General features: G+C 57.3%; 49 protein-coding genes and 2 tRNA genes (2 of these 51 running past the window's edge). 19 read left to right on the plus strand and 32 right to left on the minus strand.

What is annotated here, in order from left to right:
- From pssA to mrcB, 7 genes are all read right to left on the minus strand, one after another.
- A protein-coding gene (pssA, locus tag JQ848_RS19025) for a CDP-diacylglycerol--serine O-phosphatidyltransferase (protein ID WP_003439714.1) crosses the window boundary here: on the minus strand, positions 1-487 show its 5' portion. Its footprint begins 371 nt before the window's first position; 487 of the gene's 858 nt are visible here — the first part of the coding sequence; the start codon lies at positions 485-487; its stop codon lies beyond the left edge, outside the window.
- Between the two features lie 145 nt (positions 488-632).
- Positions 633-1,649: a ketol-acid reductoisomerase gene (ilvC, locus tag JQ848_RS19030; protein WP_003439711.1), complete on the minus strand. Its 1,017-nt coding sequence runs from the start codon at positions 1,647-1,649 to the stop codon at positions 633-635.
- Between the two features lie 50 nt (positions 1,650-1,699).
- On the minus strand, positions 1,700-2,191 hold the full coding sequence (gene ilvN, locus JQ848_RS19035) for an acetolactate synthase small subunit (RefSeq protein WP_003439709.1): 492 nt from the start codon (positions 2,189-2,191) through the stop codon (positions 1,700-1,702).
- A 2-nt stretch (positions 2,192-2,193) separates the two neighbouring features.
- Positions 2,194-3,918, minus strand: a complete 1,725-nt coding sequence (locus JQ848_RS19040) for an acetolactate synthase 3 large subunit (protein ID WP_010656977.1) — start codon at positions 3,916-3,918, stop codon at positions 2,194-2,196.
- Positions 3,919-4,350: 432 nt separating this feature from the next.
- Positions 4,351-4,680 (minus strand): YqcC family protein, encoded by a 330-nt coding sequence (locus JQ848_RS19045; protein ID WP_202211027.1) that lies wholly within the window; start codon positions 4,678-4,680, stop codon positions 4,351-4,353.
- Positions 4,680-5,429 carry a tetratricopeptide repeat protein gene (locus JQ848_RS19050; RefSeq protein WP_003439704.1) on the minus strand — a complete coding sequence of 250 codons (750 nt, stop codon included), beginning with the start codon at positions 5,427-5,429 and terminating at the stop codon, positions 4,680-4,682. Before JQ848_RS19050 ends, JQ848_RS19045 begins: the two co-directional genes overlap by 1 nt.
- 16 nt (positions 5,430-5,445) lie before the next feature.
- Positions 5,446-7,770 carry a penicillin-binding protein 1B gene (gene mrcB, locus JQ848_RS19055; RefSeq protein ID WP_003439701.1) on the minus strand — a complete coding sequence of 775 codons (2,325 nt, stop codon included), beginning with the start codon at positions 7,768-7,770 and terminating at the stop codon, positions 5,446-5,448.
- 117 nt (positions 7,771-7,887) lie between these two features.
- Between mrcB and JQ848_RS19060 the strand changes: the two genes are divergently transcribed.
- The 3 genes from JQ848_RS19060 to JQ848_RS19070 all read left to right on the plus strand — a co-directional run bounded on the left by JQ848_RS19060 (position 7,888) and on the right by JQ848_RS19070 (position 10,396).
- Positions 7,888-9,444: a bifunctional aminoglycoside phosphotransferase/ATP-binding protein gene (locus JQ848_RS19060; RefSeq protein ID WP_010656974.1), complete on the plus strand. Its 1,557-nt coding sequence runs from the start codon at positions 7,888-7,890 to the stop codon at positions 9,442-9,444.
- A gap of 90 nt (positions 9,445-9,534) precedes the next feature.
- Entirely contained in the window at positions 9,535-9,876 is a 342-nt protein-coding gene (locus JQ848_RS19065) for a pentapeptide repeat-containing protein (RefSeq protein ID WP_003439697.1), read from the plus strand.
- Between the two features lie 247 nt (positions 9,877-10,123).
- Positions 10,124-10,396, plus strand: a complete 273-nt coding sequence (locus JQ848_RS19070; RefSeq protein ID WP_003439695.1) for a TfoX/Sxy family protein — start codon at positions 10,124-10,126, stop codon at positions 10,394-10,396.
- A gap of 233 nt (positions 10,397-10,629) precedes the next feature.
- Here JQ848_RS19070 and JQ848_RS19075 read toward each other — a convergent pair whose 3' ends face one another.
- The 3 genes from JQ848_RS19075 to JQ848_RS19085 are packed head-to-tail and all read right to left on the minus strand — an operon-like array spanning position 10,630 to position 13,306.
- Positions 10,630-11,514, minus strand: coding sequence for a heme ABC transporter ATP-binding protein (locus JQ848_RS19075; RefSeq protein ID WP_408003741.1), 885 nt, complete (start codon positions 11,512-11,514; stop codon positions 10,630-10,632).
- Positions 11,397-12,380 (minus strand): FecCD family ABC transporter permease, encoded by a 984-nt coding sequence (locus tag JQ848_RS19080; RefSeq protein ID WP_165439510.1) that lies wholly within the window; start codon positions 12,378-12,380, stop codon positions 11,397-11,399. The genes JQ848_RS19075 and JQ848_RS19080 overlap by 118 nt, the downstream gene beginning before the upstream one ends.
- Positions 12,381-12,430: 50 nt before the next feature.
- On the minus strand, positions 12,431-13,306 hold the full coding sequence (locus JQ848_RS19085; protein ID WP_003439686.1) for a heme/hemin ABC transporter substrate-binding protein: 876 nt from the start codon (positions 13,304-13,306) through the stop codon (positions 12,431-12,433).
- Between the two features lie 175 nt (positions 13,307-13,481).
- Between JQ848_RS19085 and JQ848_RS19090 the strand changes: the two genes are divergently transcribed.
- Complete coding sequence (locus JQ848_RS19090; protein WP_003439680.1) at positions 13,482-13,820, plus strand: Rieske (2Fe-2S) protein; 339 nt, start codon at positions 13,482-13,484, stop codon at positions 13,818-13,820.
- Here the strand turns inward: JQ848_RS19090 and sfsA are convergent.
- Entirely contained in the window at positions 13,803-14,510 is a 708-nt protein-coding gene (gene sfsA / locus JQ848_RS19095; RefSeq protein ID WP_003439677.1) for a DNA/RNA nuclease SfsA, read from the minus strand. The two genes, JQ848_RS19090 and sfsA, sit on opposite strands and share 18 nt — an antisense overlap.
- The gene (locus JQ848_RS19100) at positions 14,510-15,682 is read right to left on the minus strand and encodes a pyridoxal phosphate-dependent aminotransferase (protein ID WP_003439674.1); all 1,173 of its coding nucleotides are present in this window, start codon (positions 15,680-15,682) and stop codon (positions 14,510-14,512) included. The genes sfsA and JQ848_RS19100 overlap by 1 nt, the downstream gene beginning before the upstream one ends.
- A gap of 322 nt (positions 15,683-16,004) precedes the next feature.
- Between JQ848_RS19100 and dksA the strand changes: the two genes are divergently transcribed.
- The 14 genes from dksA (at position 16,005) to JQ848_RS19170 (ending at position 35,026) form a co-directional block, all read left to right on the plus strand.
- Positions 16,005-16,445 carry an RNA polymerase-binding protein DksA gene (dksA, locus tag JQ848_RS19105; protein WP_003439669.1) on the plus strand — a complete coding sequence of 147 codons (441 nt, stop codon included), beginning with the start codon at positions 16,005-16,007 and terminating at the stop codon, positions 16,443-16,445.
- A gap of 174 nt (positions 16,446-16,619) precedes the next feature.
- Positions 16,620-17,516, plus strand: coding sequence for a tRNA glutamyl-Q(34) synthetase GluQRS (gene gluQRS / locus JQ848_RS19110; RefSeq protein ID WP_202211029.1), 897 nt, complete (start codon positions 16,620-16,622; stop codon positions 17,514-17,516).
- Between the two features lie 78 nt (positions 17,517-17,594).
- Entirely contained in the window at positions 17,595-17,771 is a 177-nt protein-coding gene (locus tag JQ848_RS19115; protein ID WP_003176118.1) for a hypothetical protein, read from the plus strand.
- A complete protein-coding gene (locus tag JQ848_RS19120; RefSeq protein WP_029612818.1) occupies positions 17,755-20,709 on the plus strand; it encodes a sensor histidine kinase in 2,955 nt (984 codons plus the stop codon). The genes JQ848_RS19115 and JQ848_RS19120 overlap by 17 nt, the downstream gene beginning before the upstream one ends.
- Positions 20,710-20,731: 22 nt before the next feature.
- Positions 20,732-22,165, plus strand: coding sequence for a sigma-54-dependent transcriptional regulator (locus JQ848_RS19125; protein WP_202211030.1), 1,434 nt, complete (start codon positions 20,732-20,734; stop codon positions 22,163-22,165).
- A 735-nt stretch (positions 22,166-22,900) separates the two neighbouring features.
- Entirely contained in the window at positions 22,901-24,295 is a 1,395-nt protein-coding gene (locus tag JQ848_RS19130) for a polynucleotide adenylyltransferase PcnB (RefSeq protein ID WP_003439661.1), read from the plus strand.
- 3 nt (positions 24,296-24,298) lie between these two features.
- Positions 24,299-24,808 carry a 2-amino-4-hydroxy-6-hydroxymethyldihydropteridine diphosphokinase gene (gene folK / locus JQ848_RS19135; RefSeq protein WP_029612816.1) on the plus strand — a complete coding sequence of 170 codons (510 nt, stop codon included), beginning with the start codon at positions 24,299-24,301 and terminating at the stop codon, positions 24,806-24,808.
- 196 nt (positions 24,809-25,004) lie between these two features.
- Positions 25,005-25,805 carry a 3-methyl-2-oxobutanoate hydroxymethyltransferase gene (panB, locus tag JQ848_RS19140; RefSeq protein ID WP_003439657.1) on the plus strand — a complete coding sequence of 267 codons (801 nt, stop codon included), beginning with the start codon at positions 25,005-25,007 and terminating at the stop codon, positions 25,803-25,805.
- The gene (gene panC, locus JQ848_RS19145; RefSeq protein ID WP_003439655.1) at positions 25,802-26,662 is read left to right on the plus strand and encodes a pantoate--beta-alanine ligase; all 861 of its coding nucleotides are present in this window, start codon (positions 25,802-25,804) and stop codon (positions 26,660-26,662) included. The genes panB and panC overlap by 4 nt, the downstream gene beginning before the upstream one ends.
- Positions 26,663-26,905: 243 nt before the next feature.
- Entirely contained in the window at positions 26,906-28,570 is a 1,665-nt protein-coding gene (gene pgi, locus JQ848_RS19150; protein ID WP_003439653.1) for a glucose-6-phosphate isomerase, read from the plus strand.
- Between the two features lie 88 nt (positions 28,571-28,658).
- Positions 28,659-29,528, plus strand: a complete 870-nt coding sequence (locus tag JQ848_RS19155; protein WP_010656966.1) for an oxygenase MpaB family protein — start codon at positions 28,659-28,661, stop codon at positions 29,526-29,528.
- A 137-nt stretch (positions 29,529-29,665) separates the two neighbouring features.
- Positions 29,666-30,847, plus strand: coding sequence for an acetyl-CoA C-acetyltransferase (locus tag JQ848_RS19160; RefSeq protein ID WP_003439649.1), 1,182 nt, complete (start codon positions 29,666-29,668; stop codon positions 30,845-30,847).
- A gap of 133 nt (positions 30,848-30,980) precedes the next feature.
- The gene (locus tag JQ848_RS19165; protein WP_127196816.1) at positions 30,981-31,994 is read left to right on the plus strand and encodes a class I SAM-dependent rRNA methyltransferase; all 1,014 of its coding nucleotides are present in this window, start codon (positions 30,981-30,983) and stop codon (positions 31,992-31,994) included.
- A gap of 107 nt (positions 31,995-32,101) precedes the next feature.
- Positions 32,102-35,026: a DUF748 domain-containing protein gene (locus tag JQ848_RS19170; RefSeq protein WP_202211031.1), complete on the plus strand. Its 2,925-nt coding sequence runs from the start codon at positions 32,102-32,104 to the stop codon at positions 35,024-35,026.
- 256 nt (positions 35,027-35,282) lie between these two features.
- Here JQ848_RS19170 and JQ848_RS19175 read toward each other — a convergent pair whose 3' ends face one another.
- The 16 genes from JQ848_RS19175 to rlmE all read right to left on the minus strand — a co-directional run bounded on the left by JQ848_RS19175 (position 35,283) and on the right by rlmE (position 51,292).
- A complete protein-coding gene (locus tag JQ848_RS19175) occupies positions 35,283-35,636 on the minus strand; it encodes a BON domain-containing protein (RefSeq protein ID WP_003439643.1) in 354 nt (117 codons plus the stop codon).
- Positions 35,637-35,926: 290 nt separating this feature from the next.
- A complete protein-coding gene (gene pnp / locus JQ848_RS19180; protein WP_003439642.1) occupies positions 35,927-38,032 on the minus strand; it encodes a polyribonucleotide nucleotidyltransferase in 2,106 nt (701 codons plus the stop codon).
- A 223-nt stretch (positions 38,033-38,255) separates the two neighbouring features.
- A complete protein-coding gene (gene rpsO / locus JQ848_RS19185; protein ID WP_003439639.1) occupies positions 38,256-38,525 on the minus strand; it encodes a 30S ribosomal protein S15 in 270 nt (89 codons plus the stop codon).
- A 162-nt stretch (positions 38,526-38,687) separates the two neighbouring features.
- Positions 38,688-39,605: a tRNA pseudouridine(55) synthase TruB gene (gene truB / locus JQ848_RS19190; protein ID WP_003439625.1), complete on the minus strand. Its 918-nt coding sequence runs from the start codon at positions 39,603-39,605 to the stop codon at positions 38,688-38,690.
- Positions 39,606-39,608: 3 nt separating this feature from the next.
- Positions 39,609-40,010 (minus strand): 30S ribosome-binding factor RbfA, encoded by a 402-nt coding sequence (gene rbfA / locus JQ848_RS19195; RefSeq protein ID WP_003439623.1) that lies wholly within the window; start codon positions 40,008-40,010, stop codon positions 39,609-39,611.
- A gap of 158 nt (positions 40,011-40,168) precedes the next feature.
- Positions 40,169-42,676, minus strand: a complete 2,508-nt coding sequence (gene infB / locus JQ848_RS19200; protein ID WP_003439621.1) for a translation initiation factor IF-2 — start codon at positions 42,674-42,676, stop codon at positions 40,169-40,171.
- A gap of 27 nt (positions 42,677-42,703) precedes the next feature.
- Complete coding sequence (gene nusA / locus JQ848_RS19205) at positions 42,704-44,185, minus strand: transcription termination factor NusA (protein WP_003439619.1); 1,482 nt, start codon at positions 44,183-44,185, stop codon at positions 42,704-42,706.
- A gap of 47 nt (positions 44,186-44,232) precedes the next feature.
- Positions 44,233-44,691 carry a ribosome maturation factor RimP gene (rimP, locus tag JQ848_RS19210; RefSeq protein ID WP_003439616.1) on the minus strand — a complete coding sequence of 153 codons (459 nt, stop codon included), beginning with the start codon at positions 44,689-44,691 and terminating at the stop codon, positions 44,233-44,235.
- 141 nt (positions 44,692-44,832) lie between these two features.
- Positions 44,833-44,909: transfer RNA gene (locus tag JQ848_RS19215), tRNA-Met, on the minus strand.
- 96 nt (positions 44,910-45,005) lie between these two features.
- A tRNA-Leu gene (locus JQ848_RS19220) sits at positions 45,006-45,091 on the minus strand.
- A gap of 29 nt (positions 45,092-45,120) precedes the next feature.
- Positions 45,121-45,504 (minus strand): preprotein translocase subunit SecG, encoded by a 384-nt coding sequence (secG, locus tag JQ848_RS19225; RefSeq protein WP_003439612.1) that lies wholly within the window; start codon positions 45,502-45,504, stop codon positions 45,121-45,123.
- Positions 45,505-45,506: 2 nt separating this feature from the next.
- Complete coding sequence (gene tpiA, locus JQ848_RS19230) at positions 45,507-46,262, minus strand: triose-phosphate isomerase (protein WP_003439609.1); 756 nt, start codon at positions 46,260-46,262, stop codon at positions 45,507-45,509.
- A gap of 66 nt (positions 46,263-46,328) precedes the next feature.
- A complete protein-coding gene (gene glmM / locus JQ848_RS19235; RefSeq protein WP_003439606.1) occupies positions 46,329-47,666 on the minus strand; it encodes a phosphoglucosamine mutase in 1,338 nt (445 codons plus the stop codon).
- 16 nt (positions 47,667-47,682) lie between these two features.
- Positions 47,683-48,534 carry a dihydropteroate synthase gene (gene folP, locus JQ848_RS19240; protein WP_202211032.1) on the minus strand — a complete coding sequence of 284 codons (852 nt, stop codon included), beginning with the start codon at positions 48,532-48,534 and terminating at the stop codon, positions 47,683-47,685.
- 8 nt (positions 48,535-48,542) lie between these two features.
- Positions 48,543-50,450 carry an ATP-dependent zinc metalloprotease FtsH gene (ftsH, locus tag JQ848_RS19245; protein ID WP_003439601.1) on the minus strand — a complete coding sequence of 636 codons (1,908 nt, stop codon included), beginning with the start codon at positions 50,448-50,450 and terminating at the stop codon, positions 48,543-48,545.
- A gap of 191 nt (positions 50,451-50,641) precedes the next feature.
- On the minus strand, positions 50,642-51,292 hold the full coding sequence (gene rlmE / locus JQ848_RS19250) for a 23S rRNA (uridine(2552)-2'-O)-methyltransferase RlmE (RefSeq protein ID WP_003439598.1): 651 nt from the start codon (positions 51,290-51,292) through the stop codon (positions 50,642-50,644).
- 106 nt (positions 51,293-51,398) lie between these two features.
- On the opposite strand from rlmE, the gene yhbY reads away from it, so the two are divergent.
- Positions 51,399-51,707: a ribosome assembly RNA-binding protein YhbY gene (gene yhbY, locus JQ848_RS19255; RefSeq protein WP_003439595.1), complete on the plus strand. Its 309-nt coding sequence runs from the start codon at positions 51,399-51,401 to the stop codon at positions 51,705-51,707.
- Between the two features lie 305 nt (positions 51,708-52,012).
- Here the strand turns inward: yhbY and greA are convergent, their stop codons facing one another.
- The 4 genes from greA to dapB form a co-directional block, all read right to left on the minus strand.
- Entirely contained in the window at positions 52,013-52,489 is a 477-nt protein-coding gene (gene greA, locus JQ848_RS19260) for a transcription elongation factor GreA (RefSeq protein ID WP_003439592.1), read from the minus strand.
- Positions 52,486-55,707 carry a carbamoyl-phosphate synthase large subunit gene (gene carB, locus JQ848_RS19265; protein WP_003439590.1) on the minus strand — a complete coding sequence of 1,074 codons (3,222 nt, stop codon included), beginning with the start codon at positions 55,705-55,707 and terminating at the stop codon, positions 52,486-52,488. The genes greA and carB overlap by 4 nt, the downstream gene beginning before the upstream one ends.
- Before the next feature lie 121 nt (positions 55,708-55,828).
- Positions 55,829-56,965, minus strand: coding sequence for a glutamine-hydrolyzing carbamoyl-phosphate synthase small subunit (gene carA / locus JQ848_RS19270; protein WP_202211033.1), 1,137 nt, complete (start codon positions 56,963-56,965; stop codon positions 55,829-55,831).
- A gap of 259 nt (positions 56,966-57,224) precedes the next feature.
- Positions 57,225-57,671, minus strand: partial view of a 4-hydroxy-tetrahydrodipicolinate reductase gene (dapB, locus tag JQ848_RS19275; protein ID WP_010656960.1) — the 3' portion only. It continues 360 nt past the right edge of the window; the window shows 447 of its 807 coding nt (coding positions 361-807); the start codon falls outside the window, past its right edge; it ends in the stop codon at positions 57,225-57,227.

Here is a 57,671-nt window from a genome sequence, read left to right on the forward strand (position 1 = left end):
TGAAACGCGCCAGACGCAACGCGGCGCCAGCTACATAGATGAAGGCGACCATCCAGCCGACCTTGCCCATATCCCCCAGCGCCCAACCAAAAGCCAGCAAGGCAGGAGCAACACCAAAGGCAACCATGTCGGACAAGGAGTCGTATTCGGCCCCAAACGCACTTTCGGTATTCGTCATACGGGCCACACGGCCATCAAGACCATCCAGCACCATCGCTACAAAAATCGCGATAGCGGCAAAAGCAAAATACTTGCTGGCACCAGCAGCATCACCTGCACTCATTGCGCTTTGAGCGCTCATGGAGTTGATGATGGAATAAAAGCCGGCGAAAAGGTTCGCCGTAGTGAACAGGTTCGGCAGCAGATAGATACCACGATGCCGGACTTTGCGACCTTCAGCGTCATGCCCTTCTTCGACATGCTCATCGATAGGCAGCAGGCTATCGGCGTCAGAAGCCTGTTTTGGCTCTTCGGGACGTTCGCTCATGGACATTACCTTGCAACGATATGGAAAGTTTCAGTAGAGGCTTGCAGACCGAGACCGACCCGCAAACGATCCTGCTTTATACCAGAAGCCGCCGCTTAAACGAAAAAACGCGGCCTAGGCCGCGTTTTCTCTATAGGTTTTTTGCTTAGTTCTTGTCTTTGTCGACGATTTTGTTCGCGCCGATCCAAGGCATCATCGAGCGCAATTGGCCACCGATGACTTCGATACCATGGGCCGCGTTGTTACGACGCTTGGCGGTCATCGACGGGTAGCCAGTAGCACCCTCGCTGATGAACATCTTGGCATATTCACCATCCTGAATGCGCTTCAGAGCGTTGCGCATTGCCTGACGGGATTCAGCGTTGATGATTTCCGGGCCAGTGACGTACTCGCCGTACTCGGCGTTGTTGGAGATCGAGTAGTTCATGTTGGCGATACCGCCTTCGTACATGAGGTCAACGATCAACTTCAACTCGTGCAAGCACTCGAAGTAAGCCATTTCCGGGGCATAGCCCGCTTCAACCAGGGTTTCAAAGCCGGCTTTGACCAGCTCGACAGTACCACCACACAGAACCGCCTGCTCACCGAACAGGTCAGTTTCAGTCTCGTCCTTGAAGGTCGTTTCGATGATGCCGGTACGACCGCCACCCACGCCCGCGGCGTAAGACAGTGCAACGTTTTTGGCGTTGCCGGATGCGTCCTGGTAGATCGCGATCAGGTCGGGAATACCGCCGCCCTTGACGAACTCGGAGCGCACAGTATGGCCCGGTGCTTTTGGCGCAATCATGATCACGTCAAGGTCAGCACGCGGAACAACCTGGTTGTAGTGGATCGCGAAGCCGTGGGAGAAGGCCAGTGTTGCGCCCTTCTTGATGTTCGGCTCGATTTCGTCCTTGTACAGCGCCGACTGGAACTCGTCCGGGGTCAGGATCATGACCAGGTCGGCAGCAGCAACAGCGCTGGCAACGTCAGTAACTTTCAGGCCATGAGCTTCGGCCTTGGCCACAGTGGCCGAACCTTTACGCAGACCAACAGTAACGTCTACGCCGGAGTCTTTCAGGTTGCACGCCTGGGCGTGACCCTGGGAGCCGTAACCGATAATGGCTACTTTCTTGCCCTGGATGATCGAAAGGTCGCAGTCTTTGTCGTAATAAACTTTCATGATTTTCCCTTATATCCAGGCCATTCAGGCCATTTACTAATTGTTAGTTATTAGATGCTGAGTACTTTGTCGCCGCGAGCGATGCCCGTGACGCCACTACGAACCGTTTCCAGGATCGACGCGGTACCAATCGACTGAATGAAGCTGTCGAGCTTGTCACTTGTACCGGTCAATTGCACGGTATACACACTGGCGCTGACATCAACGATCTGGCCACGGAAAATATCCGTAGTACGTTTAATCTCTGCGCGCTGTGCACCGGTAGCCTTGATCTTGACCAGCATCAACTCACGCTCGATGTGAGCGCTCTCCGACAGATCGACCAGCTTGACCACTTCGATCAGCTTGTTCAGGTTCTTGGTGATTTGTTCGATGACTTCATCGTGACCGACAGTAGTCAGCGTCAGACGCGACAAGGTCGGGTCTTCAGTCGGCGCCACGGTCAGGCTTTCGATGTTGTAGTTACGTTGCGAGAACAGACCGACAACGCGAGACAGGGCACCGGGTTCGTTTTCAAGAAGCAGGGAAATAATGTGCCGCATGATTAAGTACGCTCCGTCTTGCTCAGCCACATGTCGCGCATGGAGCCGTCTTTGATCTGCATCGGGTAAACGTGCTCACTGGTATCGACCTGGATATCCAGGAACACCAGGCGATCTTTCATGGCGAAGGCTTCTTCCATCTTCGGCTTCAGATCTTTCAGATCAGTGATGCGGATCCCCACATGCCCATACGCTTCAGCCAGCTTGACGAAGTCAGGCAGCGATTCCATATAGGAGTGCGAGTGGCGACTGCCGTAGTTCATGTCCTGCCACTGACGAACCATGCCAAGAACGCCATTGTTCAGGCTGATGATTTTTACTGGCAGGTCATACTGCAGGCAAGTCGACAATTCCTGAATGTTCATCTGAATACTGCCCTCGCCTGTCACGCAAGCAACGTCAGCGTCAGGAAAACTCAGTTTCACACCCATGGCTGCCGGGAAGCCGAACCCCATCGTGCCCAGGCCGCCGGAGTTGATCCAGCGATTAGGCTTGTTGAAGCGGTAATACTGAGCAGCGAACATCTGGTGCTGACCCACATCGGACGTTACATAAGCGTCGCCCTTGGTGACTTCGCAGAGCATTTCGATCACAGCTTGTGGCTTGATCTTGCTGCCGTCGCCCTTGTCATAAGGGAACAAACCTTTATCACCGCGCCACTCGTCGATCTGTTTCCACCAGCTGTTAACCGCTTCAGCATCCGGCTTCTCGCCAATGTCCTTGAGGATCGCGACCATTTCGCTCATCACGCTCTCCACCGGACCTACAATCGGCACGTCTGCCTTGATGGTCTTGGAGATGGATGCCGGATCGATATCCACATGGATGATCTTGGCGTTCGGGCAGAACTTGGAAGGGCCGTTGATGACACGGTCGTCAAAGCGCGCACCCACTGCCAGAATCACGTCAGCGTTATGCATCGCCATGTTGGCCGTGTAGCTGCCATGCATGCCGAGCATGCCGACAAACTGACGATCAGTGCCAGGGTATGCACCCAGGCCCATCAGCGTGTTGGTCACCGGCACGTTGAGCATTTTGGCCAGTTCGGTCAAAGGTGCCGAACCGCCGCCCAGGATAACGCCGCCGCCTGCGTACAGAATCGGACGCTTGGCCGCCAGAAGCATCTCGGCTGCCTTGCGGATTTGCCCCGAGTGCCCGCGCACTGCCGGGCTGTAAGAACGCAATTTGGCTTTTTTCGGGAAAACGTATTCAAACTTTTCAGCCGGGTTGGTCATATCTTTAGGGATATCGACCACGACCGGGCCAGGACGGCCGGATTGTGCGAGGTAGAACGCCTTTTTCATGACCTCCGGGATTTCCGAAGCATGCTTGATCATAAAGCTGTGCTTCACGATGGGCCGGGAGATACCGATCATGTCGGTTTCCTGGAAGGCATCGGTTCCGACCATGGTGCTGGGCACCTGACCGGAAATGATCACCATCGGGATGGAGTCCATGTAGGCGGTTGCAATACCGGTAATGGCGTTGGTCGCACCCGGCCCGGAAGTCACCAGTACTACACCGGCTTTACCGGTAGCACGGGCATAGCCGTCAGCCATATGGGTTGCTGCCTGTTCGTGGCGAACCAGGATGTGGGTAACGTCCGGCTCTTTGAACAGCGCGTCGTATACGTGAAGGAGAGCACCGCCCGGGTACCCGTAGATATATTTGACACCTTCGTCGCGCAAAAAGCGGACGAGCATCTCACCGCCAGATAAAAGCTCCACGTTGTTCACCTCTAAAACGCCAGAATACCGTCCACAAAAATGCGAACGGGTCTTAATAGGTTTACTTTTCAGCAGAGCATGAGCGACGGTGGTCGCCGACTACGTCAGCACTGACTGAGCAAGTATTGGGAGCGCCCCAAATGTTGCGGGGTTTTCCCACCCAGCGCGAGGTAACGCGTTGCGGGTGTAACAAGTCGGCGCGGGTGTGCGCCTCATGATCTACTGAGAGAGCCTGCTTCTGGCAGTCCCTCTACAGCGGACTTTCGATTCTTCTGTTTCAGCCCCCCCAAGTCAAGCAGTAATTGCGCTTTTTTCCATCAAAGCGCATGAGAACGTAGAAGAATCTGGCTTGAGGAGGGATAAAACTCGCCTGAATGGCGCAAAGTGGTAGAAATATGCGCAAGACTGCCGAAAAAGTCGGCAGTCAGGCAATTAACCAGCGCTGACAATCAGTTGGTCGAACTTTTTCAGCGCTGAGCGCAGACCCAGACTCTCTTGCGGCCTGTCGGCATAAACCATCTCGGCCATCTCCAGAATCCCCGACACCTTTGGCAGAGGCAGATCCTGCTCCAGGATTTGTTTCATCCTTGTCAGGAAAATCCACTGCAACCACTGATGAAAGTCCAGGGTATCAACGGAAAATGGCTCAACGCTGCTCAAGGCTTCGGGGCCGGGGGACACTTCATCCCACCAGCCCTGCAAGCGCAATTCACGTTCAATAAGCAGCAACTGGTCGGCAATCGACGCGAAACGTGGATCCATCAGAGACTCACCTTGGCTTTTTGACGGGCCAGTGCCGCGCCAGCCGCGTCGCCCTGCTTCTCACGGGCCTGGGCAATCAAGCCCCACAGGCTTGCCTGCAAGTCCGGACGTCCATTGGCAAAGGTCAGACCACGACGGGCAAACTGCTCTGCCTGAGCGGCATCGCCCTGGGCCATACGGACCTGGGCCAGACGATAAAGCACCTGCGGTTCACGCGGCGCCACACGTTGCGCCCGCTCCAGACTCGACGAAGCGCCATTGAGGTCACCACTGGCCTGCTGCTGCTGAGCAGTGGTCAGCAGCGCCAATACCGGGCCATCCAGCTGCTCATCGGCAGCCAGTGCGCCACTGCTGGACGGAATGCCGGAAGGAACGCCGCTCGGGATGATCGGTGCCGGGGCACTGTACGCAGTGTTTGGCGTATAGCTGCCAGTACTGATGGGCGCGGCAGCCGGGCCCGGGGTAATAGGCCCCGGAGTAAAGGGCTGGCTGCTGATCGGTGTCGAGACGCTAGCCCCGCCACCCGGGATCATTACCACCACGCCCGAATCCTCGGTAATCGTCCGCGGTTGCGCAGCCCGTTGCGCAGTAGCCTGTGGATAATTATTCGCCGTACGCTGGGACGAAACACGCTCACTGTTCGATACCGGCACACCGGAGTCGACCACAGGGATCGAACCCTGTGGCACGCTGGCGCAACCATTGAGCAAAGCCAGGGCTGAAACAGCCGGAATCCACCACTTATTCACGTCAAACCCTCTTTGCTTAATTCAACCAGCCTTTGACCCAATCCATCACGGCATCGCCCGTCGCAGGCGCCTGGGCGCCACAACTGGCCCCCGCTGGTGGCTCACTGCCGCGAATATACGGCATCTGCACCGCGCCCGGGCAGCTGGCATCAGAGCCCTGCCCCGTATGCGGATCGATCCAGGCCTGAACAATGTTATCGGGCTGCGGCATGTCCAGCGGCAACGGATCGGCTTTATTCATAAAGCTGGTCCATACCTGCAAGGCGCCAGTGGCTCCGGTGAACGGCGTCTTGCCATTGTCATCGCGCCCCAGCCAGACCACTGCCAGCAAATCCTGGCTAAAGCCTGCAAACCAGCTGTCACGGGAATCGTTACTGGTACCGGTCTTGCCCGCCAGCGCCAGGCTTCGAGGCAGCACGTTATAAACCGAGCGCCCCGTACCTTCGCGCATGACATGTTGCATTGCATTCTGGATCAGGTAGATCGAACCCGGATCGAAGCGCTGCTGGATCTGAAACGGATAGCGTTTGAGCGGCTCACCTTCTGCCGTCAGGACACTGCGGATCCCGCGCATAGGCGTGTTGAAGCCGCCGTTGGCCAGCGTCTGATACATCGTCGCCACTTCCATCGGACTCAGCGCGCCAGCCCCCAGCAACATGGACGGGAAAGCCGGAAACTCGCGTTCGACGCCAAGTCGCGCCAAGGTCTTGAGCACATTAGGCACGCCAACTTCCTGACCCAACCGGACTGTGCCCAGGTTGTAGGAGTTCATCATCGACTGATACAGAAAAACCGTCCCGTGAGAGCGACGGTCATAGTTCTGCGGCTTCCATACCTGCCCATCCGCCCCCTTGATCGACAGCGGATCATCCGACAGCCAACTGGTCAGGGTGTACTGGCTAGGCCGCTCAAGGGCAGTGAGGTATACCGCCGGCTTGATGAGCGAGCCAATGGGACGCACAGCATCCAGCGCGCGGTTAAAGCCCGCGTAGCCAGGTACGCGACTGCCAATAAGTGCCTGAACTTCGCCGGTTTCCGGGTTGGTCACCACCATCGCCGCTTCGACTTCATCCGAGCCTTTACGCCCGGTAAGACGTTTGAAGGTCTCACCGACGGCAGCTTCCGACTTCATTTGCAGGATCGGGTCGAAGCTGGTGAAAATGCGCAGCCCCTCTTCGGTCAAGTCTTCGTCGCGATAATCCTCGCGCAGCTGACGCTTGACCAAATCCAGGAAGCCCGGGAATGAACTGTCTGCAAGGCTGCCGCGCTTGGTCACGCCCAGTGGCATTTTCTTGGCTGCAGCCACCTGTTCAGCTGTCGCCACGCCCTGCTGTTCCAGCAGGTCGAGCACCAGATTGCGCCGCTCCAGCGCACGCTCAGGGTAACGACGCGGGTTATAGGCTGAAGGCCCTTTGACCATCCCCACCAACAAGGCCACTTGATGCAACTTGAGCTCGGCCAGCGGCTGGCTGAAGAAGAACTGACTGGCCAGACCAAAGCCGTGCACTGCGCGCTGTCCGTCCTGACCGACGAATACTTCGTTCAGATACGCTTCCAGAATCTCACGCTTGTCGTAGTGCAACTCCAGCAGCAGCGCCATCATGGCTTCGGTCAGTTTACGACTCAGGCTGCGCTCATTGGTCAGGTAGAAGTTTTTGACCAGCTGTTGGGTCAGGGTACTGCCGCCCTGACGCATTTGACCGGATGACGTGTTCACCCACATCGCACGGGCGATCGATTTCGGCGACACACCAAAGTGATGATAGAAGTCCCGATCTTCCACGGTTACCAGCGTATCAAGCAGGAACGGTGGCACTTGATCAATATTGATCAGGATACGATCTTCAAGATTCTTCGGATAAAGGCCGCCAATCAGCAATGGTTCAAGGCGCACCACAGGCAACTTGGAACCGTTGGTCGCCGAAAGCCCGGCAACGTAGTCGCCAGAGAACCGCACCCGAACCTGCTGGGCTTGCTCGGTTCCTTCATAAAACTGGAACCCGCGCGTGTTGAGATCAACCGTATTGCCGTTAACCGCAGCAATACCGGGGCCACTGACCGCGCTTTCGCGGCGATAGCCCAGTGCATCGAGCTCTGTGAGGAAGTCGGTCTTGCTCAGCTTCTGGCCGACGAACAGCTCCAGCGGGCGGGCATAAACCTTGGCCGGAATGGTCCAGCGCTTGCCGGAGAACTTCTCCTGCACGACAGCATCGAGGTACATGGCAAAACCTGCCAGCACCACCAGGCCAACCAGACTGAGCTTGAGAGCCCAGCCCAGCCAAGGGCGCAGGCCGCCAGAAGGACGTTTTTTACGGGAACGAGGAGATCGGGTACGAGTCATGGCGCGAGATTATACGCACTTTGTTCATGTTCAACATGCGCAGCCCGGCGGTTTGCACTACCGCTGTCAGCAGCCATAATGGCGACCATTAATTTTCTAAACCTTGAAGGATCAACCGTGAGCCAGAACCTGATTGCCGCCCTGAAGAACCCGGACCTCTACCCGCATGAAGTCGATGGATTTCAGGTTATCGAGACGCACATCTCCTGGGTCATCCTCACCGGACCTTATGCCTACAAGATGAAAAAACCGGTCAATTTCGGCTTTCTTGATTTCACCGAGCTCAGCGCCCGCGAGCACTTCTGTAATGAAGAGTTGCGTCTTAACCAGCGCCTGACTGAAGGCCTGTACCTCGACGTACTGCCGATTACCGGTACCCCTGAAGCCCCCGTCCTGGGAGGCGAAGGTCCGGCGCTGGAATACGTGCTGAAAATGCGCCAGTTCCCGCAAAGCCAGTTGCTCAGCACATTGCAAGCCAATAGCGAACTGACTGCTGCCCATATCGACGAAATGGCCCAACAGATCGCCCGCTTCCACAGCCAGGCGCCTCTGGTTCCCCAGGAACACTACCAGGGCACGCCAGAAGCAGTGATGGATCCGGTTCGCCAGAATTTCGAGCAGATTCGCCCATTCCTTTCAGACAAAGCTGACTTGCTGCAGCTGGACGCGCTACAAGCCTGGGCAGAGGCAAGCTTCACCCGCCTGAAACCGCTCTTCGAACAGCGCAAGACCGAAGGCTTTATCCGTGAATGCCACGGTGATATTCACCTGGGCAACGCCACCATCATTGATGGCAAGGTCGTGATCTTCGACTGCATTGAATTCAATGAGCCCTTCCGCTTTACCGATGTGTATGCCGATACCGCTTTTTTGGCGATGGACCTTGAGGACCGTGGCCTGAAGTCCCTGGCTCGACGTTTTGTCAGCCAGTATCTGGAATTGACCGGCGACTACCAGGGGCTTGAGCTGCTGAACTTCTACAAAGCCTACCGCGCACTGGTTCGTGCCAAAGTCAGCCTGTTCAGCATGCCTGCCGAAGCCAGCCCGGTTCAACGCAAAGCCACGCTGCAGCAATATCGCAAGTACGCCAACCTGGCGGAAAGCTACAGCACGATTCCTTCTCGCTTCCTGACTATTACCCACGGCGTATCCGCTGTAGGCAAAAGCTCTGTGGCCATGCGTCTGGTCGAGTCCCTGGGGGCTATTCGTTTACGTTCTGACGTTGTGCGCAAGCAACTGTTCGGCCAGCAAACCGCCGAAAATGCGGTAGGCGACGGTATTTACAACGCAGACGCCAGCGTTGCGACCTACAACAAGCTCCACGAACTGGCCGGGACCGTGCTGCGGGCAGGTTTCCCCGTGGTCATTGACGCCACCTATCTCAAGCGCGAGCAGCGCGATGCCGCCGCCAAAGTGGCAGAGGCCACCGGCGTGCCATGCCTGATCCTCGATTGCACCGCGCCGGACGCAGTGATCGAAGGCTGGCTGGCACATCGTAAAAGCATTGGTACCGACCCCTCCGACGCGACCCTGGAAGTGGTCAAGGCACAACAAGCCAGCCGCGAGGCGTTGAGCGCTGATGAAATTCTGCGCAGCAAGCGGGTTGAAACCCACAACAGCAAAAGCCTCGACACTCTGATTGCTGACATCCGTCAGCGCCTGCCAGGCCTGTAACTGCTCGGGCGTGCCGTGCATCCATAAAGGTTTCACGGCACGCCAGTAGTGGCACTATAGTGTCACTTGATTCCTGCAGGAGGCACCCTGATGAGCCGCCCTACATTGCTGAGTTCGGCGCTCTATGCGCTGCTCCACGAAGACGACATCGACGGCTTCAACCAGCAGCGACCTGCCGGTCCTGTCGACATGCGCGGCGGAGACTTTCGCGGACTGGATTTACGCGAGCTGAATGCCGATGCCGTGGATTTTACCGATGGCTACTTCCGTTCAGCCGACCTACGCGGCCTGGATTTGCGTAACGCCTGTATTGAAGGGGCCAGCCTGGCGCACGCACAAATTTCGGGTGCGTACTTTCCGGTAGAACTGACGGCAGATGAGATTCTGATGTCAGTTAAACTCGGCACCCGCCTGCGCTATCGCACCAGGTAAAGCAAATACGACACCTGCCTCTGGCCCTATCACAGCTGTCGACCGGGCAAGTCCATTCGATTCAAACGCTCTGCCCTCTGCCTCACAAGTCGGTGCAGACATTCCTTTAGCGCAATCCGTGCGCCTCGTCTCTGGCTGCTAGTTCCAAAAACGACTATAGAACGGCGATTTTTTCGCCTAGCGCTACACTCTGTAGGAATCGTTTCGTCCCGTAAACGCTGAGCTCACGCCGTCGCAAGGAGGGCTGATGAACGATGAACTCCAGCATTTGAAAAATCTTGGAAAAACGTCGTCGCAATGGCTACACGCAGTGGGCATTCACAACGCTTCGGATTTGAAGCGCTTGGGTGCTGCCAATGCTTATCGGGCGGTCAAGGCCCGGGGCTTCAGAGCCTCAAAAGTGCTGCTGTACGCAATAGAAGGGGCATTACAGGATGTTCACTGGAACGATATTCCCGCAGAACGCAAAGAGGCGCTGAATCGGCAGGTGGAGCTTTTATCGGCTGGCAACAAAGGCTGAAACGACCATTTACAAAGACTTCCAGAAAAGCCAATAAACAGTTGTTGACATGGAAATGAGAATTGTTATGATTACGCCATCTGGTCGCGAGACCAGTCGATCTTCTGAAAGGCCCTTGGTTCGGACTCTCAGAAAATCTCCTCATCAGGCTAATCACGGTTATTTGACCCGGCTCTTGCCGGGTCTTTTTTTGCCTGTAAAAAAGCGCCTGGCCAGGCTCCTGACGCCCTCTGTCAACGGGCAATAATGACCGGGTGCCCAAGCTCGGGGTGTGGCTGCACAAGCACTTCCAGACCGAATACGGACTTGAGCAACTCGGGCTGCAACACCACCTGCGGGCAATCCAGCGCACGCGGCCGCCCCTGTTCGAGCAAAAGCAGACGGTCGCAATAACGCGCGGCCAGATTCAAGTCATGCAGGATGATCAACACTGCCGCGCCGCGATCGGCAAAGGCACGAATCGCCTTCAGCGTCGTGTGTTGATGCAAGGGGTCGAGCATTGAGGTCGGCTCATCGAGCAACAGCGTCTGGCCGCTTTGCCCCGGCCATAATTGCGCCAGCACCCGTGCCAGATGTACCCGCTGGCGCTCCCCTCCCGATAACGCCAGATAACTGCGCCCCGTCAAATGCTCAACATCCGCGGCGTGCAAGGCGGCCAGAATAATCTCGGTGTCACGAACGCGCCCGGTCTGATGCGGCAATCGGCCCATGCCCACCACCTCCTCGACACGAAAAGCAAAATCCAGGGTCGAGGTTTGCGGTAACACAGCAAGGCGCTGTGCCCGCTCTGCGCCCTTCCATTGACTCAAGTGCTGCCGGTCCAGCCAGACCTGCCCGGCGGTTGGCGCCAGCTCACCACACAACGCCGCCAGCAATGTGCTTTTACCTGCACCATTGGGCCCTAGCACCCCCAGCACTTCGCCCGGACGCACATCAAGGGTGACATCAGCCAGGACAACTTTTTGAGCGCGATGAATCTGCAAACCTTCTGTGCGCAGCATCAGTGGCGGCCCCGCAGCAGTAGATAAAGAAAGAAAGGAGCCCCGAGAAACGCAGTCACAATCCCGATTGGCAGCTCTGCGGGGGCCATGGCCAGCCGGGCGATCAGGTCGGCGAATAACAGCAGTGTCGCTCCCGCCAGCACGGACGCAGGCAATAGAACCCGATGATCGGGGCCGGCCAGCAATCGCACCAGGTGCGGCACCACCAACCCGATAAAGCCGATCATGCCTGCCGCGGCGACCGCAGCACCGACCCCAAGGGCCGTGCAAAACACCAGTTCGCGCTTCAGGCCTTCAACATTGATCCCCAAATGACTGGCTTCAGACTCGCCAAGCAACAATGCATTGAGCGCACTGGCCCGGCGCGGCAGCCACAAGGCAACCCCCAGGGTGACAAACAATAATGGCCATAGCCGCGTGTAACTGGCGCCATTGAGGCTGCCCAGATTCCAGAATGTCAGCGTACGCAACGTCGCATCATCGGCCAGATAGGTGAACAGCCCTACCGCAGAGCCCGCCAGCGCCGTCAGCGCAATACCCGCCAGCAACATGACCGCAACATTGGTCTGACCGTTGCGCCGTCCCAGCCGGTACACCAGCGCCGTAACCCCCAGACCTCCCAGAAACGCGCACAGCGACAACAGATACGGCGCAAAAAATTCCGGCAGGCCGCCAAAAGCAGCACCACCGACAATCGCGATCGCCGCCCCCAGCGCCGCCCCACTGGAAACACCGACCAAACCGGGATCAGCCAGCGGGTTACGAAACAGCCCCTGCATGGCCACACCCGACAGCGCCAGCACTCCGCCAACCGCCAGCCCCAATAACGTCCGGGGTAGACGGATCTGCCCCAGAATCAACTCGGCCTGCTCCAGCCCCTCGCCTTGAACCGGTAGGCCGACCAATCGCAGTGCGGCCCGTAAAGTGTCAAATAACGGCAGGCTCACAGGCCCCAGCGCCAGCGATAACCAGATCGCCAACAAACACAACGCACTCAGGCCAATGAACAAGGTGCGAGGCTTGACCAGTGTCCTCATGGATTAACTGCACCTTCAGGGTAAAACTCAGCCGTCAGCTGCTTCAAACTGGCCGGCAGACGCGGCCCCAGGCCGCCCACCAGCAGCGTCGGGTCCAACTCGTAGACCCGACCGTTTTTGGCTGCTCGGATCGAAGCCAGAATCGGGTTTTCTTTCATCAGTGCTTTGCGGGCCTGTTCGCCGGTCAGGCTACGGTCTGCGAATACCAGGACCTGCGGATTCAACCCGGCCAGCGCCTCGACCGAAAACGGCTTGTAGCCCGTGTGGGTGGCAAGGTTATGTCCGCCCGCCTGAGTCAGCAGCCAGTCCGCGGCCGTATCCTTGCCGGCGATCAAAGGCTTGCCGCCCGCATTCCCCAACAGCAACAGCACTCCGGGTGCCTCGTGAAGCGCTTTGATCCGGGTGACTTGCTGCTGATGCGCCTGCAGTTGCTGCTGGTAATCCTTGAACAGGTGTGCGGCTTGCGCTTCGTCACCCAACAGGCGCCCCAAGTGCTTGAGCGTAGCCTCCAGGCTTGCCAGGTCGGCCTGCGCCGAGAACATCTCAACCGGCACACCGGCACTGCGTATCTGCGCCAGAACGGGCGGCGGGCCCATTTCGTCGGTGCCTATCAACACATCCGGTTTCAAACTCAGAATCCCTTCTGCCGAGAGCTGACGTTGATAGCCGATGCTGGGGAGCGATTTAAGTGATTCAGGATGTTGGCTGGTGGTATCGACCCCAACCAATTTAGACTCAGCGCCCAATGCACTGACCCACTCAGAGAGTGCACCGCCAGCACTGACCCAGCGTTGTGGCAACTCGCCAGCCATGCCGGCATGACTGATCATCAGGCCTGCACAAAGCGTAATCAGGCGGGTACTCAAGCGCATACAGTTGGGTTCCTTGCTAAAGAGGGCTTAGGGCGGCAACACAATTGCCACACCGTGGAAACAGTAGATCGCAGAGCAAAGGGCTATTTGATAATTGTTTGCATTTGCACGTCAACCTCTAACCCGCTCTAACCCGCGCCATCGACCAATGGTTTAGGTGCGATTAAGGATAGTCATGAAGTTTTTATGCCCCTCGCAGACGCTGACTGAAGGTAGCAGCCGCGGCTTCGAGCACAATGGCACGCGCCTGTTCGCAATTCGCCGCGACGGCCAGGTATATGCCTACAAAAACCGTTGCCCGCATCGCGGTGTGCCTCTGGAATGGCAACCGGACCAATTCCTCGATGCCAGCGCCAGTCTGATCCAGTGCGCCACCCACGCCGCACTGTTTTTGATAGAAACGGGTGAATGCGTTGCCGGGCCTTGCGCCGGGCAATCCTTGACTGCCATTGACTGCCACGAGGACAGTCAGGGCATCTGGATCACCCTGCAGGCCTCAGAGGATGACCTCTAGGCGACGATCAACCATCACGGCATCGGACGTCAGGCTCACACCATAAGCCAGCACCTGTACCCCGGCAGCGACTGCCTCGCGCAATGCGGCTGCGTAGCCCGGGTCGATTTCTTCAGCCGGGCGTACCGCGTCGATTCCCGTGAGATTGACGCAATACAACTGCACCGCACGTACGCCCTGGCGGGCCAGAGTCGCCAGCTCACGTAAATGCTTGGCGCCACGTTGCGTTACGGCATCCGGAAAAGCCGCTACCGGCGAGTCGTCAAATCCCAGGGTGACACTTTTAACTTCGACAAAGGCATAGCCGTCGGGGTACTCCAGCCGAAAATCAATCCGGCTGTTTTCCTGCCCGTAAGCCACTTCACGCTTGAGCGCGGTGAAGCCGTTGAGCTCTGTAATCACCCCCGCCAGCAGTGCTTCCTCGATCAAGCGATTGGCGCGCCCGGTGTTCACGCACGCCAGGCGTCCTTGCGGGGTTTGACTGATTTCCCAGGTCCCGGGAAGCTTGCGCTTGGGATCGTTGGAGCGACTGAACCAGACTTGCCCGCCCTCGACCATGCAATTGAGCATCGAACCGGTATTCGGACAATGGATGGTGATCAACTCGCCCGCAGCCGTTTCGATATCGGCCAGAAAGCGCTTGTATCGCTTGAGCAAACGCCCTTCTTCCAGCGCCGGAGAAAAGCGCATCAGCCTTTCCAGCTCTGCAGGCCACGAGCCAGCCGCTCAACGGCTTCCTGCAAGCGCGGCAGGCTTTGGGTGTAGGCAAAACGGACGTGGTGACCTGACTGGAAACGACCAAAATCCAGGCCCGGAGTAATGGCCACGTGCTCCGTTTCAAGGAAGTGCCGGCAAAATGCGAAGGCATCCCCACCAAACGCGCTGATATCGGCATACAGGTAAAACGCACCTTCCGGCTCTACGGCGATACCGAACCCCAGCTCTCGCAGCGCCGGCAGCAAAAAGTCGCGACGACGCCCGAATTCTGCCCGGCGCTCTTCCAGAATTGCCAGCGTTTGCGGCTCAAAGCAGGCCAGCGCAGCATACTGGGCCATGCTCGGAGCACTGATGTAGAGGTTCTGCGCCAGCTTTTCCAGGTCAGCCACAGCTTCCGGCGGCGCGACCAGCCACCCCAGCCGCCAGCCGGTCATACCGAAATACTTGGAGAAACTGTTGAGCACAAACGCACTGTCATCAACTTCCAGCACGCTGGCCGCATCACAGCCATAGGTCAGGCCGTGATAGATCTCATCCACCACCAAATGCCCGTTACGCGCCTTGATTGCTGCCGATAACGAGGCCAGCTCATCACGACTCAAAATCGTGCCGGTGGGGTTCGCCGGGGAAGCCACCAGCGCCCCGACACTGTCCTGGTCCCAATAGCGCTCAACCAAATCGGCTGTCAGTTGATAACGCACCTCCGGACCGACAGGTACGAGTTGCGCCGCCCCTTCAACCAGACGCAGGAAATGTCGGTTACACGGATAGCCCGGGTCGGCAAGCAGCCAGTGCTTGCCCGGATCCACCAGCAGGCTGCTGGCCAAAAGCAAGGCTCCGGAACCACCAGGGGTAATCAAAATGCGTGAAGAGTCGATGTCCAGACCGTAACGCTGCTGGTAAAACCCGGAAATGGCTTCGCGCAGTTCCGGCAAGCCGCGGGCCGCGGTGTAACGGGTTTTACCCGCGGCCAGCGCCGCCTGGCCGGCAGCAATGATCGGCTCAGCAGTGGTGAAGTCCGGCTCACCAATTTCCAGGTGAATCACATCGTGCCCCGCCGCCTGCAACTCGTTGGCACGCGCCAGCAATGCCATTACGTGAAACGGTTCGATCGCGCGACTGCGCGCACTGTAAGACTGAGCCATGAGCCTGCCTTCCTGGGTAAGCAAAAGCCCGATTCTACCCAAGCGCCGCCGCAAGGGAGAGTTAAATAGGCTCTTAGATTGCCAGTCAGTAGAACCAATCAGCGCAAGCATCGGTCATAGCTCGGCTAAAATTAATATTCAGCCACTAATCTCAAGCATCACAGGCTCTGCACATGGCCACTGGCAACGGGCTAGACAACCGGGAGTAGCGCGGCCCGATTTGATCTGGTAAGTTCGCCCGCTTGCAGCCGCAGGGCCGGCAGGTGTCGGTGATGTTGCAATCCTGCGCAATGGATTAGAAGAATGAGAGGCGGTCCATTTCATGCCCACACAAGCTAAGCAACAGAATAGTCAACTCAGCGGTTTCGAACCGTACGTTGAAAAGAAGGGCGAAGAGTACATGGGCGAACCCATGCGCAAACACTTCACCAAGATTCTGCAAAAGTGGAAACAGGACTTGATGCAGGAAGTTGACCGCACCGTTGATCATATGAAAGACGAAGCGGCAAACTTTCCTGACCCGGCCGACCGCGCTAGCCAGGAAGAAGAATTCAGCCTGGAACTGCGTGCCCGCGATCGCGAGCGCAAGCTGATCAAGAAAATCGACAAGACGTTGCAGTTGATCGAAGACGAAGAATACGGCTGGTGCGAATCCTGCGGCGTCGAAATCGGCATTCGTCGACTTGAAGCCCGTCCTACTGCCGACATGTGCGTAGACTGCAAGACCTTGGCTGAAATCAAGGAAAAACAAGTCGGCAAGTAATCGCCGGCCTGACCAGATGGGGCGTGCGAACGCCCCATTTTTGTTTCTGTAATTTGCGACTCCATCGCGGGAGCTGGCGCGCCAGCGGTGCGGACGGTTCTGCCTGTCTGCCCCCCCGGTGATACCTTCGCAGGCAAGCCCGCTCCCACAGAGGGTGCGCCCAGGATCCAAGTCATGACTGCCTCCTCGAACCCCTCCTACATCGGGCGCTTCGCCCCGACGCCCAGTGGCCATCTGCATTTTGGCTCACTGGTTGCCGCCCTCGCCTCCTATCTGGATGCCCGTTCTGTGGGCGGACGCTGGCTGCTGCGCATGGAAGACCTCGATCCGCCACGGGAAATGCCCGGCGCCCAGGCGGCGATTCTCGACGCCCTGGAGCGCTACGGCTTTGAGTGGGATGGCGAACTGGTGCGCCAGAGCGAACGTCACGGCGCCTACGCCCAGGTGCTTGATCGACTATTCAGTCAAGGCCTGGCATATGCCTGCACCTGCTCGCGCAAACAACTCGAAGGCTACAACGGGGTTTACCCGGGGTTGTGCCGCAATGCCGGGCACTCCATGGAAAACGCAGCAATACGCTTGCGCGTCCCCGAGCTGGTGTATGGATTTGAAGACCGGGTGCAGGGCTCCTTCGCCCAGCACTTGGGCCGTGAAGTCGGCGATTTTGTGATTCGCCGCCGCGACGGGCTTTATGCTTACCAATTGGCGGTGGTGCTCGATGATGCCTGGCAGGGCGTGACTGACATAGTGCGCGGGGCCGACTTGCTGGACTCCACACCGCGCCAGCTCTACTTGCAGGAATTGTTGGGCTTGTCGCAGCCGCGTTACCTGCATGTGCCGCTGATCGTGCAACCTGATGGCCACAAACTCGGCAAGTCGTATCGCTCGCCGCCCCTGACGGCCAGCCAGGCCACACCGCTGCTGCTTCGCGCATTACGTACCTTGGGCCAGGCCACCGATGATCGCCTCTGCCATGCCAGCCCCCGTGAAGTCCTCGACTGGGCTGTCACGCACTGGAATGCCAGCCTGATCCCGCGCACGCTCACCCTGGCCGAAGCGCAATTACGCTGACAGCCCTTGCAGGTTGCCAGCCATCCGTTACCATCGCCGCACGTTTTTGGGCATGCGGCCTGTAAAAGTGAGGGCGGGATGTATATCTATCGATTGGTCCTGTTGCTGGTTGTCGGGATCTACCTGTTTTCTCCCGCCATCATGGATTGGTGGATCGACGCCACGGGCGCCTGGTACAGGCCTTATCTGCTTTGGCTGATTCTGATCGTTGTGACCTTTATTCTGCAGAGCCAAAAAGATGCCGATGAGCTTTAGCCTGACCCAGATGATCCTCATCAGCGCCGCCTACCTGACGGTACTGTTTGGCGTTGCCTGGATCAGCGAACGCGGCATGATCCCGCGTGCAATCATTCGTCACCCGCTGACCTACACCTTGTCCCTCGGCGTCTACGCCAGCGCATGGGCGTTCTACGGCACCGTCGGGCTGGCTTACGAGTACGGCTACGGCTTTTTATCCAGCTACCTGGGGGTCTCCGGGGCATTTCTGCTGGCGCCGGTGCTGCTTTACCCCATCCTCAAGATTACCCGCACCTACCAACTCTCATCGCTCGCCGACCTGTTTGCGTTCCGCTTCCGCAGCACCTGGGCCGGCGCCCTGACCACGATTTTCATGCTGATCGGCGTGTTACCGCTGCTGGCCCTGCAAATTCAAGCCGTGGCCGACACCATCAGCATCCTCACCCGCGAACCGGTGCAGCACCGCGTGGCCCTGAGTTTCTGTGCGCTGATCACCCTCTTCACGATTTTCTTCGGCTCGCGCCACATTGCGACCCGGGAAAAACATGAAGGTCTGGTGTTCGCCATTGCCTTCGAGTCGGTAGTAAAACTGATCGCCATCGGTGGCGTGGGCCTTTACGCGCTGTATGGCGTGTTCGATGGGCCGCAACAACTGGAAGTGTGGCTGCTGCAGAACCAGACGGCCCTCGCAGCCCTGCATACACCGCTGCAGGAAGGCCCGTGGCGCACCCTGCTGCTGGTGTTTTTTGCCTCTGCGATCGTGATGCCGCACATGTATCACATGACCTTCACCGAAAATCTCAACCCTCGCGGACTGGTCAGCGCCAGCTGGGGGCTGCCACTGTTCCTGTTGCTGATGAGCCTGGCTGTACCGCTGATCCTGTGGGCCGGCCTGAAACTGGGGGCTACCACCAACCCCGAATACTTCACCCTCGGTATCGGCATCGCCGCCAACAGCAAACCCCTGGCGTTACTGGCCTATGTGGGAGGGCTGTCAGCCTCAAGCGGCCTGATCATCGTCACCACCCTGGCACTCTCGGGCATGGCCTTGAACCATCTGGTCCTGCCGCTCTACCAGCCGCCCGCCGAAGGCAATATCTATCGCTGGCTGAAATGGACCCGCCGGGCGCTGATCGTGGCCATCATCATGGCCGGTTATGGCTTCTACCTGCTGCTGGGGGCCGAACAGGATCTGGCCAACCTCGGCATCGTGGCCTTTGTTGCCACCTTGCAGTTCCTGCCCGGGGTGCTCTCGGTACTGTATTGGCCGACGGCCAACCGACGCGGATTTATTGCCGGCTTGCTGGCGGGGATTCTGGTGTGGATGGCCAGTATGCTGTTCCCGCTGATCGGCGATTTCCAGGGGTTCTACATCCCGTGGCTGAACATGATCTATGTGCTGGATGACACCAGCTGGCATATGGCAGCCATTGCCTCGCTGGCGGCCAACGTTCTGATGTTTACCCTGATTTCCCTGTTTACCAATGCCAGCCCGGAAGAAGCCAGTGCCGCCGAAGCCTGTGCCGTGGATAACGTGCGACGCCCGCAACGGCGTGAACTGCATGCAGCCTCGCCCCAGGAATTTGCCACTCAACTGGCCAAGCCGCTGGGGGCAAAGGCGGCGCAAAAAGAAGTCGAGCAAGCGCTGCGCGACCTGTTCCTGCCCTTCGATGAACGCCGCCCTTATGCACTGCGCCGCCTGCGCGACCGGATCGAAGCCAACCTCTCGGGCCTGATGGGCCCCAGCGTGGCCCAGGATATGGTCGAAACCTTCTTGCCCTACAAGTCCGGCGGCGAAAACTATGTCACTGAAGACATTCACTTCATCGAAAGCCGGCTTGAGGATTACCACTCCCGTCTGACCGGCCTGGCCGCCGAGCTTGACGCCCTGCGCCGCTACCACCGACAGACATTGCAAGAGCTGCCGATGGGTGTGTGTTCACTGGCCAAGGACCAGGAAATCCTGATGTGGAACAAGGCCATGGAAGAGCTGACCGGTATCCCGGCACAGCGCGTGGTCGGTTCACGCATGAGTACCCTGGGCGATCCATGGCGCGAGCTGCTGCAAGGGTTCATCAACTTGCCCGACGAGCACTTGCACAAGCAGCATCTGGCCCTCGACGGCCAGACCCGCTGGCTGAATCTGCACAAGGCGGCCATTGATGAACCGCTGGCCCCGGGCAATAGCGGCCTGGTGCTGCTGGTCGAAGACCTGACTGAAACCCAGATGCTCGAAGACAAACTGGTGCACTCCGAGCGGCTGGCCAGCATCGGCCGACTGGCTGCGGGCGTTGCCCACGAAATCGGCAACCCGGTCACGGGTATCGCTTGCCTGGCGCAAAACCTGCGCGAAGAACGCGAAGACGACAGCGAACTGACCGAGATCAGCAGCCAGATCCTCGAGCAGACCAAGCGCATCTCGCGCATCGTCCAGTCCCTGATGAGCTTTGCCCACGCTGGCAGTCACCAGCACAACGATGAGCCGGTGTGCCTGGCCGAGGTTGCCCAGGATGCGATTGGATTGCTGGCCTTGAACCGGCGTAATTTCGAAGTGCAGTTTTACAACCTGTGCGACCCCGATCACTGGGTCGATGGCGATCCTCAACGGTTGGCCCAAGTGTTGATCAACCTGCTGTCAAACGCCCGTGACGCCTCGCCCGCCGGCAGTGCCGTGCGAGTCAAAAGCGAAGCCAGCGAGCACACGGTCGACCTGATCGTGGAAGACGAAGGCACCGGCATTCCGAAGAACATCATCGATCGATTGTTCGAACCTTTTTTCACCACCAAGGACCCGGGTGAAGGCACAGGTCTGGGCCTTGCACTGGTCTATTCCATCGTTGAAGAGCATTATGGACAAATCACCATCGACAGCCCGGCTGACATTCAAAGCCAACGCGGAACCCGTATCCGGGTGACACTTCCGCGTCATGTCGAAGCGACGTCCGCTGTGAACTGAGACCGTCGAGAGAACCGAATCAATGCCGCATATTTTGATCGTCGAAGATGAAACCATCATCCGTTCCGCATTGCGCCGTTTACTGGAGCGTAACCAGTACCAGGTCAGCGAAGCCGGCTCGGTACAGGAAGCGCAGGAGCGCTTCAGCATTCCCTCGTTCGACTTGATTGTCAGCGACCTGCGCCTGCCAGGCGCTCCGGGCACCGAGTTGATAAAACTCGGGCAAGGCAAGCCGGTGCTCATCATGACCAGCTATGCGAGCCTGCGCTCGGCTGTGGATTCGATGAAAATGGGTGCCGTCGACTATATCGCCAAACCCTTTGATCACGATGAAATGCTGCAAGCTGTTGCGCGCATCCTGCGGGATCGCCAAAACCTCCAGAGCACGTCTGCCGAACGTCCTGCCAAGACCGGCAGCACGGACAAAGGCACTGTGGATAACAGCAACGGCGAGATTGGCATCATCGGGTCCTGCCCGCCGATGCTGGACATGTACAGCAAGATCCGCAAAGTGGCGCCAACCGACTCCAATGTATTGATTCAGGGTGAGTCCGGTACCGGCAAAGAGCTGGTCGCCCGCGCCCTGCACAACCTGTCCAGGCGAGCCAAGGCACCGATGATTTCGGTGAACTGCGCAGCCATCCCCGAGTCATTGATCGAGTCCGAACTGTTCGGCCACGAAAAAGGCGCCTTCACCGGCGCCAGTGCGGGCCGCGCCGGGCTGGTAGAAGCTGCCGATGGCGGGACACTGTTCCTCGATGAAATCGGCGAGTTGCCCCTCGAAGCCCAGGCCCGCCTGCTGCGGGTACTGCAGGAAGGCGAGATCCGTCGTGTGGGCTCGGTGCAATCGCAAAAAGTGGATGTACGCCTTATCGCCGCGACCCACCGCGACCTCAAGAGCCTGGCCAAAGTCGGCCAGTTCCGCGAAGACCTCTACTACCGCCTGCACGTAATCGCTCTCAAGCTCCCGGCTTTGCGCGAGCGCGGGGCTGACGTCAACGAAATCGCCCACGCGTTTCTCGCCCGCCAAAGCGCTCGCGTCGGCCGCACCGACCTGAAGTTTGCCCCGGATGCCGAACGCGCCATCAGCCATTACTCATGGCCAGGTAACGTTCGCGAACTGGAGAACGCTGTAGAGCGGGCCGTCATTCTGTGCGAAAGCCCGGAAATCTCTGCCGAACTGCTGGGTATCGATATTGAACTGAGCGATTTGCATGACGATGACTTCATCGGCCTGGGCCCGCAGCAGAGCATCAGCAGCGGTAACACCAGCCTTGATCCGACCGAAGATCTGTCACTGGAAGACTACTTTCAGCACTTCGTGCTTGAGCACCAGGATCACATGACCGAGACCGAACTGGCGCGCAAGCTGGGCGTCAGTCGCAAATGCCTGTGGGAACGGCGCCAGCGGCTGGGCATCCCGCGCAGGAAAACCGGCGTCGCCAGTGAGGGGTAACAGGGTCAAAGGTGAAAAAACTGTTACCGCAGTTTAATCACGTAACAAAAGCCGGGTCTTACGGTAACGAAGACCCGGCTTTTTTTTGCCCTGAAAAAAGCAAAAATCCCGAAAACCCCTTATTTTGCTGGCCCGTACAAAAGTTGGCACGACACCTGCTATATGTATCCGTACAAGAACAATAAGAATCACAGCAGCACACAATAAAAATAAGACGTATCGGCTCACGCATAACAAAAACAACACGGCGGAGGCGCAGCTAACTGATTCTTTTGGAGAGGTGTTGTGATTGGGGCTTGCCCCATGGCTAGGCAGAGAACAACAAAAACTGCACTTAAAAAGCAGAGCCTGAACTAGTCGGATCACGGATCACATCAACACAGCGACCAAAGCAATCCGTTTGCTCTTATCTCCCGATTGGGAGGGTTACACAGGCAAGACCTTTGTAACCGGGGCGATCAACAAAAACAAAAAGCCCGCAATCAATAATAAAAATAGAGCACGCAACTACTTCTGGGGGAGCTTCGGCTCCCCTTGTAGTTTCTGCAATTCAGAAAAAACTTCCTCACAGGCTCTACTTCAGGCCTCTTGCAGCTATTTTCACTTGCTGCTTGCAGCTTCCCTCGCAAGAGCGGCTCAGCTTCCTACACCATCCCCTGACTAAATGCTAGAATCCCCGCCCATCATGCGGTCATTCTTCGTTTTGGCCGAACATTCCTTCAAACAGTGCATCCCATGCTGAAGAAGCTGTTCCAGTCACTCCGTTCCCCCAAGCGTCGCACGCAACAACTGCGCAGCACCCCTGAAGTGCTCAACAGCAGCCAGCACTCGCTGCAACGTGCCCAGTTCAGCCGGTACGCGGTCAATATCGTCGAACGCCTGCAGAACGCCGGTTATCAGGCCTATCTGGTCGGTGGTTGCGTACGCGACATGCTGCTCAACATCACGCCAAAAGACTTCGACGTCGCCACCAGCGCGACGCCCGAACAAGTGCGGGCCGAATTTCGCAATGCGCGAATCATCGGTCGCCGCTTTAAATTGGTGCATATCCACTTTGGTCGCGAAATCATCGAGGTCGCCACCTTCCGTGCCAATCACCCGCAAAACGACGAAGAGGAAGACAGCAACCAGTCCTCGCGTAATGAAAGCGGGCGCATTTTGCGCGACAACGTATACGGCACCCTTGAAGAAGACGCCCAGCGTCGTGACTTCACGATCAATGCCCTGTACTACGACCCGGTCAGCGAACGCATTCTCGATTACGCCAACGGCGTACACGATATTCGCAATCGCTTGCTGCGCCTGATTGGCGACCCGCAACAGCGTTACCAGGAAGACCCTGTACGCATGCTGCGAGCCGTGCGGTTTGCCGCAAAACTCAACTTTGGTATCGAAAAGCATACCGCGGCGCCAATTCGCGAACTGGCACCCATGCTGCGCGAGATCCCGTCGGCACGCCTGTTTGAGGAAGTGCTCAAGCTGTTCCTCTCGGGTAACGCTTGCGACACCTTCGAAATGCTGGTCGACCTTCAGCTGTTCGATCCTTTGTTCCCGGCCAGCGCCGAGGCACTGGAACATAGCCCGACTTACACCCATACCCTGATCAGCGAAGCCCTGCGCAACACTGACCTGCGCATCAAGCAAGGCAAGCCGGTTACCCCGGCATTCCTGTTTGCAGCCCTGCTCTGGCCTGCCCTGCCGGCTCGCGTGGAGTACTTGCAGGAACGTGGCATGCCGCCTATCCCTGCCATGCAGGAAGCCGCACACGAACTGATCGCCGAGCAATGCCAGCGCATCGCCATTCCCAAGCGCTTCACGATCCCGATTCGTGAAATCTGGGACATGCAGGAGCGTCTCCCGCGCCGCAGTGGCAAACGCGCCGACATGCTGCTCGACAACCCGCGCTTCCGTGCGGGCTATGATTTCTTGCTCTTGCGCGAAGTCGCGGGCGAAGAGACCCATGGCCTGGGCGAATGGTGGACCGAGTATCAGGACGCCAATGACAGTGGCCGTCGTGACATGATCCGCGACCTGAGCAACGCCAAGGAAGACGGCACCGGGCCCGCCCCGCGCAAGCGCCGCCGCACCAGCGCAACCAAGCGCAAACGCAGCGGCGCCGCGGACGAGTAAGCGATGGAACGGATCTATATCGGAATGGGCAGCAATCTGGCTGACCCGGCTGAGCAATTGCGCAGCGCCATACAAGCGCTGGCGCAATTGCCTGACTCCCGGTTCGCCGGAGTCTCAGCGTTCTATCAAAGCGACTCGTTGTTACCCGGTCAGCCGCGCTACACCAATGCGGTGGCAGCTATCGACTCTGAACTGGAACCCCTGGATTTACTCGATGCGCTACAAGCCATAGAGATCGACCAGGGCCGCGAGCGTCACGAACGCTGGGGCCCGCGCACACTGGACCTGGATATCCTGCTGTTCGGCGACAGACTGATCGACACCCCCCGCCTGAAAGTCCCGCACTACCATATGCAGGCCCGTCCTTTCGTGCTCTACCCGCTGGCCGAACTGGCACCCGCCACGCTCACCCTCGCCGATGGCCGTAGCCTCGCCCAACTATTGGCTGAGTGCCCTTTTGTCGGTCTGGAGCGCCTTCCCCCCATCGCTGAATCGAATCAACCGGCGCGGTAACACTCCGCCAGTAACACCCGGAATTGACTTCCCGTGTGCTCGTCACGACTATAGGCATCCCGCTGCCGTCCACTGGACGGCGCAATGTGAAAAGCAGGCTTAACAAGCACCCTCCATAAAGGTGTACCTGCCTATAACGATGAATCACGCGCGTTACTCGCAGTGGTTATCACACTGCCTGACGAGGATCCTTTTCATGCCAGCTATCACCCTGACCACCCTGCAAAGCCTTAAGCAAAAAGGTGAGAAAATCACCATGCTGACGTGCTATGACGCCACCTTCTCCCACGCCTGCAATCAGGCAGGTGTTGAAGTGTTACTGGTAGGCGATTCCCTGGGCATGGTTCTGCAAGGGCATGACAGCACTCTGCCAGTCACCACGGGCGAAATGGTCTACCACGTGGCTTGCGTCAAGCGCGGCAACCAGGACGCACTGATACTCGCGGACATGCCTTTCATGGCGAACGCGACGCTCGAGCAATCCTTGAACAACAGTGCCCTGCTGATGAAAGCAGGCGCACATATGGTCAAGGTAGAAGGCGCTTTGTGGCTCGCCGAATCGATTCGCGTGATGACCGAGCGCGGGATTCCGGTATGCGCGCACATGGGCCTGACCCCGCAGACAGTGAACGTACTGGGCGGCTACAAGGTCCAGGGCCGCAACGAAAACCAGGCGCGGCAGATGCGGGCCGATGCCATCGCCCTGGAACAGGCAGGAGCGGCCATGCTGCTGCTCGAATGCGTACCCAGTGAGCTGGCAAAAGAAATCACCCTCGCCGTAAAAATCCCGGTGATCGGCATTGGTGCAGGCAGCGACACCGACGGCCAGGTGCTGGTACTGCACGACATGCTGGGCCTGTCCCTTACCGGACGCGTCCCCAAGTTCGTAAAAAACTTCATGACCGGCCAACCCGATATCCAGTCAGCACTTGGCGCTTACGTGACTGAAGTCAAAGCCGTCAGCTTCCCTGGCACCGAGCACGGATTCTCTGCATGAACACTGTTAAAACTGTTCGCGAATTGCGCGCGGCTGTTGCCCGCGCGCGCCGCGAAGGCAAGCAAATCGGCCTGGTTCCAACCATGGGCAACCTGCACAGCGGCCACGCTGCGTTAGTCACCACCGCCGCTCAACAGGCGGACTTTGTAGTGGCGAGCATTTTCGTCAACCCGCTGCAATTCGGTGCCAACGAAGACCTGGATACTTACCCGCGCACCCTGGCCGCCGATCAGGAAAAACTCCTGCAGGCGGGCTGCCATTTGCTGTTTGCCCCAACCGTTGAAGAAATGTACCCCCATGGCATGACCGGGCTGACCCGTGTTACCGCGGCACAGCTGAGCAATGAACTGTGTGGCAGCCGCCGCCCGGGGCATTTCGACGGTGTGACCACCGTGGTCAGCAAGCTGTTCAACATGGTACAGCCCGACCTGGCTATCTTCGGGCAGAAGGACTACCAGCAGCTGGCGGTTATTCGGGCCATGGTCCATGACCTGAACATGCCGCTCCAGATCATTGGCGAGCCCACCGTACGGGCCGACGACGGCCTGGCCCTGTCTTCGCGCAACGGATACCTGAGCCCGGAGCAGCGTGCCATAGCGCCTGAGTTGTATCGCCACCTCAAAGCAATGAGCAAAGCCATCAACGCAGGCGAACGCGACTTTGCAAAGCTGACCGCCCTGCATCGGGAACAAATCGAAGCTGCTGGCTTTCGCATGGACTACCTGGAAGTGCGCCATGGACAAACCTTGCTCCCGGCTCTGGCGACTGACCGCGACCTGGTGATTTTGGTGGCCGCGTTCCTGGGCACCACGCGCCTGATCGACAACGTGCATCTCAATCTCGACAGCGGGCTTTAACGGCACCGATTGTGTGGCCACCACACCACCACTGAAACGTTTCATCTTGTATAACAGAGCGGTGACAAAAGTTACGGCCTGTTGTCAGACAAAACCGAGACAGAAGCGGGCGCTAGGTTTACTGTTATCGCCCGACTTCTGACATAGATGCAGAAACAGACTGACCGAGCACCTCGACATTAACGAAGGTCTCGGTGTTCTCAGTGTCCAAAAGGCAGTTCAAGCAAAAGGATATTCGCAGCGATGGCGTACTACCGCACTCCTCAAGACGTTACCGCTCTGCCTGCCTGGCAAGCGTTGAAACTTCACCGTGCCGACATGCAAAATTTCAGCATGCGCGATGCATTCAATAGCAACCCGAAGCGCTTCGAGGATTTCACCCTCAGCAGCTGCGGTTTGTTTCTGGACTACTCGAAAAACCTGATCACCGATGAAACCCGCGACTTGCTGGTTAACCTGGCCAATGAGGTTGATCTCAAAGGCGCGATCAAGTCGTTGTTTGAAGGCGAAATCGTCAACGCCTCCGAAAACCGGCCTGCCCTGCATACCGCGTTGCGCCGCCCAGTGGCCGACAAACTGTCGGTAAGTGGCGTAAACATCATGCCCCAGGTGCATAAAGTTCTGAATCAAATGACCGAACTGGTCGGCCGGATTCACGATGGCCTGTGGCGCGGTTACACCGAAAAGCCGATCACTGATGTGGTGAACATCGGTATCGGAGGCTCGTTCCTCGGCCCGGAACTTGTGTCCGAAGCACTGCTGTCCTACGCCCAAAAAGGCGTACGCTGCCATTATCTGGCGAATATCGACGGCAGCGAGTTCCATGAACTGACTGCAAAGCTGCGTGCAGAAACCACCCTGTTCATCGTTTCGTCGAAATCCTTCAACACTCTCGAAACCCTGAAGAATGCCCAGGCCGCCCGTGCCTGGTACCTGGCGCAAGGTGGTTCGGAAGCCGAGCTGCACCGTCACTTTATCGCGGTGTCGAGCAACAATGCCGCTGCGGTAGCATTTGGTATTCGTGAAGAAAACATCTTCCCGATGTGGGACTGGGTTGGCGGTCGTTACTCGCTGTGGTCGGCCATTGGTTTGCCGATTGCCCTGGCCATCGGCATGTCCAACTTCAAAGAGCTGCTGTCCGGCGCCTACAGCATGGACCAACACTTCCAGAACGCACCGTTCGAGCAAAACATGCCCGTGCTGATGGCGGCGCTGGGTGTCTGGTATGGCAATTTCTGGGGAGCGCAAAGCCACGCCATCCTTCCCTATGACCATTACCTGCGAAACATCACCAAGCACTTGCAGCAACTGGATATGGAATCCAACGGCAAGAGCGTGCGCCAGGACGGCACTCCCGTGTCGACCGACACCGGCCCGGTAATCTGGGGCGGCGTTGGCTGTAATGGCCAGCATGCCTACCACCAGTTGCTCCACCAAGGCACCTTGTTGATTCCGGCCGACTTTATCGTGCCGATCGTCAGCTTCAATCCGGTTTCCGATCACCATCAGTGGCTGTACGCAAACTGTCTGTCGCAAAGCCAGGCGCTGATGCTGGGTAAAACCCGCGAAGAAGCCGAAGCGGAGTTGCGCGACAAGGGCCTGTCCGAAGAAGAGGTGCAAAAACTCGCACCGCACAAGGTGATCCCGGGCAATCGTCCGAGCAACACCATTGTGGTTGAGCGCATCAGCCCTCGTCGTCTGGGCGCACTGGTTGCGCTGTACGAGCACAAAGTCTTCGTGCAGAGCGTGATCTGGGGCATCAACGCCTTCGACCAGTGGGGCGTGGAGCTGGGCAAAGAGCTCGGCAAAGGCGTCTACAACCGCCTGACCGGCAGCCTTGAAGAGCCTGCTGACGATGCATCGACCCAAGGTCTGATCAACTACTTCCGCGGTCGTCACCGCGGTTGATTGATAGCCAGTCTCCCCGACTGGCCAGGGGCTGTTGACACATAGCTATCACGGCGACGTCAACGGCCCCTGGCACCCTCGAGGTATCATGGAATTTATCCGCCGCCCTATCGAACGCCAAATCATGAGCCTGACCGGGCTTTCACTTGGCCAGCTCGACCTCGAAACACCCCCGGGCGACCCCGGCCTGTTTGGCCCCGCTTCCATCAGTTGGCAAGTACATGGTGACTTCACCAGCATGCTGATTGGCGGTATCAGTGCCCTGATGCTTCAAGCCTTGCACCCGCTGGCATTGGCCGGGGTGTGGGACCACTCCAATTTTCGCCAGGACATGCTGGGACGGCTGCGGCGCACCGGGCAGTTTATTTCTGGCACCACGTTTGGCTCCACCAGGGACGCCAACTGGCTGATCGAAAAAGTACGCACCATTCACCTGCAAGTCACAGGCACCGGGCTCGATGGCCGGCCATATGCCGCCAGTGATCCGGAGTTACTGACCTGGGTGCATGTGGCCGAAGTCAGCAACTTCCTTGCGGCCCATATCCGTTACCGCAATCCGCATTTATCCGGCGCGGATCAAGACCAGTACTACGACGAAATTGCCCTGGTTGCCGAGCGCCTGGGGGCGACCAACGTCCCGCGCTCCCGCCAGCAAATTGCCGACTATCTGGAGCGCGTGCGGCCACAGTTGCTGTGCGATGAACGCAGTCACGAGGTGATGCGCCTGCTGCTCAACGCGCCAGCCCCCAGCCTGCTTGCAAAACCCTTTGGTGCACTGATGATGCAAGCAGGGATTGATTTGCTCCCGGACTGGGCCAGTGATCAACTGGGCCTGCAGCAACAGCCCCTGACGCGAAAGCTGGTACGGGCAGGGGTTAGCAGTACTGCGCCGATTCTGCGCTGGGCCGTGCGTAATGGCTCGGTCCAGCGGGCGCGACGGCGTATGGGCCTAGGTTGAATACCATGCAGATCCTGTCTGCTGGCAAACCAGCTCCCACTGGCTGGCTACCGATCTTGTGGGAGCTGGCTTGCCAGCGATAACCAAACCCGCCTGTCTCCAGGCCTGACATTCCAATAATAATGAGGACTCCCGCAATGCAAGACGTCGTAATCGTTGCCGCCACCCGCACTGCCGTCGGCAGCTTCCAGGGCTCGCTGGCCCACGTACCCGCTGTTGATCTGGGCGCCGCAGTGATTCGTCGGCTGCTGGAAAAAACCGGCCTCGACGGCGCCCAGGTCGACGAAGTGATCATGGGCCAGGTACTGACCGCCGGTGCCGGACAAAACCCCGCACGTCAGGCCGCGATCAAGGCCGGACTGCCGTTCGCCGTACCTGCAATGACCCTCAACAAGGTCTGCGGCTCGGGCCTCAAAGCTTTGCATCTGGCGGCGCAGGCCATTCGTTGCGGCGATGCCGAGGTGATCATTGCCGGCGGCCAGGAGAACATGAGCCTGTCCAACTACATCATGCCCGGCGCACGTACCGGTCTGCGCATGGGCCACAGCCAGATCATCGACACCATGATCAGTGACGGCCTGTGGGATGCGTTCAACGATTACCACATGGGCATCACGGCCGAGAACCTTGTGGATAAGTACGGCATCAGCCGTGAAGAGCAGGATGGGTTTGCCGCCCGCTCTCAGCAGAAAGCCGTAGAGGCCATCGAAACCGGGCGTTTTGTGGATGAAATCACGCCGATTCTGATCCCGCAGCGCAAGGGTGATCCGATTGCCTTCGCCACCGATGAACAGCCACGCGCCGGCACCACCGCCGAGTCGCTGGCCAAGCTCAAGCCGGCCTTCAAAAAAGACGGCTCGGTCACCGCGGGCAACGCCTCCTCCCTCAATGACGGCGCTGCAGCGGTGTTGCTGATGAGCGCAACCAAAGCCAAAGCCCTGGGTTTGCCTGTGCTGGCCAAAATCGCCGCCTACGCCAACGCGGGTGTTGACCCGGCAATCATGGGCATCGGCCCGGTGAGCGCCACTCAACGTTGCCTGAGCAAAGCCGGCTGGAGTCTTGAGCAGCTGGACCTGATCGAGGCCAACGAAGCATTCGCGGCACAGGCACTGTCAGTCGGCAAAGAGCTGAACTGGGATGCAGACAAGGTCAACGTTAACGGTGGCGCAATTGCCATTGGCCACCCGATTGGCGCGTCAGGCTGCCGCATTCTGGTCACCCTGCTCCACGAAATGCTCAAGCGTGACGCTAAAAAAGGGCTCGCCACGCTGTGCATCGGTGGCGGCCAGGGTGTAGCCCTGGCAATCGAACGCGAATAACCAACAGCCTGAATGGGCTCGCGGTGAGCGTTGCCAAGGGTTGCGGTGCAACCCTTGGCTGCCTGCGGCAGCGACTACAAATGCCCGTTCTGTTAAACTGCCGCGCCTTATCTATCCCCCCAAGGCGCTTCGCATGTCTTCCTTGAATCAGGCGCTGCGCGCCGCCCTCGATAACCGTCAGGACTTATTGGCCGAGCTGCATGCTCAGGGCACTGATTGCTATCGCCTGTTCCACGGCAGTCAGGAAGGCGCCGGCGGCTTGACTATTGACCGCTACGGCCCGCAGCTGTTGGTGCAAAGCTTCCACCAGAGTCTTGAGCGCGATGATTTGCTGCAACTGCACGGGGCAATCAACCAGCACCTGGGGCTGGAGTTGCTGCTGGTTTACAACGACCGTTCCCGGGGCAACTCGCGCATCGATCGCGAAGATACCCTGTACCGCGCCGAAGACGCCGCCCTTGCAGATCTGGTGGGCCATGAATGGGGCCTGAACTACCGCGTGCGTGGCCGCCATGCCGGCCAGGACCCGCTGCTGTTTCTCGACCTGCGCAATGCCCGCGGCTGGGTCAAACAACATAGCGCCGGCAAAAGCGTGCTCAACCTGTTCGCCTACACCTGTGGCGTGGGTCTGAGCGCCGCAGCCGGCGGTGCCAGTGAAGTCTGCAATCTGGATTTTGCCGAAGGCAACCTGGCGGTGGGTCGTGAAAATGGCCTGCTGAACCCTGAACTGAAAAAGATGAAGTTCGTCCAGTCCGACTACTTTGCCGCCATCCGCCAACTGGCCGGGTTGCCGATCATTCAGCGCCGTCACAAGCTGCCGTCCTACCCGCGTCTGGATCAGCGGGAATACGACCTGGTGCTACTGGACCCACCAGCCTGGGCCAAGAGCGCTTTCGGTACAGTCGATCTGTTGCGTGACTACCAGAGCCTGCTAAAACCCGCCGTACTGGCCACTGCGCCAGATGGCGTGCTGATCTGCTGCAACAATCTGGCAAAAGTCAGCATGGACGACTGGCGCGAGCAGGTATTGCGCTGTGCCGAAAAAGCCGGCCGCCCGGTACGCGACTGGCAAGTACTGAGCCCGGCCAGCGACTTCCCGTCACTGGACCAGCAGCCGCCGCTCAAAACCCTGATTTTGCAGTTTTAACCAGAACCCAAAAAGCCAGACCCCGCTTAAAATATGGTGCTTGTCTCGGAACCAGAAACGCGTGCCATACTCCAAGGCACCTTGGCCACCAATAGACGAAGCCCCACATGACCAAAGGATTGATCCGCGCCATTGGCGCAGTGCTGGTAGCGATTGCACTCTATAGCCTGCTGGGCTTCCTGATTTTACCCGGTATCGGTCTGCGTATCGTCAACCAGCAACTGGCCAACTACGCCACAGTACCGGCCAGACTCGACCGTCTGGAGTTCAATCCATTTACCCTTGAGCTCACACTGTGGGGGTTGCAAGTCGGCGAGCCGGGCAAGCAGCAAGCCGGGTTTGACCGACTCTATGTCAATCTGCAATCAGACAGCGTGTGGACCAAAGCCTTGCACCTGGCCGACGTGCAGCTGGACAAGCCCAAAACCGAGGTGCTGTTCAACAAGGACGGCACGCTCAATCTGAGCCAGCTGTTCAAATTGCCTGCCAGCGAGCCCAAGCCCGCCGAGCCGCAAAGCAAACCCTTCCCGCTGCGCATCGACAATATAAAACTGGCTGACGGCTATCTGCACTTCGTCGATATGCGTCCCAGTGAGCCCATAGAGTTTCTCTACGACTCAATGAACTTTGAGTTGAAAAACCTCAGCACCCTACCCGACGACAACGCTGAAATGACGCTGGTGGCTGCCGGCCCCGAGGGCGGCAGAGTCGACTGGAGCGGCAAGCTGAGCCTGGTGCCGATTACGTCCCAGGGCAAACTCAAAGTCACCGACGCCAAAATGAAAGCCTGGTGGCCCTATGTCCGCGATTCGGTGCCGCTGGTACTCGAAGACGGCATTCTGAATTTCAGCACCGACTACACCCTGGATCTGGCCAAAGATACCGAGATGGTGTTGAGCAATGCCTCGGCCAGCATCGCGCCGTTCAGGATCAATGCCCCGGATGGCCGCCCGCTGGCGCGTCTGGAGCGACTTGATGTGAGCGACACCACGGTGGACCTGGCTAAACAGAAAGTGGTTGTCGGCAAGATCCAGAGCAAGAACCTGGAAACCTGGGCCGCTCGCGAGAAGGATGGTCAGCTTGACTGGCAAAAACTGTTTGCCGAGCAACCCGCAAAAACCGCACCCAAAACCAGTGACCCTGTCACTGTTGAAGCCCCCAAACCAGGCCCGGCTGCGCCGAGCAAACCATGGCAGGTGCTGCTCAAGGATGTTGAACTGCGCGACTATCGGGTGCACCTGGCCGACAAGCAGCCAAGTACCCCGGTAGCACTGGATATCGGCCCCCTGAACCTGGACCTGAAAAACTTCGACAGCCTGAACCGGTCGCCGTTTAACCTCAGGCTCGACACCGGCGTTGGCAAACAAGGCCAGCTCACTGCCATCGGTGATGTGAACCTGAATCCGGTCAGCGCCGCACTCAAGGTCACCACCAAAGACATCGATCTGCGGGTGGCCCAGGCCTATATCGACCCGTTCATGCGCCTTGAGCTGCGTAGCGGCATGCTCGGCAGCGACCTGGCAGTCAACCTCAAGAGCACAGAACCGCTGGCTTTCACCGTTGAGGGTCGTGCCCAGGTCGATCAACTGCACACTCTGGACACCCTGAAAAACCGGGACTTCCTCAAGTGGCAGCGGCTGGTGCTGGAAGATGTCAAATACCGGCACGGCGACAGCCTGTCGATCAGCAAGGTCAATCTGACACAGCCCTATGTGCGCTTCATGATCAACGATGATCGCACCACCAACGTGGACGACCTGTTGATCCCGCAACCGGCCAGCAGTGGCGCGAAAGGCGCTGCCGGGCCCGCGGCGAAACAGGATAAGCCGCTGGGCATCTATATCGGCGGTATCGCGATCAATGATGGTTCGGCCAATTTCGCCGACTTCAGTCTGACCCCCAACTTCGCCACGGCCATTCAGCAACTCAACGGCCAGATCGGCACCATTGACAGCCGTGATGCCAAACCTGCCAGGGTTGATATCTCGGGCAAGGTTGACCGCTATGCACCGGTTACGATCAAGGGCAGTGTCAATCCATTCGATCCAATGGCCAGCCTGGACATTGCCACCAGCTTCAAACGCGTCGAGCTGACTACGCTGACCCCCTACTCCGGCAAGTTTGCCGGTTACCGGATCCGCAAGGGCCGCCTCAATCTTGATCTGCATTACCTGATCACCAAGGGTCAGCTCAAGGCTGAAAACAAGGTTGTCATCGAGCAATTGCAGCTGGGGGAGAAAGTCGACAGCCCGGATGCGGTGAACCTGCCCCTGAAACTGGCGATTGCCTTGCTCAAGGATTCAGACGGCACCATCTCCATCGAGTTGCCGGTGACCGGAGACCTGAACAACCCGCAATTCAGCGTAATGCCCATAGTCTGGCAAACCTTGCGCAACCTTGTGGTCCGAGCCGCTACAGCGCCCTTCAAGTTCATTGGCGGGCTGGTCAGCGGCGGTGGCGCCGAAGACCTGGGCACGGTGTCATTCGCGCCAGGATCAAGCGAGCTGAGCCCTGAAGCGCAAAAAGCCCTGGACACCCTGGCCCAGGCGCTGAAAAAACGTCCGGGCCTGCGCTTGGAAATCGAAGGCACCGCCGCGCAAAGCAGTGACGGTCCGCATATTGCCCAGGATCGTCTTGAGCGCGAATACCAGTACACCTACTACAAGATTCTCCAGCGCAAGGGAGAAAAGGTGCCGGCTCAGGCTTCGCAGCTCAAGGTCCCGGATGATGAAAAAGGTCCATTACTGGAAGGGATTTACCGGGCCCGCCTGAAACAGCAGCCGCCTGCCGAGTGGGCTGATCTGAGTCGCGATGAACGTGCGGCCAAGATGAGTGCAGCGCTGGTGGACTTCTGGAGCAAAAGTGAAGTTCTGCTCCGCCAACTGGGGCAGGATCGTGCCAGTACCATCAAGGACTATCTGGTGGACCATGGCCAACTGGCGGATGACCGCGTGTACTTTATCGATGCCACCCTGGGTCAGGCAGAGAGCGATGGCCGGGTAATTACCCCGCTGCATCTGGACAGCGAGTAAAGCCCTCACCTGGCTTGCTCGCGATGGCGGCTCTGCGGCCTGGATGAGGTACCGCACAGGCCGGATCGCGGGCAAGCTCGCTCCTGCTAGGTTTGCGCACTATTCCTTCGCCCAAATAGAACAGCCCCCGACGCAAGCGCCGAGGGCTGTAATGACCACATCCGTGTGGTCGTCGCATGAACCTGTATTCAAAGCCAGCAGGTGATCTTTCAATCACCTGCTCCGGCTTTCCCCCGGTTCCACGAATTGGGGTGTCTTACTCAGCTTTCAGGCCATCGGCCGAAACTGCCTGAACACCTTTAACTTTCTTGGCAATCGCAACTGCCATCTCTTTCTGTGCGTCGGTTACCGCTACAGTCGAGGATAGCGAAACCACGCCTTTATTGGTTTCTACTTTGATATCAGTACCTGGAATGCCTTTTTCAGTCAGCAGGTCAGATTTAACTTTGGTTGTGATCCAGGTGTCAGAAGTAGCTTCTTTGGCTTTAGTCATTTCGCCAGCAGCGACAACCATAGGGGTCTGTGCAGTCGATTGAGCAGCAAATGCGGCGTTGGCCATGGTCAGGGTCAGAGCGGTAGCAGTTGCAGCAGCGATAGCAAACTTCTTCATACGAGTAACTCCTGTCTTCTTTAAAATCTGCGCCATCTCATGGCAGCAGGGTTACCTATACTGTTGCAGGGCTTATGCCAACTTTCTGAAATTAAAAAAACCTTATAAATCAATAACTTATAGTCAATCAAAAATCCAAGGGTCGTGCAGTTTGCATGACTGCCCGTCAATCTGCATGCAAGTTGCGGCTTTTTGCTTAATGGCAGTTGGCCTTGAATCTGCCAGCTTTCTTGCAGGCATAAAAAAAGGATCCCGAAGGATCCTTTTTTCAACGCCGGTTTCGGGGGCTATTAAGCTTCCGAAGCCTTGGCAGCTGCTACGTCCTTGATGGAGAGCTTGATACGGCCGCGGTTGTCCACGTCCAGTACCAGTACTTCCACTTCCTGACCTTCTTTCAGAATGTCAGTCACTTTCTCGACACGAGCATCGCTCAGCATGGAGATGTGCACCAGGCCGTCTTTGCCTGGCAGGATGTTTACGAATGCGCCGAAGTCGACGATGCGCTCAACCTTGCCGGTGTAGATCTTGCCGATTTCGGCTTCTGCGGTGATGCCCAGAACGCGCTGACGCGCCGCTTCTGCTGCTTCCTTGGTTTCGCCGAAGATCTTGATCGAACCGTCGTCTTCGATATCGATCGAAGCCTTGGTTTCTTCGCAGATTGCACGGATGGTCGCGCCGCCTTTACCGATGACATCACGGATTTTGTCGGTGTCGATCTTCATCGCAATCATGGTCGGAGCGTTGGCCGACAATTCGTTGCGCGATACGGCAATGATCTGGTTCATCTGACCCAAGATGTTCAGGCGAGCGTCCAGGGCCTGGCCCAGTGCGATCTCCATGATTTCTTCGGTGATGCCTTTGATCTTGATGTCCATCTGCAGCGCGGTAACACCTTTAGCGGTACCTGCTACTTTGAAGTCCATGTCGCCGAGGTGATCTTCGTCACCCAGGATGTCGGTCAGAACTGCGAATTTCTCGCCTTCTTTAACCAGACCCATGGCGATACCGGCAACCGGTGCTTTCATCGGCACACCAGCGTCCATCAGTGCCAGGGAAGCGCCGCAGACCGAAGCCATGGAGCTGGAACCGTTGGACTCGGTGATTTCCGATACAACACGGATGGTGTACGGGAATACGTCAGCAGCAGGCAGCATGGCCTGAACCGAACGACGGGCCAGACGGCCGTGACCGATTTCGCGACGACCGGCGCCACCCATGCGACCACACTCACCTACCGAGAACGGCGGGAAGTTGTAGTGCAGCATGAACGGGTCTTTCTTCTCGCCTTCCAGGGTGTCCAGCAGTTGTGCATCACGGGCAGTACCCAGAGTTGCAACGACCAGAGCCTGAGTTTCACCACGGGTGAACAGAGCCGAACCGTGGGTCTTTGGCAGAACGCCAACTTCGATGTTCAAAGGGCGAACGGTTTTGGTGTCACGGCCATCGATACGCGGCTTGCCGTTAACGATGTTTTCGCGAACGGTGCGGTATTCGATTTCGCCGAATGCAGCTTTGACTTCAGCAGAAGTCGGCTGGCCTTCTTCACCGGACAGCTTGGCAACAACCTGGTCTTTCAGTTCGCCCAGACGTGCATAACGCTCGTGCTTGACGGTCAGGGTGTAAGCCTGGGAGATCGCTTCGCCGAACTCGGCGCGGATAGCGGCCAGCAGAGCGGTGGCTTCTGGAGCAGGAGCCCAGTCCCAAGTCGGTTTGGCAGCTTCGGCAGCCAGCTCTTTAACAGCCTGGATCACTACCTGGAATTCGTCGTGGGCGAACAGTACCGCGCCCAGCATCTGGTCTTCGGTCAGCTCTTTGGCTTCCGATTCAACCATCAATACAGCTTCCGAAGTACCGGCAACAACCATGTCCAGGCTGGAAGCGGCCAGTTGCTCGTAAGTCGGGTTCAGCAGGTAGCCAGTGCTTTCGTGGTAAGCAACGCGGGCGGCGCCGATCGGACCATCAAAAGGAATACCGGAGATTGCCAGAGCAGCCGAGGTACCGATCATCGCAGCGACGTCCGGATCGGTTTTCTTGCTGGTGGACAGAACGGTGCAGACAACCTGCACTTCGTTCATGAAGCCTTCTGGGAACAGCGGACGGATCGGACGGTCGATCAGACGCGAAGTCAGGGTTTCTTTCTCGGAAGGGCGACCTTCACGCTTGAAGAAACCGCCCGGGATTTTACCCGCGGCGTAGGTTTTTTCTTGGTAGTGAACAGACAGAGGGAAGAAGCCCTTGCCTGGATCAGCTTGCTTGGAGCCGACAACAGTCACCAACACGCTGACGTCGTCGTCAACGGTGACCAATACTGCGCCGGAGGCCTGACGGGCGATACGGCCAGTCTCGAGGGTGACGGTCGACTGACCGAACTGGAATTTTTTGATAACCGGGTTCACGGTGTCCTACCTTCTTTGTGGCTCTTGGGGAACGGGTTTCTTGCGAAATACTGACGCAATGTCGGGTATTGACCCGACTCAGATGCTTACGAAAGCGGACGGCACGGTGAGCTTTCGTAAGAATCCGGCTGGCCCAGATAAAACTTGAGGCTGGAAGCCTGCCGTACACCTGCGGGAAACCCGCAGATACACGACAAACGACCAGCCTCTAGCAACATCGCTATTAGCGACGCAGACCCAGGCGAGCGATCAGCGTTTTGTAACGCTCAACGTTCTTGCCTTTGAGGTAGTCCAGCAGCTTGCGACGCTGGTTTACCATGCGGATCAGACCACGACGGGAGTGGTGGTCTTTTTTGTTTTCTTTGAAGTGACCTTGCAGCGTGTTGATGTTAAAGGTCAGCAGTGCAACCTGCACTTCTGGAGAACCTGTATCACCTGGAGCTTGCTGGTAGTCAGCTACGATTTCTGCTTTATGTTCGATTGTCAGTGCCATGGGGCATTTCCTTTCATTAGGGTTCTGCTTGCGAACAAGACAGATCCAATAGGCCGAGGACAAATCCTCGTATTTATAAGTGAGGAGTGACCGTGCCTAATAACAGCCACCCTCGTTCCAGTCTGGCCAAAGAGTATTACATCTCGAGCCAGCCTGTTCCGGTCATTCTGACCGAATCAGTCGACGCGGCGCGATGCGCCCGTCTTCGCTCACTTCACCGATACCGATAAAGCGACCGTTGTGATCTTGTACCCGCACCATGCCGAACTTCGGAGCATCCGGAGCGCGTACTGGTTGGCCATTAAGCCAATAGAATGCGCTGTGTTCCGAGAAGTGCAGCAAAGGCCAGTCCAGCAAACCGCTGTCCGATGGCATCAGGAAGCGGTCAACCGCTTCGTTTCCGCCTTCGGCATGCACAGCTTCCAACTCTTCCAGAGTGACCGTTTGGGCCAGGCTGAAAGGTCCGGCGTGTGTACGACGCAGCTCTGCAACGTATGCACCGCAACCCAGTTGCTCACCAATATCTTCCACCAGGGTACGGATATAGGTGCCTTTGGTGCAGTCGACGGACAAGCGCGCAGTGTCGCCTTCGCTGGCCAGTAATTCGAGGCGGGTAATAGTAACAGAACGCGGTTCGCGCTCCACCACTTCGCCTGCACGAGCCAACTTGTAAAGCGGCTGGCCGTCACGCTTGAGTGCAGAGTACATCGGCGGTATCTGACTGATTTGCCCACGGAATTTGGGTAAAACAGCTTCAATATCGGCGCGACCAACGGTCACCGGACGCGTCAGCAAAACATCGCCTTCGGCATCCGCTGTGGTCGTGGTCTTGCCCAATTGCATCAGGGTTTCATAACCCTTGTCGGAGTCGAGCAGGTATTGCGAAAACTTGGTGGCTTCGCCAAAGCACAGCGGCAATACGCCACTGGCCAATGGATCGAGGCTACCGGTGTGCCCTGCCTTCTCGGCATTGAGCAGCCAGCGGACTTTCTGCAGGGCCGCGTTGGAGGTGAATCCAAGCGGCTTGTCGAGCAGGATGATACCGCTGACGTTACGACGGATACGCTTGACCTGAGCCACCGGTTACTCCTTGGTGTCTTCGGGAGCGGTGCCTTCAGGATGCTGATTGTCTTCAGCCACTGCACGCTCAATCAAGGCGGACAGGTGCGCACCACGCACGACACTTTCATCGTAGTGGAAGTGCAGTTGCGGAACGCTGCGCAGTTTCATTTCACGCGCCAGTTGCATGCGCAGGAAACCCGCTGCCGAGTTCAGCACCTTGACGGTCTGGGCGATGTCTTCAGCGTTGTCCTGGCCCATCACGGTGATGAAGATCTTGGCGTGACCGACGTCACGGCTGACTTCAACAGCGGTAATTGTAACCAGACCCACGCGTGGATCTTTGACTTCACGACGGATCAGCTGTGCCAGCTCGCGCTGCATCTGATCGCCAATTCGTTGGGTACGGCTATATTCTTTTGCCATGTCTTGTTACCTGTTACTCACCCATGGGAAACCCATGCGGTCTGAAAGCGGCAAACGCCCGGCCAGACAGAAGCCGGACCGGGCGTTGCGTTTAGAGTCCAGGCCGGGCACAAGGCATTTGCATGCCCTGGCTCGTCCTCGCTCTTGAGGCTCGCGATTTAGAGGCTGCGAGCAACCTGGACCTTCTCGAACACTTCGATCTTGTCACCGACTTTAACGTCGTTGTAGCTCTTGACGCCGATACCGCATTCCATGCCGGCACGTACTTCGGCAGCGTCATCCTTGAAGCGGCGCAGGGATTCCAGCTCGCCTTCGAAGATAACGATGTCATCACGCAGTACGCGGATTGGACGGTTACGGTGAACAACACCTTCCAGCACCATACAACCTGCGATAGCACCGAACTTAGGCGAACGGAATACGTCACGCACTTCAGCGATACCCAGGATGTTCTCGCGAACGTCGCTGCCAAGCATGCCGGTAAGGGCTTTCTTGACGTCTTCGATGATGTCGTAGATGACGTTGTAGTAACGCATGTCCAGGCCTTCTTGCTCGACAATCTTGCGCGCGCCAGCATCAGCACGAACGTTAAAGCCGAACAGTACAGCGTTGGATGCCAGTGCCAGGTTAGCGTCGCTCTCGGTGATACCACCGACACCGCCGCCCACTACGCGCACTTGCACTTCGTCGTTACCCAGGCCGCTCAGAGCGCCCTGCAGAGCTTCCAACGAACCACGGACGTCAGATTTGAGGACGATGTTAAGCGTCTTCTTCTCTTCCTGGCCCATGTTCTCGAAGATGTTTTCCAGCTTGCCTGCGTGAGCACGAGCCAGTTTCACTTCGCGGAACTTGCCTTGACGGAACAGGGCAACTTCACGCGCCTTCTTCTCGTCAGTCATTACGCTCATCTCGTCGCCAGCATCTGGCGTACCGTCCAGGCCGAGAATCTCGACAGGGATGGATGGACCGGCTTCCTTGATGGATTTGCCGTTCTCGTCGAGCATGGCGCGGATGCGGCCGTAGTTGGAACCGACCAGAACCATGTCGCCTTGGCGCAGGGTACCGTCTTGAACCAGAACAGTCGCAACCGGACCGCGGCCTTTGTCCAGACGGGACTCAACTACTACGCCACGGCCAGGAGCCGATGGAGTTGCCTTGAGTTCCAGGACTTCAGCTTGCAGCAATACGGCTTCGAGCAAGTCGTCAACGCCGGTACCCATTTTCGCCGAAACCGAAACAAACGGAGTGTCGCCACCCCATTCTTCCGACGTTACGCCGTGAACGGACAACTCGCTGCGGATGCGATCGAGATCAGCGCCCGGCTTGTCAATTTTGTTCACTGCAACAACCAGCGGCACCCCAGCAGCTTTCGCATGCTGAACAGCTTCGATGGTCTGCGGCATTACGCCGTCATCTGCAGCAACAACCAGAATCACGATGTCAGTCGCCTTGGCACCACGAGCACGCATTGCGGTAAACGCAGCGTGACCCGGGGTATCGAGGAACGTGACCATGCCGCGTTCGGTTTCAACGTGGTATGCACCGATGTGCTGAGTAATACCACCGGCTTCGCCAGCAGCTACCTTGGCACGACGGATGTAGTCGAGCAGGGAAGTTTTACCGTGGTCAACGTGACCCATTACGGTCACAACCGGAGCACGGGAGAACGACTCGCCTTCGAACTTCAGGGACTCGGCCAGGGAATCTTCCAGGGCGTTGTCACTTACCAGAGTCACTTTGTGGCCCAGTTCTTCAGCAACCAGTTGAGCAGTTTCCTGATCAAGTACCTGGTTGATGGTTGCCGGAGTACCCAGCTTGAACATGAACTTGATGACTTCAGCAGCCTTGACCGACATCTGTGCAGCCAAATCGCCGACAGTGATGGTCTCGCCAATCTGAACGTCACGAACTACAGGGCCGGTTGGGCTCTGGAAACCGTGAGCGTTACGCTTCTTCAGCTTGCCCTTGCCACGACCACCGCGACGGAAGCTATCGCTTTCTTCATCGGAAGAGCGCGGAGCAACACGTGGAGTCGGTGCTTTTTCTTTAACCGATGCGCGATGCGGTGCGTTCTTGCGATCGCCGTCACCACTGCCGCGACGATTGTTATCGTCTGCGCGTGGTTTGTCCGGGCGACGCTGTTCGTCACGTTTACGTGCATCAGCGGCTGGCGCAGGTGCTGCAGCCGGTGCAGCCTGCACAGGTGCAGGTGCAGCGACAGCCGGAGCTGCTGCAGGAGCAGAGGTAGATGCAGGCTGACGGCGCGCGTCTTCTTCGGCGCGACGCTTGGATTCTTCTTCAGCCTTCTGACGTGCGGCATTTTCTACTGCACGACGCTCATCCATCTCACGCTTGCGCTCGGCTTCGATTTCTTCCGGGCTGCGTTGTACGAAAACTTTCTTCTTGCGTACTTCAACACTAATGCTTTTGCTGCCAGCTACACGCAGGGTACTGGTGGTTTTACGCTGCAAAGTGATCTTGCGCGGTTCTTCCACTTTAGCCTTGTGGCTGCTTTTCAGGTGAGTCAGCAGAGCCTGCTTCTCACTGTCGGTCACATTCTGCTCGGCGGCGTTGTGCGGCAGACCTGCCTCACGCATCTGCTGCAACAGGCGCTCAACCGGTGTTTTGACCTCATCGGCCAGTTGTTTCACCGTGACTTGCGTCATGCATTTCTCTCCTCAGGCCGCGCCTAATTACTCGAACCAATGGGCTCGGGCGGCCATGATCAACTTGCCGGCACGATCAGAGTCAATGCCGTCGATGTCGAGCAGGTCGTCAATAGACTGCTCGGCCAGGTCTTCGCGGGTAATTACGCCGCGCACCGCCAGTTCCATCGCCAAATCCTTGTCCATACCCTCAAGCGAGAGCAGGTCTTCGGCCGGATGGGCGTCTGCCAGCTTTTCCTCAGTAGCGATGGCTTTAGTCAACAAACGATCCTTGGCTCGAGCGCGAAGCTCGTTGACGGTATCTTCGTCAAAGCCATCGATGTTGAGCATTTCCTCCACCGGTACGTAGGCAATCTCTTCCAGGCTAGTAAAGCCTTCATCTACCAGTACCTGCGCCAGGTCTTCATCAACTTCAAGCTCTTCGATGAAGTTGCGCAGGATGTCGCCGGTTTCTGCTTGCTGCTTAGCCTGGATGTCCGATTCGGTCATCACGTTCAGGGTCCAGCCGGTCAACTGGCTGGCCAAACGTACGTTCTGACCGCCGCGACCAATCGCCTGGGCCAGATTGTCTGCGCCAACGGCGATGTCCATGGCATGGGCATCTTCGTCGACGATAATCGCCGCTACTTCTGCTGGCGACATTGCGTTGATCACGAACTGCGCCGGGTTGTCATCCCAAAGGACGATATCCACTCGCTCTCCGCCCAATTCGCCGGACACTGCCTGGACGCGCGAACCGCGCATACCGATGCAGGCACCTTGCGGATCAATGCGTTTGTCTTTGGAGCGAACGGCTATTTTAGCGCGAGATCCAGGATCGCGGGAGGCCGCCATCACTTCGATCAGGCCTTCGGAGATTTCTGGAACTTCAATACGGAACAGCTCGATCAACATCTCCGGCGCGGTTCGCGACAGGATCAGTTGAGGACCGCGGTTCTCGGTACGAATTTCTTTCAGCAGTGCGCGAAGGCGTACGCCAACACGGAAAGTTTCACGCGAGATGATGTCTTCACGAGCCAGCAACGCTTCTGCGTTGTTACCCAGATCGACGATCACATTGTCACGTGTCACCTTTTTAACGGTACCCGAAATAATTTCGCCCAGACGCTCACGATAGGCATCGACTACTTGAGCACGCTCGGCTTCGCGGACTTTCTGCACGATTACCTGTTTGGCAGTCTGTGCAGCAATCCGACCGAATTCGATAGAATCGATTTTTTCTTCGATAATATCGCCGGCTACAGCGCCTGGCTGTTTCGCCTGGGCCTGGTCTACCGCCAACTCGATTGCTGGATCATCCAGATCTTCGTCTTCGACCACAGTCCAGCGACGGAAAGTCTCATAATTACCGGTGTGGCGATTGATTTCCACACGCAGATCGACTTCGTCTTCAAAACGCTTTTTAGTAGCGGTGGCCAGAGCCAGCTCCAGCGCTTCAAAAATAACGTTTGCCGGTACGCCCTTTTCATTGGACACCGACTCAACAACCAGCAGTACTTCTTTGCTCATCGTACGCCTCGCCTTTCGCAAGCCATTGGATCCGCGGGATCCGCGTCTCAGTCAAAACTGGGAATAATGTTGGCCTTGTCGATCATATCGATCGGCAACAGGAATTCATGGTCTTCAACTTGCACCACGATGTCCTGCTCCTCTACGCCGCGCAGAAGGCCCTGAAAGTTACGTCGCCCTTCAAAAGGCGAGCGCAGCTTGATCTTCACTTGCTCACCGACATATTTCGCGAACTGTTCAAGAGTGAACAGCGGGCGTTCCATGCCAGGAGAAGAGACTTCAAGGGTGTATTCAACAGCGATAGGATCTTCGACATCCAGAACACCGCTGATCTGACGACTGACAATTGCACAGTCATCCACCAATACGCCGCCTTCCTTGTCGATATACACACGCAACATTGAATGGCGGCCTTGAGCCGAAAATTCAATACCCCAGCATTCATAGCCAAGGGCCACGATCACCGGGGCCAGCAAGGCCTGCAACTCTTCTAGCTTGCTCGACACTTGAACCCCCTAGTGCATGTTTGTGCATGCTGTGCAAAATGAAAAAATGGGCGAAGCGCCCATCTCTGAAACGTCGTTGAATACCGACGCTATAAAGTGTCCAGTTAACAAAAAGCCCCTAATAAGGGGCTCCGCTAAAACTGGTTGCGGGAGCCGGATTTGAACCGACGACCTTCGGGTTATGAGCCCGACGAGCTACCAGACTGCTCCATCCCGCGACAAAGCTGGAGCGGAAGTATACGGTTGATCCTTTTCAGGGTCAATCCAACCTTCCACATACAAGAAAGCCCGCTACTGCGGGCATTCTTGATAATTGGTACCGAGAAGGGGACTCGAACCCCTACACCCTATGGGCACAACCACCTCAAGGTTGCGTGTCTACCAATTCCACCACCTCGGCAATACTACAGTTACATCATGAAACCCGTTTTACTTTTGCTCTTGAGCTGGAGGTACGTCAGTCGCAGGAGTTGCCGACTTTTGCTCTTGAAGCACCGGAACATCATCTGAAGCCGGCTTTTGCACTGGAACTTCCAAAACCGCTGGATTTGGCAAACCTACTTGAGTCAGCTGTTCAGCTTTCTCTTTAGCAAAGTAACCTAACCCCAAGCTGGTTATGAAAAAACCTGCGGCAAGTATAGCAGTAAACTTACTAAGAAAGGTAGAGGAACCTTGGCTTCCGAACACAGTATTTGATGCACCTGCGCCAAAAGAAGCTCCAGCATCCGCTCCCTTACCCTGTTGCAGCAAAACCAGGGCAATTACACCCAAAGCTGTCAGCAGATGAAAAACAGTTACGACGTTATCCAGCATTTTCAGTTTCCTGCGGCACGAATAATCGCACCGAACTCATCTGCATTCAGGGAAGCCCCGCCAATGAGTCCCCCATCGATATCCGGCATGCTGAACAGTTCGACCGCATTGGCCGCCTTCACGCTGCCGCCGTATAGAAGCCGCACACCTTGCGCGACTTCAGAATTCTTTTGCGCCAACTGTGCGCGAATGGCCGCATGCACATCTTGCGCTTGCTGCGGTGATGCAGTCAGCCCGGTACCAATGGCCCAGACCGGCTCATATGCAATCACTGCATTTACAAAAGCCTCAATACCAAATGCGTCAATCACGACATCCAGTTGACGCCCTACCACTTCAAGGGTTTGCCCGGCTTCGCGCTGCTCCAGGGTTTCCCCTATACACAACACCGGCGTCAGACCAGAAGCCTGAACTGCTGCAAACTTGCGATTGAGGGTCTCATCCGACTCACCCAGAATCAGGCGACGCTCAGAGTGACCTACAAGCACCAATGCGCAACCCGCATCCTGCAACTGACTCGAAGAAATCTCCCCGGTCAGAGCGCCCTGCTTTGCTTCAACCGCAGCATTCTGAGCACCAACCGAAATTGGCGCGCCTTGTAAGCCTTTGATCACACGATCAATGAACAGGTCAGGCGGGAATACTGCAACATCAACACTGCCAGGCAAGGACAGATCACGCAGACCAACGATCAGCTCAGCGACGCTGGCGCAGGTACCGTGCATCTTCCAGTTACCAGCTACCATCATGCGACGCATGCTTTACCTCGTCGGTCAAAGTGGGCGCAGATGTTACCCAACCACATCCGCGCTGGCAAGTCGAATTCAGGCACAAACTTCACTTACTAGTTTTGCCAGCTCATCGGCATAGCCGCGAACCATATTTTCATCGTCACCTTCGACCATTACGCGCACCAGAGGCTCGGTACCCGACTTGCGCAGCAATACACGCCCACGCCCTTTCATGGCTTCAGTGACTCGTGCGCAGGCCTCTTTGACGGCCGGGTGCTCGACCGGGTCAACACCACCACCAAACCGCACATTTACCAGCACCTGCGGACATTTACGCAACGCCTGACGCGCCTGGGCCAGACTGTCGCCACGGCGACGCAACGCCAGCAGCACCTGCAGGGCAGCGATAATCGCATCACCGGTGGTCGTATGCTGGAAGCACACGATATGCCCCGAGTTCTCACCGCCCACCTGCCAGTCGCGCTCTTGCAGGCCTGCAATCACATAGCGATCCCCGACATTGGCCCGAACGAAGGGAATGCCCAGGTCATCCAGCGCCAACTCAAGCCCGAGATTACTCATCAGCGTGCCGACGACACCACCTTGCAATTTGCCACGCTCATGCAAGTCGCGGGCAATGATGAACAGCAACTCATCACCATCAACAATCGCGCCCGTGTGATCAACCATCAGCACCCGGTCACCGTCGCCATCAAACGCGATACCCAGGTCCGCGCCCTCAGCCAGGACTGCAGCCTGCAACTGCCCCATATGGGTCGAGCCGCAATCATGGTTGATGTTCAAACCATTAGGCTGAGCCGACAACACAGTGACTTGTGCACCCAGCTCCTTGAAAACACTTGGCGCAACCTTGTAGGTCGCACCATGGGCGCAATCAATAACGATCTTCAGATCGCTGAAGTTGGTACTGCTCGGCACACTGCTCTTGCAGAATTCGATATAGCGACCCGGCGCATCATTGATACGCGACACCTTACCCAGCTTGTCGGAGTCAACGACGGTCATCGGAGTGTCCAGCAACTCCTCAATCATCAACTCGACGTCATCAGGCAACTTGGTGCCATCCCCCGAGAAGAACTTGATACCGTTATCGTCGTGGGGATTGTGCGAAGCACTGATCACAATGCCCGCTTCCGCATGGAAGGTGCGCGTCAGATAAGCAATGGCCGGAGTAGGCATTGGCCCCAACAGCATCACATCGGCACCGGCCGCAGACAGACCGGCCTCTAGCGCGGACTCGAACATATAACCGGAAATGCGCGTGTCCTTGCCTACCAGGATGCGACATGCACCCTTGCTGCGGAACGCCATACCCGCCGCCCAACCGAGCTTGAGCATGAAGTCAGGGGTAATTGGATAAACGCCGACCCGACCACGAATACCGTCGGTGCCAAAATATTTCTTCGTCATAAGTGCTCCATCATTCTTAGTCGGCGGACTCTACCGCTGCGATCATCCGTACCACATCAACTGTTTCGGCAACGTCATGGACACGCAATATTCGCGCACCCTTGGTCACGGCCAGCGCTGCCAGAGCCAAACTGCCATACAGTCGCTCTGTAACCGGCCGATTCAGCGCGTGCCCAATCATGCTTTTACGCGAAACACCTACCAGCAATGGTCGACCCAGTGCATGCAGGGCCTCCATGTGCTTAAACAAACTCAGGTTGTGCTGCAACGTCTTGGCGAAACCAAATCCCGGATCCAGCACTATGCGCTCAGACGCAATCCCGGCAGCGGCGCATTGCGCCATGCGCTCAGCAAGAAATGCCGACACCTCACCGACCAGATCAGTGTAATGCGGGTTGTCCTGCATATCCCCGGGCTCGCCGAGCATATGCATCAGGCATACCGGAAGACCTGTGGCTGCAGCAGCCTGCAGGGCACCTTCGCGGCGCAATGAGCGCACATCATTAATCAGGCCGGCGCCAAGGCGCGCAACCTCAGTCATGACGATGGGCGCGGAGGTATCGACCGAAATGATGACATCAAGTTCACGACTGATGCGCTCGACAACAGGCGCCACCCGATCAAGTTCTTCCTGTGGCGAAACCACCGGAGCACCGGGGCGAGTTGACTCACCGCCGACATCAATCAGGGTTGCCCCCGCAAGAACCATTGCCTGCGCATGGCGCATTGCCGCATCCACCGCAGCGAAGCGACCGCCATCAGAAAAGGAATCAGGGGTGACATTGAGAATGCCCATCACGTGCGGATGGGCCAAATCAAGAACCCGGTTGCCGCAAGGCAACCGGGTTGAGGGCTGAACAAAAGTCATTTCAAGCCTTATTGATCAGCAGCTGGGCCGCCGATAGGTGTTTCCGGGCGCTCGGTCTTGTCCAGGGTTGGAGCAGTCGGGGTACCCGAGCCACCACCTTCCCAGTCACGCGGCTCCCGTGGCGGGCGCCCCGCCATGATGTCGTCGATCTGATCGGCATCGATCGTTTCGTACTTCATCAAGGCATCAGCCATGGCTTCCAGCTTGTCACGATTGTCGGTCAGGATCTGCTTGGCAGTGCCATAGCACTGATCAATGATGCTGCGCACTTCGGAGTCGATCAGCTTGGCTGTCTCGCCCGAAACGCTCGAGCTCTGACCACCGCCACGCCCCAGATACGACTCTTCGTCTTCGGCATACATCAGCGGGCCCAATTTCTCGGACAGGCCCCATTTGGTGACCATGTTCCGGGCAATCTGGCTCGCACGCATGATGTCGTTGGACGCACCGGTAGTCACACCGTCAAAGCCCAGGGTCATCTCTTCAGCAATACGGCCGCCATAGAGCGAGCAGATCTGGCTGATCAGAGCACGCTTGGACAGGCTATAACGATCCTCTTCCGGCAGGAACATGGTGACGCCCAGGGCGCGACCACGAGGAATGATCGAAACCTTGTAAACCGGGTCGTGCTCAGGCACAACGCGACCAACAATGGCATGACCCGCTTCGTGATAAGCCGTGTTGCGCTTTTCTTTGTCCGACATGACCATCGATTTGCGCTCTGCGCCCATCATGATCTTGTCTTTAGCCAGCTCAAATTCTTTCATTTCCACAACACGCTTACCGGTGCGCGCTGCAAACAGGGAAGCTTCGTTCACCAGGTTGGCCAGGTCAGCACCCGAGAAGCCCGGAGTACCACGCGCAATCACGCCTGGCTGGACATCATCGCCCATCGGAACTTTGCGCATGTGCACCTTGAGAATCTGCTCACGGCCACGAATGTCCGGCAAGCCAACCACGACCTGACGGTCAAAGCGGCCTGGACGCAACAGCGCAGGGTCGAGCACGTCCGGACGGTTGGTGGCGGCAATCACAATGATACCGTCATTCATCTCAAAGCCGTCCATCTCAACCAGCAACTGGTTAAGGGTTTGCTCACGCTCATCATGACCGCCGCCCATACCGTTACCACGGTGACGGCCGACAGCATCGATTTCATCGATAAAGATGATGCAAGGTGCGTGCTTTTTCGCCTGTTCGAACATGTCACGAACACGGCTGGCACCAACACCGACGAACATTTCAACGAAGTCCGAACCGGAAATCGTGAAGAACGGCACCTTGGCTTCGCCAGCAATCGCCTTGGCGATCAAGGTTTTACCGGTACCCGGCGGGCCAACCATCAGCACACCACGGGGAATTCGACCGCCCAGACGCTGGAACTTGCCCGGATCGCGAAGGAATTCGACCAGCTCGCCTACTTCTTCTTTCGCTTCGTCACAACCGGCTACGTCAGCCAGGGTCGTTTTGACCTGGTCTTCCGATAGCAGTCGCGCCTTGCTCTTGCCAAAGCTCATCGGTCCGCCTTTACCGCCGGCACCGCCCTGCATCTGACGCATGAAGAACATGAAGACAGCGATGATCACCAGAATCGGGAAGCTCGCAACGAGCAATTGAGTCCAGATGCTTTGCTGCTCAGGCAGCTTGCCCTCAACGGTCACATGGTTATCAACCAGATCACCGATCAAACCGTTGTCCTGAATAGCCGGACGGATGGTTTTGAAGGAATCGCCATCGCTGCGTTTGCCGGTAATCACGTAGCCGTCCACGGCAACGCGTTCGACCTTGCCATCCTTAACTTGCTGGATGAAGTCGGAATAGTTGAGGGTTTGTGGCTCGTTTGGACTGGAGAAGTTGTTCATCACTGTCACCAGGACAGCTGCGATGATCAACCACAGGATCAGATTCTTTGCCATATCGTTCAATTAGCTACCCTCTGAAGCAAGCCCCGCTACTGAAGCGTGCTTCGCATGATATTCACCGGCATAACTTACTACATTGCCTACAACCCTTGCAGGCTCCGTCTGTAACCCTTTGTGAAACTTTGACTACACAATATTCTTTATGTGGGATCTGTAAAGCGATACAAAAAAACCTATCACCCTATTCAGAGACGCTCATCACTGGCAGATCCGGCGATTCCACGAAAGCCGCGGCCCAGCAAATATTGCTCACGGGACCTGTCTCGCGAAGAAGACGGCTTGCGCATCTGCACCTTATCAAACAGCTTGCGAATGTCTTTGTGGTATTCGTCGAAGCCTTCACCCTGGAAGACCTTGATCAAAAAATCACCACCGGGCCGCAAGACACGTCCGGCAAGATCCAGTGCCAATTCGCACAAGAACATCGCCCGAGGCATGTCAACAGCTGCCAATCCACTCATATTGGGGGCCATATCCGAAATCACAAGGTCTACCTGCGTATTTCCGACAGCTTCAAGAATCTGGGCAAGTACGTGATCTTCGGTAAAGTCACCCTGGATAAAGGTCACATCAGGAATGCTGTCCATCTCCAGGATGTCCGAAGCGATCAGTCGCCCCTGACCGCCGATCAGACGGCTGGTGACCTGCGACCAGCCACCCGGGGCGGCCCCCAGGTCAATAACAGTCATGCCCGGGCGAATAATGCGGTCACGTTCCTGGATCTCCAGCAACTTGTAGCTGGCACGCGAACGATACCCGTCTTTTTGCGCCATTTTGACGTATGGGTCGTTGAAATGCTCTTTCAGCCAGTTAAGGCTAGTCTTGGAACGGGCCACGGGCCACCTCAAAAAAATAAACGGGTCGTGATTAACTGGGCGGTCCCGGACTCCCTCGGGTAAACTGGCCGCCGCTTTTTACAAGATCAGACACAGGGGTCAGATTATGCCGCTCACTCAAGAGCAGAAGAAACAGTACAAATCCATTGGCCACCATCTGAAACCAGTATTGACTGTGGCTGATAATGGTTTGACTGAGGGTGTTTTAGCCGAACTCGAACGCGCATTGGGCGATCACGAGTTGATTAAAATCAAAGTCAACATCCTGGATCGCGAATCCCGCCTGGAGGCCATTGCAGAACTGTGCAAGGCAGGCAAAGCGGAATTGGTGCAGGTTATCGGCAAAATGGCGCTTCTTTACCGCAAGAACGTCAATGTTAACAAGCAACTGTCGAACATCCATCGTTTCAAGTGATGCCGACAAGGGTCAAGGGTGCGCTTTGCGCGCCCTGACACTCTTGCCTGGCCAATAGCAAAAACTGCCCGCGCAACGCATCAGGCAGCCAGAACCAGCCATCGCAACACATCCCGCCAGCAGACTGCATCAAATAGTGCTCGCCGCTTATCGGCCACACTACGCGATACATTGATCAACAGCGACACCACAGCATACAGCCCGGCACCGCCAAAAAATTCTGTGTGCAACAAGCATCAGCCGCCAACCCGGATATCCGGGCCGGCCGCCAAAGAAGTGCGCCCGCACGAAGCGGGCGCCTTTTCTCAGATGTGACGTACTTCGACAATCTCGTACTCAATGACGCCGCCCGGTGTTTTCACCGCAACCACATCACCTTCTTCCTTGGCAATCAAGGCACGAGCAAGTGGCGAACCTACGGAGATTTTTCCGAGTTTGAAGTCAGCCTCATCCTCACCAACGATCTGATAAGTCACGCGCTCGTCAGTTTCAACGTTCGCGATCTCGACCGTCGTGCCGAAAATCACCTTGCCGGTATGAGGAATCGCCGCCACATCAATAACCACTGCGTTCTGCAGACGGCCCTCGATATCACGGATACGCGCCTCAGACATACCCTGCAGCTCACGAGCGGCATGGTACTCAGCATTTTCCTTGAGGTCGCCCAGTTCGCGCGCCGTACCGATTTCCTTGCTCAGCTTTGGCCGAACAACCTTGGTCAGGTGTGCAAGCTCTTCTTCCAGGGCTTTATGGCCCTGGACCGTCATTGGGTATTTGATCATGCCTTCAATCCTGCGTGTAGATCCTGCAAGCTGCGTACGGTTTTTTCAGGACCGAATTTAAGCGCTTCGCAGATCGCTTCGCCAGCAGCAATAGTCGTGGTGCAGTAGATTTTGTGCTGCAGAGCGTTGCGGCGAATGGAGTAAGAGTCAGCAATCGACTGACGACCTTCGGTCGTATTGATGATCAGGCTGACTTCATCATTTTTGATCATATCGACAACGTGCGGACGACCTTCGGTCACCTTGTTCACCCGGCGTACTTTCAGACCCGCCGCCTCGATAAACTTGGCAGTGCCAACGGTCGAAACAATCTCGAAGCCCAGGCTGATCAGATCACGTGCAACACCCGCCACCAAAGGCTTGTCGTCGTCACGTACGCTGATGAACGCAGTACCGCCGGTAGGCAGAACTTCGCTGGCACCCATTTGAGCCTTGGCAAAAGCTTCACCGAAGGTATCGCCCACGCCCATCACTTCACCGGTGGACTTCATCTCCGGGCCGAGAATCGGGTCAACACCAGGGAATTTGGCGAACGGGAAGACCGCCTCTTTCACGCTGTAGAAGTTTGGAATGATTTCTTTAGTGAAACCGATTTCCTTCAGGGTTTTACCAGCCATCACCCGCGCCGCGATCATCGCCAGGGAAACACCGATGCACTTGGATACGAAAGGAACTGTACGCGAAGCACGCGGATTCACTTCGATCACGTAGATATCTTCGCCCTGCAGAGCAAGCTGCACGTTCATCAGGCCGACAACGCCCAACTCCAGAGCCATTTTCTTGACCTGTTCACGCATCTCGTCCTGGATATGCAACGGCAGCGAGTACGGTGGCAGCGAGCATGCGGAGTCACCGGAGTGAACACCTGCCTGCTCAATGTGCTGCATGATCGCGCCGATCACTACGTCAGTTCCGTCGCAGACGGCATCAACGTCCATTTCGATTGCACAGTTCAGGAAGTGATCCAGCAGCACCGGGCTGTCGTTGGACACTTTCACCGCATCGCGCAGGTAACGCTTGAGCTCGTCTTCTTCGTAAACGATTTCCATCGCCCGGCCGCCCAACACGTAGGAAGGACGAACCACCAGCGGGTAACCGATTTTGGAGGCAGCACGAATGGCTTCGTCTTCGCTGCGCACAGTGGCGTTTGGCGGCTGACGCAGGTTCAGACGCTCAACCATTTGCTGGAAGCGCTCACGGTCTTCTGCACGGTCGATAGCATCAGGGCTGGTACCAATGATCGGCACGCCTGCTTCTTCCAGCGCACGGGCCAGTTTCAACGGGGTCTGGCCGCCGTACTGGACGATCACGCCCTTCGGCTTCTCGACACGTACGATTTCCAGCACGTCTTCCAGGGTCACAGATTCGAAGTACAGACGATCCGAGGTGTCGTAGTCAGTGGAAACAGTTTCCGGGTTGCAGTTGACCATGATGGTTTCGTAACCATCGGCACGCAACGCCAGAGCCGCGTGAACGCAGCAGTAGTCGAACTCGATACCCTGACCGATACGGTTCGGACCACCACCCAGAATCATGATCTTGTCACGATCCGAAGGGTTGGCCTCGCACTCTTCCTCATAGGTCGAGTACATGTAAGCCGTGTCGGTCGCAAACTCGGCTGCGCAGGTGTCAACGCGCTTGTAAACCGGGAACACTTCCAGCTTGTGACGATGGCGACGCAGGTTCTTCTCGGTCACACCCAGCAGTACAGCCAGACGTGCGTCGGAGAAGCCTTTGCGCTTGAGGCGATACATGGCATCGCGATCAATCGAAGACAGCGCCATGGTCTTGATCTTCTCTTCGTCCTTGATCAGATCTTCGATCTGCACCAGGAACCAAGGGTCAATCATGTTCATGCCGAAGATGTCTTCTACGGTCATGCCGGCACGGAATGCGTCGGCCACGTACCAGATACGCTCGGCACCCGGCACAGTCAGCTCGCGCTTGAGCACCGCCATGCTTTCCGGGTTGCTCAGGTCCAGCTTTGGATCAAGACCGCTGACACCCACTTCCAGACCGCGAAGGGCTTTCTGCAAGGATTCCTGGAAAGTCCGGCCAATGGCCATGACTTCACCAACCGACTTCATCTGAGTTGTCAGGCGCGCATCGGCTTTAGGGAATTTTTCGAAAGCAAAGCGCGGCAGCTTGGTCACGACGTAGTCGATGGACGGCTCGAAGGACGCCGGAGTAGCGCCACCGGTGATTTCGTTCTGCAACTCGTCCAGGGTGTAACCGATCGCCAGCTTGGCAGCGATACGCGCAATCGGGAAACCGGTGGCTTTCGAAGCCAGCGCCGAAGAACGCGAAACACGCGGGTTCATCTCGATCACAACCATACGGCCAGTGTCCGGGCAAATGCCGAACTGCACGTTGGAACCACCGGTCTCAACGCCGATCTCACGCAGTACCGCCAGCGAGGCGTTACGCATGATCTGGTATTCCTTGTCCGTCAGGGTCTGTGCCGGAGCAACAGTGATCGAGTCACCGGTGTGCACGCCCATCGGGTCAAAGTTTTCGATCGAGCAAACGATGATGCAGTTGTCCTTTTTGTCGCGGACAACCTCCATTTCGTACTCTTTCCAGCCGATCAGGGATTCGTCGATCAGCAGCTCTTTGGTCGGCGACAGGTCCAGACCACGAGCGCAGATTTCTTCGAACTCTTCACGGTTGTAAGCGATACCGCCACCGGTGCCACCCATGGTGAACGATGGACGGATGATGCACGGGAAGCCCAGCTTTTCGAGGACCGCATTGGCCTCTTCCATGCTGTGGGCGATACCGGAACGCGGGCAATCCAGACCGATGGACTTCATCGCCTTGTCAAAACGCGAACGGTCTTCAGCCTTGTCGATGGTGTCGGCATTGGCGCCGATCATTTCTACGCCGAACTTCTCCAGAACGCCTTCACGCTCCAGGTCCAGTGCGCAGTTCAGAGCAGTCTGGCCACCCATGGTCGGCAACAGAGCGTCCGGACGCTCTTTTTCGATGATCTTGGCAACAGTCTGCCACTTGATCGGCTCGATGTACGTTGCGTCGGCCATGTCCGGGTCGGTCATGATGGTGGCCGGGTTGGAGTTCACCAGGATGACGCGATAGCCTTCCTCGCGCAGAGCTTTACAAGCCTGGGCGCCGGAGTAGTCGAATTCACAGGCCTGGCCGATAACGATCGGGCCAGCGCCGAGAATCAGGATGCTTTTAATGTCTGTACGTTTTGGCATGGGTTTGTCACTCAAATCCGCAGGTCAGTCGGCAAGCCGTCGATCAAGTCTGTGAAGCACCCAAGGGGCCGCCGGAGTCCGGGGCCGGCACTGGGCACTGGGCACTGGCACAAGGGTATGATCAGCGGCGCTTGGCCATCTCATTGATGAAACGATCGAACAGCGGCGCTACGTCGTTCGGGCCAGGGCTGGCTTCAGGGTGACCCTGGAAGCTGAAAGCGCTCTTGTCGGTCAGCTCGATACCTTGCAAGGTGCCGTCAAACAGCGACTTGTGGATTGCGCGCACGTTGGCCGGCAAAGTCGCTTCATCAACCGCAAAACCGTGGTTCTGACTGGTGATCATCACAACGCCCGTGTCCAGATCCTGAACCGGGTGGTTCGCACCGTGGTGGCCGTGACCCATTTTCACCGTCTTGGCGCCGGACGCCAGAGCCAGCAACTGGTGTCCCAGGCAGATACCGAACACCGGAGTTTCGGTTTTCAGCACTTCCTGAATAGCCGTGATTGCGTAGTCGCATGGCTCCGGATCACCCGGGCCGTTGGACAGGAACACACCATCCGGATTCAGTGCCAGTACGTCGCTGGCCGGAGTTTGTGCCGGCACAACAGTGACGCGGCAGCCACGCTCAACCAGCATGCGCAGGATGTTCCACTTTACGCCGTAGTCGTAGGCAACTACGTGATAAGGCAGCTCGGACGCTTCAATTGTCGGATGGCTATCGGTGGCCAGGTTCCAGACACTGGAGCGCCACTCGTAAGCCTTCTCGGTGCTGACAACTTTCGCCAGATCCATGCCTTTCAGGCCCGGGAAGCCGCGCGCAGCAGCAATGGCAGCTTCGTCAGAAATGTTGTCGCCGGCCATGATGCAGCCGTTCTGTGCACCTTTCTCACGCAAAATGCGGGTCAGGCGACGGGTATCGATACCTGCGATAGCGACAACATTGTTGGCTTTCAGGTAATCGGAAAGCGACATCGTGTTGCGCCAGTTGCTGGCAACCAGTGGCAGATCACGAATAACCAGACCTGCGGACCAGACACGATCAGACTCGGCATCTTCCGGCGTAGTACCGGTATTGCCAACATGCGGGTAAGTCAGGGTAACGATTTGCTGAGCGTAGGATGGATCCGTCAAGATCTCCTGGTAGCCAGTCATTGCGGTGTTAAACACCACCTCTCCAACGGTCTGACCGTCGGCTCCAATGGCTTCGCCGCGAAAAATGCTGCCATCAGCGAGGGCGAGTATGGCTTGCTTAGTCAAGAAGACCTCCCGTAAATAAAGCCTGAAAGGGCGATCGCAGGTTGTAAAAAAGCGGAGTGACGTATGGACACGTCACCCCGCTTCTTCATCGAATTATCTGCGCGCTTTTAGTGGACACACTAAAGCTGTAGCTTACAGAAAAAGGCTTTTTTGGTCTACCGCTAAAGAGCCTAAAAGGCAGAGGAATGCGACAGAACATCGCTTAGCGGTTAAAAGTCAGGCTGCCGGCGCGCCAACAGCCTGATTTTACAGAGACAACTCAACGCAGGTCGAGCACATCCTGCATGTCATACAGCCCGGGCTCACGCCCGTCGAGCCACAGCGCAGCACGAACGGCACCCTTGGCGAAGGTCATGCGGCTGGATGCCTTGTGGGTGATCTCAAGACGCTCGCCCTCGGTCGCAAACAGAACCGTATGATCCCCCACCACATCACCGCCCCGAACTGTCGCAAAACCGATGGTTTCGCGCTCGCGGGCGCCGGTGTGACCTTCGCGACCATAGACCGCCACCTGCTGCAGGTCACGCCCCAATGCACTGGCAATGACCTCACCCATGCGCATCGCGGTTCCCGAAGGCGCGTCGACCTTGTGCCGGTGATGAGCTTCGATGATTTCGATATCAGCATCTTCACCCATCACCCGTGCCGCCATATCCAGCAGCTTGAACGACAGGTTGACGCCCACACTGAAGTTGGAGGCAAAAAC

Origin of the sequence: Pseudomonas paraversuta, assembly GCF_904067025.1 — a bacterium.
Taxonomy (GTDB): Bacteria; Pseudomonadota; Gammaproteobacteria; order Pseudomonadales; family Pseudomonadaceae; genus Aquipseudomonas; species Aquipseudomonas paraversuta.

What these genes read in the sequence shown, in the direction of transcription:
- rbfA (WP_003439623.1), bottom strand. Translation starts at nt 40,010, where the DNA reads ATGGCAAAAGAATATAGCCGTACCCAACGAATTGGCGATCAGATGCAG.
- pgi (WP_003439653.1), top strand. Translation starts at nt 26,906, where the DNA reads ATGGCGTACTACCGCACTCCTCAAGACGTTACCGCTCTGCCTGCCTGG.
- JQ848_RS19175 (WP_003439643.1), bottom strand. Translation starts at nt 35,636, where the DNA reads ATGAAGAAGTTTGCTATCGCTGCTGCAACTGCTACCGCTCTGACCCTG.
- JQ848_RS19045 (WP_202211027.1), bottom strand. Translation starts at nt 4,680, where the DNA reads ATGGATCCACGTTTCGCGTCGATTGCCGACCAGTTGCTGCTTATTGAA.
- JQ848_RS19120 (WP_029612818.1), top strand. Translation starts at nt 17,755, where the DNA reads ATGCCGATGAGCTTTAGCCTGACCCAGATGATCCTCATCAGCGCCGCC.
- folK (WP_029612816.1), top strand. Translation starts at nt 24,299, where the DNA reads ATGGAACGGATCTATATCGGAATGGGCAGCAATCTGGCTGACCCGGCT.
- infB (WP_003439621.1), bottom strand. Translation starts at nt 42,676, where the DNA reads ATGACGCAAGTCACGGTGAAACAACTGGCCGATGAGGTCAAAACACCG.
- JQ848_RS19090 (WP_003439680.1), top strand. Translation starts at nt 13,482, where the DNA reads ATGAAGTTTTTATGCCCCTCGCAGACGCTGACTGAAGGTAGCAGCCGC.
- panC (WP_003439655.1), top strand. Translation starts at nt 25,802, where the DNA reads ATGAACACTGTTAAAACTGTTCGCGAATTGCGCGCGGCTGTTGCCCGC.
- folP (WP_202211032.1), bottom strand. Translation starts at nt 48,534, where the DNA reads ATGACTTTTGTTCAGCCCTCAACCCGGTTGCCTTGCGGCAACCGGGTT.
- nusA (WP_003439619.1), bottom strand. Translation starts at nt 44,185, where the DNA reads ATGAGCAAAGAAGTACTGCTGGTTGTTGAGTCGGTGTCCAATGAAAAG.
- secG (WP_003439612.1), bottom strand. Translation starts at nt 45,504, where the DNA reads ATGCTGGATAACGTCGTAACTGTTTTTCATCTGCTGACAGCTTTGGGT.
- JQ848_RS19130 (WP_003439661.1), top strand. Translation starts at nt 22,901, where the DNA reads ATGCTGAAGAAGCTGTTCCAGTCACTCCGTTCCCCCAAGCGTCGCACG.
- ilvC (WP_003439711.1), bottom strand. Translation starts at nt 1,649, where the DNA reads ATGAAAGTTTATTACGACAAAGACTGCGACCTTTCGATCATCCAGGGC.
- JQ848_RS19125 (WP_202211030.1), top strand. Translation starts at nt 20,732, where the DNA reads ATGCCGCATATTTTGATCGTCGAAGATGAAACCATCATCCGTTCCGCA.
- tpiA (WP_003439609.1), bottom strand. Translation starts at nt 46,262, where the DNA reads ATGCGTCGCATGATGGTAGCTGGTAACTGGAAGATGCACGGTACCTGC.
- greA (WP_003439592.1), bottom strand. Translation starts at nt 52,489, where the DNA reads ATGATCAAATACCCAATGACGGTCCAGGGCCATAAAGCCCTGGAAGAA.
- JQ848_RS19065 (WP_003439697.1), top strand. Translation starts at nt 9,535, where the DNA reads ATGAGCCGCCCTACATTGCTGAGTTCGGCGCTCTATGCGCTGCTCCAC.
- JQ848_RS19165 (WP_127196816.1), top strand. Translation starts at nt 30,981, where the DNA reads ATGTCTTCCTTGAATCAGGCGCTGCGCGCCGCCCTCGATAACCGTCAG.
- JQ848_RS19170 (WP_202211031.1), top strand. Translation starts at nt 32,102, where the DNA reads ATGACCAAAGGATTGATCCGCGCCATTGGCGCAGTGCTGGTAGCGATT.
- JQ848_RS19115 (WP_003176118.1), top strand. Translation starts at nt 17,595, where the DNA reads ATGTATATCTATCGATTGGTCCTGTTGCTGGTTGTCGGGATCTACCTG.
- sfsA (WP_003439677.1), bottom strand. Translation starts at nt 14,510, where the DNA reads ATGCGCTTTTCTCCGGCGCTGGAAGAAGGGCGTTTGCTCAAGCGATAC.
- ftsH (WP_003439601.1), bottom strand. Translation starts at nt 50,450, where the DNA reads ATGGCAAAGAATCTGATCCTGTGGTTGATCATCGCAGCTGTCCTGGTG.
- ilvN (WP_003439709.1), bottom strand. Translation starts at nt 2,191, where the DNA reads ATGCGGCACATTATTTCCCTGCTTCTTGAAAACGAACCCGGTGCCCTG.
- JQ848_RS19100 (WP_003439674.1), bottom strand. Translation starts at nt 15,682, where the DNA reads ATGGCTCAGTCTTACAGTGCGCGCAGTCGCGCGATCGAACCGTTTCAC.
- carB (WP_003439590.1), bottom strand. Translation starts at nt 55,707, where the DNA reads ATGCCAAAACGTACAGACATTAAAAGCATCCTGATTCTCGGCGCTGGC.
- yhbY (WP_003439595.1), top strand. Translation starts at nt 51,399, where the DNA reads ATGCCGCTCACTCAAGAGCAGAAGAAACAGTACAAATCCATTGGCCAC.
- dksA (WP_003439669.1), top strand. Translation starts at nt 16,005, where the DNA reads ATGCCCACACAAGCTAAGCAACAGAATAGTCAACTCAGCGGTTTCGAA.
- JQ848_RS19070 (WP_003439695.1), top strand. Translation starts at nt 10,124, where the DNA reads ATGAACGATGAACTCCAGCATTTGAAAAATCTTGGAAAAACGTCGTCG.
- gluQRS (WP_202211029.1), top strand. Translation starts at nt 16,620, where the DNA reads ATGACTGCCTCCTCGAACCCCTCCTACATCGGGCGCTTCGCCCCGACG.
- JQ848_RS19155 (WP_010656966.1), top strand. Translation starts at nt 28,659, where the DNA reads ATGGAATTTATCCGCCGCCCTATCGAACGCCAAATCATGAGCCTGACC.
- panB (WP_003439657.1), top strand. Translation starts at nt 25,005, where the DNA reads ATGCCAGCTATCACCCTGACCACCCTGCAAAGCCTTAAGCAAAAAGGT.
- JQ848_RS19160 (WP_003439649.1), top strand. Translation starts at nt 29,666, where the DNA reads ATGCAAGACGTCGTAATCGTTGCCGCCACCCGCACTGCCGTCGGCAGC.
- mrcB (WP_003439701.1), bottom strand. Translation starts at nt 7,770, where the DNA reads ATGACTCGTACCCGATCTCCTCGTTCCCGTAAAAAACGTCCTTCTGGC.
- JQ848_RS19085 (WP_003439686.1), bottom strand. Translation starts at nt 13,306, where the DNA reads ATGCGCTTGAGTACCCGCCTGATTACGCTTTGTGCAGGCCTGATGATC.
- glmM (WP_003439606.1), bottom strand. Translation starts at nt 47,666, where the DNA reads ATGACGAAGAAATATTTTGGCACCGACGGTATTCGTGGTCGGGTCGGC.
- rpsO (WP_003439639.1), bottom strand. Translation starts at nt 38,525, where the DNA reads ATGGCACTGACAATCGAACATAAAGCAGAAATCGTAGCTGACTACCAG.